Genomic DNA, 57,032 nt, shown 5'->3' on the forward strand with positions numbered 1-57,032 from the left:
GGGTTGCTGTCGTTTTACGCCCGATAAAGACACCCACCCCGTGCTCGGCGGGGGACCCCGGTCAGCGGGCGGCGAGCCGGGCCGGGTCGAGGTCGAGGCGGCGCAGGAGCTGCGCGTTGAGCGCGACGACGACCGTCGAGACGGACATGAGGATCGCGCCCGCCGCCATCGGCATGACGAACCCGACCGGGGCGAACACGCCCGCGGCGAGCGGGACGGCGGCGATGTTGTAGCCCGCCGCCCACCAGAGGTTCTGCTGCATCTTGCGGTAGGACGCGTGCGACAGCGCGATGATCGAGAGCACCGCGCGTGGGTCGGAGCTCGCGAGGATCACCCCGGCCGACGCGATCGCGACGTCCGTGCCCGCGCCGATCGCGATGCCGACGTCGGCCTGCGCGAGCGCCGGGGCGTCGTTGACGCCGTCGCCGACCATCGCGACGACGCGCCCGCCGCGCTGGAGCTCGGCCACCTTCGCGTCCTTGTCCTCCGGGCGCACGCCCGCGAAGACCTGGTCGATGCCGAGCTCGCGCGCGACCGACCGGGCGACGAGCTCGGCGTCGCCCGTGATCATGACGACCCGGATGCCGCGCCGGTGCAGCGCGTCCACGGCCTCGCGGGACTCCGGCCGGACGGCGTCCGCGAGCGCGAGTGCGCCCACGACCTCGCCGCGCTGACCGTCGTCGTCCGGACCGCCGTCGTCCGGACCCGCAACGGGGGAGACGACGACGTGCAGGACGGTCGCGCCGTCGCCCGCCCACGCGTCGGCGTCGGGCAGCGGGTCGAGCCCGCGCTCGCCCAGCAGCGCGGGACCGCCCACGGCGACGCGGCGCGGGCCGTCCGGCGTGCGGACCGTCGCCTCGACCCCGACCGCGGTGAGCGACCGGAAGTCCGTCGCCCGCGGCACGTCGAGACGCGTCGCGGCGGCGCGCGCGACGATCGCCCGCGCGAGCGGGTGCTGGCTGTCGGCCTCGGCAGCGGCGGCGAGCGCGAGGAGGTCGTCCTCCGTCGTGCTGCCGGTCGTGGCGGCGTGCACGACGACGGGCTCGCCCGCCGTGAGCGTCCCCGTCTTGTCGAACAGGACGGTGTCCACCGTGCGCATGCGCTCGAGCGCGAGGCGGTCCTTGACGAGCACGCCGGCGCGCGCGGCCCGCTCCGTCGAGAGCGAGACGACGAGCGGGATCGCGAGGCCCAGCGCGTGCGGGCACGCGATGACGAGCACGGTGATGGCGCGGATCAGCGCCTGCTCGGGCGAGCCGAGGACGAGCCACGCACCGATGGTCAGGGCTGCCGCACCGAGCGCGTACCAGAACAACCAGCCCGCGGCGCGGTCCGCGAGGCGCTGCGTCCTCGTCGAGGACGCCTGCGCGTCCGCGACGAGCCGCTGGATGCCCGCGAGCGCGGTGTCGTCGCCCACGGCCGTGACGCGCACGCGCAGCGCGTCGTCCGTCGCGACGGTCCCGGCGACGACCGGGTCGCCCACCGTGCGCCGCACCGGGCGCGACTCGCCCGTGATCATCGACTCGTCGACGTCCGCGGCGCCCGACGCGACCTCGCCGTCCGCGGGTACGCGGCCGCCCGGCCGGACGACCACGAGGTCGCCCACGCGCAGGTCCGTCGGCGCGACGGTCGTCACCGTGCCGTCGTCGGCGACCCGCTCCGCCTCGTCCGGCAGGAGCGCCGCGAGCGAGTCGAGCGCCGACGCCGTCTGCGCGAGCGAGCGCATCTCGAGCCAGTGGCCCAGCAGCATGATGACGACGAGGAGCGCGAGCTCCCACCACACGTCCAGCTCGGGCGCGAGCACGCCGAGGCTCGCGCCGAGCGACGACGCGAACGCGACCGTGATCGCGAGCGAGATGAGCGTCATCATGCCGGGCGTGCGGCCGCGGAGCTCGTCGACCGCGCCCGTGAGGAACGGGCGCCCGCCCCGCAGGAAGATCACCGAGCCGAGCACGGGTGACACCCAGGGCAGCCAGGCCGCGTCGGGGAGGTCGTACCCGAGGAGCATCGCGAACATCGGGCTCAGCGCGACGGTCGGTACCGCGAGCGCGAGCATGGCCCAGAAGAGGCGCCGGTACTGACCGACGTGGTCGCCGTGGCCCCCGCCGTGCCCGCCGTGCCGCGCGCCGTGAGCGTCGTGGCCCGCGCCGTGCGCGTCGTGGCCCGCGGCGGTGTGGTCATGGGACCCGTGGCTCGTCGTCCCGTGGCCGTGAGCCCCGTGGCCGGTCCCGTCGTGGTCGTGGGACGGGGCGTGCGCCGTGTCGTGACCGGGCGTCCCGTGACCGTCCGCGTGGTGCGCGTGCCCGCCGGGTGCGTGCGGAGCGTGGGTGCGCGTGCCCGGTGCGGGGGTGCCCTCGGTGTGCGCGCCGCTCGCCGTCGTGGCGTCGCGCGCGGTGCCGGCCGTGCGGTGGTCGTGCTCCACGTCGTCCTCCTGGTCTTCGGAGCGTCCTGATACCCCCTGGGGGTATCTACGTCCCAAGGTGCCGCAGTATTCCCGAGGCGTCAAGAGGCGGGAGGCGTCCCGCCCGGGGGAAGCGATTTCCAGGCCGACGGCGTCAGCCCGGCGCGGGCGTCGACTCCCGGAGCACGACGGTGCCCCGGACCTCGACCCGCTGCGGCGGCGCGTCCTCCTCGTACGGGGCCAGCGCCAGCGCGAGGGCCCGCTCGCCCACCTCGGTGAGCGGGATGCGCACGGTCGTCAGCGCGGGCGTGACGTCGCGCAGCGTCACGATGTCGTCGAACCCCGCCACCGCGACGTCCTCCGGGACGCGCAGCCCCGCGTCGCGGGCCGCCGCCATCGCGCCCACGGCCATGACGTCGTTCACCGCGAAGACCGCGCGCGGGGCGTCGTCGTGGGCACCGCCCGCACCCGGGCCCACGCGGGCGAGGAGCTCGCCCATGCCGCGATGGCCGCCGTCGCGCGTGAACGCGCACTCCACGATCGCCTCCGGCTCGACGGGGGAGCCGAGCGCGGCGAGCGCCTCGGTGAAGCCGCGGGCGCGGTCGACCGCGGTGCGGTGTCCCGCCGGGCCGGCGAGCACGCCGAACGACCGGTACCCCAGGCCGTGCAGTGCGCGCGCCAGGTCTGCCGCGCCCTCCGCGTTGGCGATCTGCACCGCCGGCAGGTCTCCGAGCGGCTGACCGACGAGCGAGACGCCACCGCCCGAGGAGCGGTAGCTCTCGAGCGCGCGGCGCAGCGCGCCGTCGGCGTCGTCCGCGAGCCGGCCGCCGCCGAGCACGACCGCCCGCGCGCGCTGGCGGTCCATGAGCTCGACGAACGCGCGCTCGCGCTCCGGCGAGTGGCGCGTGCTCGTGAGCGTGACGATGAGGCCGTCGCGGTCGGCCGCGTCCGCGACGCCCGCCGCGAGCGACGAGAAGTACGGGTCGGCGATGTCGTGCACCACGAGGCCCACGCTCGTCGTGCGACCGCGCGCCATGGCCTGCGCGCTCGGGTCGGGCGAGTAGCCGAGGCGGCGCGCCGAGGCGAGCACCCGCTCCCGCAGGTCGGGGCGCACCGTGCGGTTCGCGCTCCCGTTGATCGCGCGCGAGGCGGTCGCGAGGGAGACGCCGGCGTCTCGCGCGACCTCGCTCAGGGTGGGTCCGGGCACGGCCCCAGGCTAGCGGTGCGGCCCCCGCACCGGGTGGGCAGCGCGCGGAGAGGTTACGTTCGACGCACGACCGCCCCGACCGTCCCCGCAGGAGGACCCATGACGCCCGGCGACACCACCCCTGCGCACGGCACGACGGCGGCCCTCGCCCGGGCGCTCGCGATCGGCGCGGCCGCGGGGTCGCGCAGCAGCCTCGGCGTCGCGGCGCCGGTGCTCGCACGTCGCGCGGGCGACCGACCCGGGGCGGGACCGGCGTGGCGGCGGCGCCTCGTCCGGGCCGTGGCCGGCGCGGCGGTCGCGGGCGAGCTCGTGGGCGACAAGCTGCCCACGACGCCGAGCCGCCTCGACCCGCCCGGCGCCTACGTCCGCCTCGCGTCCGGCGCCGTGGGCGGCGTCCTGGTGGCCGGGCGACGCACGCGAGGCCTCGGCGTCGTGGCAGCCGCTGCGGCCGGGGCCGCCGGCGCCGCGGTGGGTACGTGGGGCGGCGCGGCGTGGCGGAGGCTCGCGGTGGGCCGGCGGCCCGACTGGCCGGGCGCCGTCGCCGAGGACGCCGTCGCTCTCGCTCTCGCCGCGTGGGCCGTCCGCCGCTGATCCCGTCGCGCGGGCGGCCCGGCGCCGAGTCCCGTCGAGCGGGCGGTCCGCCGCCGACCGGCGGCGCGTCAGGAGCCCGGGACGCTCGTCACGGTCGTGAGCAGGAACGCGGCGTCGTCGAGCGCGCTCACGGCGTGCCGCTCGTGCGTGAGCACGCGCAGCTCGCCCGCGCCGAGCTCGACGTCGCCCTCGCCGAGCGCCGTCACGCGGACCCGCCCGCGCAGCACCTGGATCGACGCCGCGGGCGGCGAGTTGTGCTCCCCGAGCTCGACGCCCGCGCGGAGCGCGAGGATCGTCTGGCGCAGCGGGCCGTCGTGCAGCACGACCTCGGCGCTGCGCCCGTTCGGCGCGCTCCGGGCGTTCGTGAGGTGCGCGTCGGTGAGAAGGTCGACGTTCGTCATCGGGGCTCCGACCTGTCGGGGAGTCCCATCATGCCGCGCCCGAGGGGTGCGTCGCGTCCGGGGGGCGCACGACGGTGACGGGGCAGTGCGCGTACTCGATCGCGTGGCGGCTCACCGACCCCAGCAGGAGCCGGTCGAACCCGCCGACGCCGCGGTTGCCCACGACGATCCGCTCGGCGTGCGACGACGCCTCGATGATCCCCTTCGCGGCCTGGACGTGCCGCACGCTGCGGACCACGCGGTCGTCGGGCAGGTCGACGCCCGCGGCGTCGAGCGCGGCGTCGAGCTTCTGCGCGGCGAACCGCTCGTAGTCGTCGAGCGGCGGCGTCCAGCCCCACGAGTCGGGCAGGGGCGCGAGCGAGACGATCTGCCAGCAGAACAGGGCCTCGAGCGTCGCACCGGTCCGGCGCGCGACGTCCGCGCCGTGACGCAGCGCGTGGACGGAGGTCGAGGACCCGTCGACCCCGACGACGACCGGTCGCGCGTGGTCGTGGCGCACCTCGGGCGTGCCGCGCACGACGGTCACGGGGACGGTCGCGTGCTGCACGACGGCGGTCGGCACCGAGCCGAGGACCATGCGTCCGAGGCGTCCCCGGCCGCAGCGGCCCACGACGAGGAGCTCGGCGTCGTCGGTGTCGTCGCGTGCGGGGCGTACCTCGTCGTCCGTCGCCCGGGCGGTGCCCGGCTGGGCGGCGGCGAGCAGCACGGCGGCGGGGCTGCCGCGCTCCGCGACGGCGGCCGTGGTGACGGCGTCGGGACCCAGGCCGGTGCGCGTGCGCGCGGCCTCCAGCCAGTCCTGGACGAGGGCCCGCTTCTCCTCGGCGACGTCCGCCTCGGCCCCCTGCCGCGACTCCCACGCGAGCACCCCCGTGAGCGGTGCGTGGCGGTCCGCCGCCTCGCGCAGGGCCCAGTCCAGCGCGCCGCCGGACTCCTCGGACCCGTCGACCCCGACGATCACCCCGCGCATCGCGTCACCTCCGCCCGGTCGGCCGACGGCGCGCGCCGCCGGTGAACCACCCGTGCCGGCGCCGTCGTCCGCGCCGGTGCTGACTCGACAGTAGACCGCGGCGGCACGATCGGCCCGGGACGGCGTCGGGCGCGCGCGGGCGGCGGACCCGACCGGCTCGTCAGAACCGGGGCTCGGCCTCGTCCTGGAGGATGTTGCGCAGCGGGCGCGTCACGACGTCGACGCGCGCGAGCAGGTCCGAGGGCCCGGAGACGACGAGCGCGCGGTCCTCGAGCGGCACGTACACGGCGGCGTGCTCGCGCACCGCGACGTGCAGGCACGCGCAGGGCTCGCCGTCGACGGCGAACGTCGTGCGGGCGACGTGCGCGACGTCGACCTCCTCGACGATGGCGCGCATCGCGGCGCGGTACTCCTGGTAGGAGTCGAGGAAGTCGTCGTCGGCGGGGTCGTCGGCGTGCAGGGGCGCGGCGAGCGCCCCGCTGAGCGCCGTGCGGACGATGTCCTCGGCCTGCTCGTCGTGCGCCGCGAGGACGCGCAGGGTCTCGACGTCGAGCGTCTCGCCCGTGAACGACACGTAGGAGCGCAGGAACCGCTCCTCCGCCGGGTCGTGCGCGCCGTGGGCCGCGCCCGTGAGGGTCTCCTCGTCGAGGTCGAGGCCCCACGTGAGGGGGTCGTCGACCTCGGCGACGACGCCCTCGAAGCGGGCGACGACCTGCTCCCACGTGACGGGCGTGCTCCCCGTGCGCGTCTCGCGCTCGTCGGCTCCCGGTGCCGGTTCCTCCGGCTGCTGGTCCGGCTGGTGCATCGCTCTCGCCACCCTTCTGGCCGTCCGTGCGGCGCGCACTCCCGAGCCTGCCCGCGGTGCGGTCCCGGGTCAACGCCCCCGGCGCGTGTCGGGGCGGGTGATCTGCGCGGACGGCGTCGCGGCGGGCGTCGCCAGGTCACGGCCCGACCCCTCTTTCACGCCCCTGGCGAACAACGGCATACGGAGGGGGTACGGCTCGTTCGAACCGCATAGAGTCAATGCGGTCAGGCTTGTACCCGTCGTCCGGCGGGCAGGTGTACGCCGCTCACGAGGAGCAGCACATGTTCGAGAGATTCACAGACCGAGCCCGTCGGGTCGTCGTCCTCGCCCAGGAAGAGGCGCGGATGCTCAACCACAACTACATCGGCACCGAGCACATCCTCCTCGGCCTCATCCACGAGGGCGAGGGTGTCGCGGCCAAGGCGCTGGAGTCCCTCGGGATCTCCCTCGACGGCGTCCGCACCCAGGTGACCGAGATCATCGGCGAGGGCCAGCAGGCCCCGAGCGGGCACATCCCGTTCACGCCGCGCGCCAAGAAGGTGCTCGAGCTGTCGCTGCGCGAGGCGCTGCAGCTCGGTCACAACTACATCGGCACCGAGCACATCCTGCTCGGCCTCATCCGCGAGGGCGAGGGCGTCGCCGCTCAGGTCCTGACGAAGATGGGCGCCGACCTCAACAAGGTGCGTCAGCAGGTCATCCAGCTCCTGTCCGGCTACCAGGGCAAGGAGCCCGTCGCCGCGGGCGGCCCCACCGAGGGCCAGCCGTCGGGGTCGGCCGTGCTCGACCAGTTCGGGCGCAACCTCACCCAGGCCGCGCGCGAGGGCAAGCTCGACCCGGTGATCGGGCGCAGCCTCGAGATCGAGCGCGTCATGCAGGTGCTGAGCCGCCGCACCAAGAACAACCCCGTCCTCATCGGCGAGCCCGGCGTCGGCAAGACCGCCGTCGTCGAGGGCCTCGCGCAGGACATCGTGCGCGGCGACGTCCCCGAGACGCTCAAGGACAAGCAGCTCTACACGCTCGACCTCGGCGCGCTCGTGGCCGGCTCGCGCTACCGCGGTGACTTCGAGGAGCGCCTGAAGAAGGTGCTCAAGGAGATCCGCACGCGCGGCGACATCATCCTGTTCATCGACGAGATCCACACGCTCGTCGGGGCGGGTGCCGCCGAGGGCGCGATCGACGCCGCGAGCATCCTCAAGCCGATGCTCGCGCGCGGCGAGCTGCAGACGATCGGCGCGACGACGCTCGACGAGTACCGCAAGCACGTCGAGAAGGACCCGGCCCTGGAGCGCCGCTTCCAGCCGATCCAGGTCGCCGAGCCGTCCCTCCCGCACGCGATCGAGATCCTCAAGGGCCTGCGCGACCGCTACGAGGCGCACCACCGCGTGTCCATCACGGACTCCGCGCTGGTCTCGGCGGCCACGCTCGCGGACCGGTACATCAACGACCGGTTCCTCCCGGACAAGGCGATCGACCTCATCGACGAGGCGGGCGCGCGCCTGCGCATCCGCCGCATGACGGCCCCGCCGGAGCTCAAGGAGCTCGACGAGGAGATCGCCGAGGCGCGCCGCGAGAAGGAGTCCGCGATCGACGCGCAGGACTTCGAGAAGGCCGCCGGCCTGCGCGACAAGGAGAAGCAGCTCACCGCGAAGCGCGCCGACAAGGAGAAGGCGTGGAAGTCCGGTGACCTGGACACCGTCGCCGAGGTGGACGAGGAGCTGATCGCCGAGGTCCTGGCCATGGCCACGGGCATCCCGGTCTTCAAGCTCACCGAGGAGGAGTCCAGCCGCCTGCTCAACATGGAGGACGAGCTGCACAAGCGCGTCGTCGGCCAGGAGGCCGCGATCAAGGCGCTGTCGCAGGCCATCCGCCGGACGCGTGCGGGCCTCAAGGACCCGAAGCGCCCGGGTGGGTCGTTCATCTTCGCCGGCCCGACCGGCGTCGGGAAGACCGAGCTGGCCAAGGCGCTCGCCGAGTTCCTCTTCGGTGACGAGGACGCGCTCATCCAGCTCGACATGTCGGAGTTCTCCGAGAAGCACACCGTCTCGCGGCTGTTCGGCTCGCCCCCCGGCTACGTCGGGTACGACGAGGGTGGCCAGCTCACCGAGAAGGTGCGGCGCAAGCCGTTCTCGGTCGTCCTGTTCGACGAGGTGGAGAAGGCCCACGCGGACATCTTCAACTCGCTCCTGCAGATCCTCGAGGACGGTCGTCTGACCGACTCGCAGGGCCGCGTCGTGGACTTCAAGAACACCGTCATCATCATGACGACCAACCTCGGCACGCGGGACATCGCCAAGGGCGTCCAGACCGGCTTCAACGCCGGCGGCGACCTGGTCACGTCCTACGAGCGCATGAAGGCGAAGGTCAACGAGGAGCTCAAGCAGCACTTCCGCCCCGAGTTCCTCAACCGCGTCGACGACGTGGTGGTCTTCCCGCAGCTCTCGCAGGACGAGATCATCCAGATCGTCGACCTCATGATCGCCCGTCTCGACGCCCGCCTGCGGGACAAGGACATGGGCATCGAGCTCACCCAGCCGGCGAAGCAGCTCCTCGCCGAGAAGGGCTACGACCCGGTCCTCGGTGCTCGTCCGCTGCGCCGCGCGATCCAGCGCGACATCGAGGACGTGCTCTCCGAGAAGATCCTGTTCGGCGAGCTCAAGGCCGGCGAGATCGTGCTGGTCGACGCCGAGGGCGAGGGCCTGCTCGGGGAGTTCACCTTCCGGGGCGTCCCCAAGGGCGAGCACGACCGCGGCCCGGTGAGCGTGGGCGCGGCCGCCGCGCTCGACGCCCCGACCGGCGTCTCGGTCCGCGACCTGCCCCCCACGGGCGAGCTGCAGGCCGGCGCCGAGTGACGCGCCGCTGGACCGGCAGCCGGTCCACCGGCACCGCCTGACACACGGGCCCCGATCCTCCTGAGGGAGGGTCGGGGCCCGTCGTCGTTCCCGGTGCCCACGAGCACGGGATCCGACCCTGGACAGCGGAACATGACAGATCTAGCCTCGTAACACGCAGGATCGATCATCGCCACAGGGCTCGGTCTGATGGCCGAGCCCTTCGTGATGTCCGATGACTGATGCCCGGGCAGGGGCGATCTGCTCGCAGCGCCGCACATATCGCCCCTCCTGTGTACGATAGATTGGATGAATCCGGAGCCAGGGCGGCTCGACGCGACGGGAAGGACGACGGTGACCGGTCACGACGTCGTGGACGCGCACCACCACCTCTGGGTGCGCGCGCGCACGCCCCAGGACTGGATCGACCCGGACACCATGGCGGCGATCGACCGGGACTTCGAGCCCGCGGACCTCCCCGCGGCGGCGCACGGCGTCCGCGCGACCGTCGTCGTGCAGTCCGCGAGCGCCTGGGCCGAGTCCGAGGAGCTGCTCGCGACGTGCGCGTCGCCCGAGGGTCGCGCCGCGCGGCTCGCGGGGGCCGTCGTCTGGGCCGACCTCACCGCGCCCGACCTGGCCGACCGGCTCGCCGCGCTGCGCGCCGGCCCCGGCGGGGAGCACCTCGTGGGCGTGCGGACCATGGTCCAGGCCGAGCCCGACCCCGACTACCTCGACCGCGCCGACGTGCGGCGCGGCATCGCCGCCGTGGGGGCGGCCGGCCTCGCGTTCGACCTCGTCCTGCGCGACCACCAGCTCGCCGCCGCAGCGCGGCTGGTCGCCGCGCTCCCCGACGTGCGCTTCGTGCTCGACCACCTCGGCAAGCCCCGGCTCGACGCCGCGGCCGCGCCCGGCACGCCGCGCGACGTGCTCGTCGCGTGGCGCGCGGACCTCGCGGCGCTCGCCGCGCACGAGAACGTCACCGCGAAGCTGTCCGGCCTCGTCACCGAGGCCCGCTGGGACGCGTGGACGCCGGCCGACCTGCGGCCCGCCGTCGACCACGCGCTCGACATGCTCGGCCCGGACCGGCTCATGGTCGGGTCCGACTGGCCCGTGTGCCTGCTCGCGAGCGATTACGGGCGCTGGCTCGAGACGCTGCGCGTGCTGCTCGCCGGGCTCACGCCGACCGAGAGCGCGGCGGTGTGGGCCGGGACCGCGCGCCGCGTCTACCACCTCACCGACCCGGCCGACGCCCCCGTCGCCGTCCCCCAGACCGAGGAGAGCCACCCGTGACAGCACCCACGAGCACGACCCGCGAGCTCGACGGCGTGCGCGCCGTCGTCACCGGCGGCGCCTCCGGCATCGGAGCAGCGATCGTCACCGCGATGCTCGCGCGCGGTGCGGCGGTCACGTCGCTCGACCGCACGCCCGACGGCGTGCCCGACGGCGCCCGTGCCGAGGTCGCGGACGTCACCGACGACGCCGCGGTCCGCGCCGCCGTCGAGAGCGCGGCCGCCGCGATGGGCGGGATCGACGTCGTCGTCAACAACGCGGGCATCGGCGCGCAGGGGACGGTCGCCGACAACGACGACGCCGAGTGGCTGCGCGTCCTCGACGTCAACGTCCTGGGGACCGTGCGCGTGACGCGCGCCGCGCTGCCCCACCTGCGCGCGTCCGACCGCGCGGCCGTCGTCAACACGTGCTCCATCGCCGCGTGGACCGGCCTGCCGTCGCGTGCGCTGTACTCCGCGTCCAAGGGCGCGGTCCAGGCGCTCACGCTCGCGATGGCCGCCGACCACGTGCGCGAGGGGATCCGCGTGAACTGCGTGAACCCCGGCACCGTCGACACCCCGTGGGTCGGCCGCCTGCTCGACGCCGCCGACGACCCCGTCGCCGAGCGCGCCGCGCTGGAGGCGCGCCAGCCCACGGGCCGGCTCGTGAGCCCCGAAGCCGTCGCGCACGCCGTGTGCTACCTCGCGAGCCCGCTCGCGGAGGCGACCACGGGTGCGGCGCTCGCGGTCGACGGCGGCATGCACACGCTCCGGGTCCGCCCGCCGGCGGCGTCGTGACGCGCGGGACGGCGGACGCGTCGGCGGGCGCGCTCCCGACGCGCGAGGTGCGGGGCACGGGCGTGCGGCTCACGTCGCTCGGGTTCGGCGCCGCGCAGGCGGGCAACCTCTTCCGCGCCACGACGGACGAGGAGTCGGCGGCCGCGGTCGAGGCGGCGTGGGACCTGGGCGTCCGGTACTTCGACACCGCCCCGCACTACGGCCTCGGCCTCTCCGAGCGGCGTCTCGGGGCCGCGCTGCGGGGCCGCCCGCGCGACGAGTACGTGGTGTCGAGCAAGGTCGGCAGGCTCCTCGTCCCGTCGCCGGGGACCGCGCACGAGAGGGACCCGGACCTCTTCGACGTCCCGGCGGACCACCGCCGCGTGTGGGACTTCTCGCGCGACGGCGTGCTGCGCTCGATCGACGCGACGCTCGCGCGCACCGGGCTCGACCGGGTCGACGTCGTCTACCTCCACGACCCGGACGACCACGAGGACGCGGCGGTGCACGAGGCGCTGCCCGCGCTCGTGCACCTGCGCGACCAAGGCGTCGTCGGGGCGATCGGCGCCGGGATGAACCAGTCCGCGATGCTCGCGCGGTTCGTCCGCACCGGGGACGTGGACGTCGTCATGTGCGCGGGCCGGTTCACGCTCCTCGAGCAGCCGGCGCTCGCCGACCTCCTGCCCGCGGCGGTCGAGCACGGCGCCGCCGTCGTCGTCGCGGGCGTCTACAACTCCGGCCTGCTCGCGCGCGACGTGCCGCCCGACGACGCGACGTACGACTACGCGCAGGCCCCCGCCGCGCTCCTCGACCGGACCCGGCGGATCGCCGCGGTCTGCGCCGAGCACGGTGTGACCCTGCCCGAGGCCGCGCTCGCGTACGTCCGGCCGCACCCCGCCGTCGCGAGCACCGTCGTCGGGCTCCGGACGCCCGGCCAGGTGCGCGAGGCGTACGCGCGGCACACCGCCGTCGTGCCGGACGACCTGTGGGACGCGCTCGTGCGCGCGGGCCTGCTCCCCGAGGACGCGGCGCCCCCGCGCGACGCGCTCACCCCCTGACCCGAGAGGAACGACCGCATGCACCTGCTCCGCCTGGGCCCCGCCGGCCAGGAGATCCCCGCCGTCGCGGAGGGCGGCACGACCTACGACCTGCGGCCCCTGACCGCCGACGTCGACGGGGCGTTCCTCGCGGCGGACGGCGTCGCGCGCGTGCGGGCGGCGCTCGCCGCGGGCGCGCTGCCCGTGCTCGACGGCGCGGACCGCCTGCGCCGCGGGGCGCCGATCGCGCGGCCCGCCGCGGTCGTGTGCATCGGGCAGAACTACGCCGCGCACGCCGCCGAGTCGGGCGCCGAGCCCCCGGCGACGCCGATCGTCTTCCTCAAGCACCCGAACACCGTGGTCGGGCCCGACGACACGCTCCCGGTGCCGCCGGGCGCCGAGCGGCTCGACTGGGAGGTCGAGCTCGGGGTGGTCGTCGGGCGCCGTGCGAGCTACCTCGCCTCGCCGGAGGACGCGCTCGCGCACGTCGCGGGGTACACGGCCGTCGACGACGTGAGCGAGCGCGCGTGGCAGCTCGACGAGTCGCTGGGGCAGTGGTCCAAGGGCAAGTGCGGGCCCGGGTTCGCGCCGACCGGCCCGGCGCTCGTCCCCGCGGACGAGCTCGACGCGCGCGACGTGCGCCTGCGCTCGTGGGTGAACGGCGAGCCCCGTCAGGACTCGACGACGGCGGACATGATCTTCGACGTCGCGTACCTCGTGTGGCACCTCTCGCAGTACATGGCGCTGGAGCCGGGTGACCTGATCTGCACCGGGACGCCGCAGGGCGTCGCCCTCTCCGGGCGTTTCCCGTACCTGCGCGACGGCGACGTCGTCGAGGTCGAGATCGAGGGCGTCGGCCGCCAGCGGCACGCCGTGGCCGACGCCGACGTCCCGGTCCGTGCTGCGGGCGCCGCCGTCGCCGCGGAGTGACGGCGTGCTGCGCTTCCCTCTCCTGCACCCGGAGCTGATCGGCGCGCTCGCCGCCGCGGGGCACGGGGCGCGCGTCCTGCTCGCGGACGCGAACTACCCGCACTCGACGGGCGTGCGCGCCGGGGCGGCGCGCGTGCACCTCAACCTGCGGCCCGGACTCGTCACGGTCGACCAGGTGCTCGAGGTGCTGCTCGGCGCGGTGCCGGTCGAGTCGGCGGCCGTCATGGCGCCGTCCGGCGCCGCCGGTGACGTGCTCCCGGCCGGCGCCCGGGTGCCCGCGCACGCGGGGTACCGGGACGCGCTCGCGGCGGCGGCGCCGTCCGCGACGTGGCAGGACCTCGACCGACCCGCGTTCTACGACGCGGCGCGCGGCGACGACGTCGCGCTCCTCGTGGCGACCGGGGACCAGCGCGTGTACGCGAACCTGCTGCTCACGATCGGGGTCCGCCAGGTCTGATGAACAGGCCGTTGATGGGCGAATCATCAGATGTTGAAACGCTCACGGTCGCCGTAAGGTCGCGAATCGGGCGCGAGACCTGGGCAGAGATGGGGCGAAGTCTTGAAATGCATCTGATGTCTGCGGTAGAACTGACCTCGGTCACCACCAAGCAAAGGGGCTTCACGTGAGCACGGACCCGACCCCCGCGGTGCGCGCGGGCGACCCGCCGCCGGCGGGCACGCTGCTGCGTGTCGAGGGCATCACCAAGTCCTTCCCCGGGGTCCGGGCGCTCGACGACGTCCGCCTCGACCTGCGCCGTGGCGAGGTCCTCGCGCTCGTGGGGGAGAACGGGGCCGGCAAGTCGACGCTCATGAAGCTGCTCTCGGGGATCCACCAGCCCGACGCCGGGACCATGGAGCTCGACGGCGCGGCGCTCGACGTGCGTTCACCCCGCGAGGCGAACGAGCGCGGGATCAGCATCATCCACCAGGAGTTCCACCTCATGCCCGACCTCTCGGTCGCGCAGAACATCTTCGCGGGGCGCGAGCCGCGGCGCCTGGGGCTCATCGACGACCGCGCGCTCGTGCGCCGCGCCACCGGGCTGTTCGAGCGGCTCGGGATCCCCCTGGACCCGCGCCAGCCGGTGTCGCAGCTCAGCGTCGCCGGGCAGCAGATGGTCGAGATCGCCAAGGCGCTGTCGTTCGACGCGAAGGTCCTCATCATGGACGAGCCGACCGCCGCGCTCAACGACGCCGAGGTGCGCACGCTCTTCCGGCTCGTCCGCCAGTTCCTGACCCCCCGGACGGGCGTCATCTACATCTCCCACCGCATGGAGGAGATCAAGGAGATCTCGGACCGCATCACCGTCCTGCGCGACGGCCGCTACATCGACACGCTCGACACCCCCGGGACTGCCGTCGCCGACGTCATCGCGCGCATGGTCGGGCGCGAGATCCGCACCGACGTGCGGCCCGCGCCCGCCCCGACCGGCCGCCCCGTCGTGCTGTCCGTGCGCGGGCTGAGCACCCGCAGGCTGCTCAAGGACGTCTCGTTCGACCTCCACGAGGGAGAGATCCTCGGCTTCGCCGGCCTCATGGGCGCGGGCCGCACGGAGGTCGCGCGCGCCCTCGTCGGCGCCGACCGCAGCACGGGCCGCGTCGAGGTCCGCGGGCGTGCCGTGCACGTGCGCAACCCGGCCGACGCCGTGCGGCACGGCATCGGCTACCTGTCGGAGGACCGCAAGCGGTACGGCCTCCTGCTCGACCAGGACGTCACCGCGAACGTCATGCTGTCCTCGCTGGGCCGCGAGAGCCGGGCCGGGTTCGTGCGCGACGGCGACGCGCGGCGCGTCGCGACCGACATGGTCCGCCGCCTCGCCATCAAGACGCCGTCGGTGCGCCAGCGCACGAAGAACCTCTCGGGCGGCAACCAGCAGAAGGTCGTGCTCGCCAAGTGGCTCGTGCGCGACTGCGACGTGCTCGTCGTCGACGAGCCGACGCGCGGCATCGACGTCGGCGCGAAGGAGGAGATCTACGACCTCCTGCGCACGCTCGCGGACCAGGGTAAGGCGATCGTCATGATCTCGTCCGAGCTGCCGGAGGTCCTGCGCCTGTCCGAGCGGATCGTCGTCATGTGCGAGGGCCGGGTCACCGGCGTCCTCGACAACGCCGACGCCACCCCGCACAACGTCATGGAGCTCGCGACGCGCTTCGGCGGCGCCGAGCACCTCCTCGCCACGACCGGAGACGCCCGATGACCTCGACCACCACCGTCACCGACGCCCTGCCCGACGCCGTCGTGACATCGCGCGGCCCGCGCTACCGCCAGCAGCTCCAGCAGATCCTCGCGTTCGCCGGCCTCGTGGTGATCTTCGCGTTCTTCTCGGTCGCGAGCCCGTACTTCCTCGACTGGGCGAACATCAAGGGCATCCTGCTCGCCACCGCGGTCACCGGGATCATGGCGCTCGGCGCGACGTTCGTCATCGCCACGGGCGGGATCGACCTGTCGGTCGGGACCGGGATGACGCTGTGCGCCGTCATGACGGGCGTGTTCCTCACCAACCTCGGTCTCCCGCTCGCGGTCGGCGTGCTCGGCGGGATCGCGGCCGGGGCGCTGCTCGGGCTCGTCAACGGCCTCAACGTGTCGTTCCTCGGCATCCCGCCGTTCATCGCGACGCTCGCGACCATGATGGTCGCGCAGGGCCTGTCGCTCGTCATCTCCGGCACCAAGCCTATCTACTTCTCCGACGTCGCGGGCTTCGGCCAGATCGCGCTCGGCGAGCTCGTGCCCGGGCTGCCGAACGCCGTCCTCATCTTCTTCGTCGCCGCCGTCGTCGCGGGCGTGCTGCTCAGCAAGTCGCTCGTCGGCCGGTACGCGCTGTCCATCGGCTCCAACGAGGAGGCGACGGCGATCTCCGGCATCGACGTGCGGCGCTGGAAGGTCGTGGTCTACACGGTCGCGGGCGTCTTCACCGGGCTCGCGGGCGTCGTCATGGCGTCGCGGCTCAACTCGGCCCAGCCCGGCCTCGGGCTCGGGTACGAGCTCGAGGCGATCGCCGCCGTCGTCATCGGCGGCACGTCCCTGCGCGGCGGCAAGGCCACGATCCTCGGGACCGTGATCGGCGCGCTCATCATGGCCACGCTCACCAACGGCCTGCGGATCATGTCGATCCCGCAGGAGTGGCAGAAGGTCGCCGTCGGCGTCGTCATCCTCCTCGCCGTCTACACCGACATCCTCCGGCGTGGCAAGGACGCCTGACCCCGGCGCCCGCCCGCCCTCCACCCGTCCGTACCTCCCTCGTCTCCCCGACGACGACGTCATCCCCCGAAGGAGCACCCTCATGAAGACCACCCGTGCCGCACGCCTGAAGCACGTCGGCGCCGCGGGCGCTGTCGCCCTCCTCCTCGCGCTCGGCGCGTGCAGCTCCGCCGCCGACGACGGGTCCGCACCCGGCGGGGGCGACGGCGGCACCCCGTACGTCGCGCTCGTCTCCAAGGGCTTCCAGCACCAGTTCTGGCAGGCCGTGAAGCAGGGCGCGGACGAGGCCGCCGAGGAGCTCGGCGTCGAGGTGACGTTCGAGGGCCCGGAGACCGAGACCGAGGTCGACAAGCAGCTCTCCATGCTGCAGACCGCGCTCGACAAGAACCCCGACGCCATCGGCTTCGCCGCGCTCGACTCCGAGGCGTCGATCCCGCTCATGGCGGACGCCCAGTCCCGCGGCATCCCCGTCGTCGCGTTCGACTCCGGCGTCGAGTCCGACGTGCCGATCACCACGGTGTCGACCGACAACGAGGCCGCCGCCGCCGAGGCGGCGAAGCACATGGTCGAGCTCATCGGCGGCAGCGGGAAGATCGCCGTGCTCGGGCACGACCAGACGTCGCAGACGGGTCAGCAGCGCGTCTCCGGGTTCGTCGACTACATCGAGGAGAACGCGCCCGACGTCGAGATCGTCGACGTCCAGTACGCCGGCGGCGACCAGCTCAAGTCGGCGGACGCCGCGAAGTCGATCCTCCAGGCGAACCCCGACCTCCAGGGCATCTACGGCACCAACGAGGGCGCCGCGACGGGCGTCGTCAAGGCGGTGCAGGAGCTCGGCAGGGCGGGCACGCTCACCGTGATCGGCTTCGACTCCGGCAAGGCCCAGACCGACGCCATCCGTGACGGCCTCATGGCGGGTGCCATCACGCAGAACCCCGTCGGCATCGGCTACGAGACCGTCCGCGCCGCCGTCGCCGCGATCAACGGCGAGGACGTCGAGCCCGTCATCGACTCGGGCTTCTACTGGTACGACGCGACGAACATCGACGACGAGGACATCGCCGCGGTCCTCTACGAGTGACCGACGGCCCGTCACCCGACGACCGGCCCGGCGCGGGGACGACCCCTGAGGTCGCCCCGGCGCCGGGCCTTTCGCGTCGTGGTCCGGGTCACGCTCGGCGACGGCCCGCGTGGTCGGGTCCGCGGGTCGAGTCCGCTGGTCGGGTCGGGAGACGGCCCGCGTGGCCGGGTTCGCGGGTGGCGTGTCCTCGGTGCTCGGGCTGCCGCGCCGTCACCTGCGTCCGTCGGGCGGCGGTCTGCGCGCGCGGCGTCGACGCCCTTCGCATCCGAGGCCACCCCGCCCGCTCGCGGTGCCCTCTCCCACCCGCCCCGACTACGCAGCCGGACGGACGCGTCGGCACGCCCCGACCACCCAGCGGGACGGACAAGCCCCCGACCATCCAGCCGGACGGACGCCGTCGTCCGCGCTCCTGGAGAGATCAGGCGTCGTCGTCGGGGAGGTCGTCCGGGACGCGGGGGAGGGACTCCTCGACGCCGAGGAGGTGGTTCGCCATCCGCAGCCGCGCCCGCTCCGCGTCGCCCGCGGCGAGCGCGCGCCAGATCGCCTCGTGCTCTCCGTGCGTGCGTTCCTCGGCGCCCTCCTCGTGGAGGCCGCGCCACAGGCGCTCGCGGACGGTGCGGCTGGCGAGCGACTCGACGAGCGCGGCGAGGACGGGGTTGCCGGTGTGGGCGGCGATGATGCGGTGGAACGCGATGTCGGACTCGATGAAGCGCTCGTGGTCGACGGTGGGCTCGCGCAGGATGTCGTCGACCTGGTCGAGTACGGCGCGCGCCTCGGCGAGGGCCTCGGGGGTGATGCGGGTCGCGGCGAGGCCGGCGGCCTCGGTCTCGAGGATGCGGCGCACGTGGTGGAAGGGGAGGGCGCTGCCGTCTCCCTGGAGGTCGACGACGAAGCCCATGGGGGACAGCAGGCGCCCGGGGTCGAGGCTCGTGACGTAGGTGCCGTCGCCCTGGCGGGTGTCGACGATCCCGAGGATGGACAGCGCGCGCACGCCCTCGCGCAGGGAGCCGCGCGAGACGCCGAGGGCCTCGGCGAGGTCCTTCTCGACGGGGAGGCGGTCGCCGGGACCGAGCTCTCCGTCGAGGATCATGCGCTTGATGCCGTCGACGACCTCATCCGTGCGGGACATACGAGAAGTATGACCTATCGCCACGCCGCGGCGGGCGATTCCTCTGATGACTGCGCGGTCACGCGTGCGGTCTCGCGCGCGCGGCGCTCGGCCCAGTACTCGCCGTCGGGGAACCGGAACCGCGCGACGGACGCGGCGTGAATCTGCGTCGAGTAGCCGGGGCGTCGGGGCAGCACGTAGCCGCTCCCGGAGCCGGTGTCCGCGACGACGCACGGGTCGGTGAAGTGCTCGTGCAGGTGGTCGACGTACTCGGTGACGCGGTCGGTGAGGTCGCCGGCGATCGCGACGTAGTCCAGGACGGAGACGTGCTGCACCATCTCGCACAGGCCGACGCCGCCCGCGTGCGGGCACACGGGGACGCCGAACTTCGCGGCGAGCAGCAGGACGGCGACGATCTCGTTGACGCTCGCGAGGCGGCCCGTGTCGAGCTGGCAGAAGTCGATCGCCCCGGCCTGGAAGAACTGCTTGAACATGACGCGGTTGTGGCAGTGCTCGCCGGTCGCGACGCGGACGGGCGCGACGGCGCGGCGCACGGCCGCGTGCCCGAGGACGTCGTCGGGCGACGTGGGCTCCTCGATCCACAGGGGGTCGAACGGCGCGAGCGCGGCCATCCACTCGATCGCCTGGGGCACGTCCCACACCTGGTTCGCGTCGACCATGAGCCGACGCTCGGGGCCGATGACCTCGCGCGCGATGGTGAGGCGGCGCACGTCGTCGGCGAGGTCGGCGCCCACCTTGAGCTTGATGTGCCCGTACCCGGCGTCGACGGCCTCCTGGCAAAGCCGGCGCAGCTTGTCGTCGTCGTACCCGAGCCAGCCGGCCGAGGTCGTGTAGACGGGGTAGCCGGTGCGCTCGAGGTGCGCGATGCGCTCGGCCTTGGTGGCGGCCCTGGCCTCGAGGAGCGCGACCGCCTCGTCGGCGGTGAGCGCGTCGGAGAGGTAGCGCAGGTCGGCGACGGCGACGAGCTCGGCGGGGGTCATGTCCGCGAGCAGGCGCCACAGCGGCTTGCCCGCGCGCCGGGCGACGAGGTCCCACGTCGCGTTGAGCACGGCCGCGACCGACAGGTGCACGACGCCCTTCTCGGGCCCGAGCCAGCGCAGCTGCGAGTCGGACGTGAGCGCGCGGTACACGCCGCCCATGTCCGCGGCGAGCTCGTCGACGTCGCGCCCCACGAGCGCGGCGGCCTGCTGGCGCGCGGTCTCCGCGACGATGTCGTTGCCGCGGCCGATGGTGAACGTGAGGCCGTGGCCGGCGAGCGGGTCCCCGAGCGTGTCGGTGCCGTCGGTGCGGAGCACGACGTACGCGGCCGAGTAGTCGGCGTCCTTGTTCATCGCGTCCGAGCCGTCCGCCGTGAGCGACGTCGGGAAGCGGACGTCCTCGATCTCGACGCTCGTGATCCTCGCCATGCGTATCCTCGCCGTCCCCGCGGACGACCGCGGAATACATCAGATGACTCGATCAATCTAGAGGAGCGAATCGGGCGGGGTCAAGCCGATCCGCGTGCGCTGCCCGCCTAGACGTCGAATGAGTCACGCTCGCACCGGGTGCGAGGGGTACGGTCCGGGCGTGGACCCGGACCAGCTCGACGACCTCGCCGCGCGGCTGCGCGCCGCCGGGTGCGTCTTCGCCGAGGAGGAGGCCGCGCGCCTGGTCGAGCGGGCCGACGACGCGCACCACCTGGAGGCGCTCGTCGCGCGCCGCGTCGAGGGCGAGCCGCTCGAGCACGTGCTCGGGTACGTCGACTTCCACGGCCTGCGGATCGGCGTCGACCCGGGGGTGTTCGTCCCGCGCCAGCGCACGGTCCTCCTCGTGGACGAGGCGGTCGCGCTCGCGCGGCGGCGCGCGATCCGCACGCGGCCGCCCGAGACCGTGCCCGGGCAGGCCGGCGACCCGGTCGTGGTCGTCGACGTGTGCTGCGGTGCCGGTGCGCTCGGCCTCGCGGTCGCCACGGACCTCGGGTCCGGGGCCGACGCCGGACGCCGCCCCGTGGACCTCCACGTGACCGATCTCGACCCCGCGGCCGTCGCGTGCGCGGCACGCAACGTCGCCGCCGTGGGCGGTGTCGCGTACCGGGGCGACCTGTTCGACCCCCTGCCCACGCGCCTGCGTGGCCGCGTCGACGTGCTGCTCGCCAACGTCCCCTACGTGCCCACCGGCGAGATCCCGCTGCTTCCTCCGGAGGCGCGCGACCACGAGGCGCGCGTCGCGCTCGACGGCGGCGGCGACGGCCTCGACGTGCTACGTCGGGTGGCGGCCGACGCGCCGCGCTGGCTCGCGCCCGGCGGCCACCTGCTCACCGAGTCGGGGGAGCGGCAGGCGTCCGGCGCCGTCGCCGTGCTGGAGCGCGCCGGGCTCGCGGCGCGCGTGGTCCGGGACGAGGAGATCGGCGCGGCGGTCGTCGTCGGCACGCGGCGCGACGCGCGGACCGCCTGACGAGCGTCCGTCCGGACGACGCGCGCCGAGGACGAGGACGCGCGGCCTTGTCATGGCGTCGTCCTGCCGCCCGGTGCAAGACGCGCGGCACCCGCCACACAGTCCGGGCATGAGGGGCAGGACAGGCGTGGTGCGCCGTGGTGCGCTCGTGGCTGCGGTCGCGGGGGCGGCGGCCGTGGCCGTCGCGTGCGGCGGGCCGGGAGGCGGCCTCGTCGTGGCGTGCCCCGCGATCGGCTACGTGGGGCGGCTCGAGGTGCGGCTCGACGACGCGTGGCAGGACCGGGACGCGCACGACGTCCGGGTCACCTGCCTGCCGGGGGAGCGAGGGTGCGAGCTCGTGCGCGACGGCACGCTCGTCGTCGCTCCGGAGCCCGCGGAGCCCCAGGTGCTCGGCACGCCGACCGCGCCGGGCTCCACGCCGGAGCAGCCGTCCTCGTCGCCGGACGCGCCGGCACCGGCGCCGGAGCGCCCCGCGGTGACCGGTCCCGAGTGGACGGGGACGAGTCTCACCGCACCGGAGCAGGTCGCGGTGCGCGTCGTCGAGCGCGGGTCCGGCGCGACCGTCCTCGCGACGAGCGTCGACGTCCCGTGGGACGTCGACGACCACCCGTACGGGCGCGAGTGCGGAGGGCCCTGGAGCGCGAGCGTGGAGATCCCGCCGCCCGCGGGATGACGCCCGCCGTCGGCTACGCCGCGGGGCGCTGCAGGAGCGCGCGGATCTCCTTCTCCGCCTGGGCGGGGCCGAGCGCCCGGCACCCGAGCGAGGTCCAGTTGGCGACGAGGCGCGGCTCGGCCCGCAGCAGCGCCCACCCGCGACGCACGAGCGTGAGCGGGGGCTTGCGCATCTCCGCGAGGTCGCGCAGGAGGCGGAACCAGAACGTCACGAGGCGCGGGCGGCGCAGGCACACCGCGTCGGCCAGCACGTCCTGCGCGCGGCACGCCGCGACGATCTCCGCCGCGAAGATGCCCTCCGCGATGACGACGCGCGAGCCGGTGACGTCGACGTGCGTCGTCCCGGTGCGCTGCGACGTCGGGATGTCGTACACGGGCACGTCCGCGTGCCCGGTGCGCGCGAGGTCGACGAGCGCCGCGACCGCCCCTGCGCCGTCCCACGACCGCGGGTCGTCCCAGTCGACGATCCCGAACCGGCGCGGCAGGTCCGGGTGGTCGTGGTCGAGGTAGAAGTCGTCGAGCGACACGACGGGCAGCCCGAGCCGCCGCGTGAGCGACGTCTTGCCCGAGCCCGACGCCCCGGTGAGCAGCACGATCCGGGTCGGCACCTCGCGCGACCCGGGCGGGAGGTCGAACAGCGCCGGGTCCCCGGCGGGTCCGGCGGGTACCGGGTCGGTCCGGGTGGCGGCGTCGGTCGGACCGCCGTCTCTGCCGTGCTGAGGGTCGCTCACGGGACACCATTGTCGCAGCGCGCGCGACCGCCCGTCCCGGACGGGGTCGCCGCGGGCGCAGAAAGCGGTCGCGGTGCCGGGCGTACCCTTCCCCGGTGACCGCCGACCCCGCAGCCCTGCTCGCCCGCGACGCCCTCGACCGCCTCGACCGGTGGCAGCCGGTGGACCCCCGCCAGGAGGCGCTCGCGGCGCAGTACCGCGCGTTCGTCCGCGGCGACGCCGGCCCGCGCGCCGAGGCGGTGCGCCGCGACGGCGGCCCGCAGCACCTCACGGCGAGCTGCTTCGTCCTCAGCCCCGACCTCGACCACGTGCTGCTGTGCTTCCACCGCAAGGGCCGGTTCTGGGTGCAGGTCGGCGGGCACACCGAGCCGGGCGACACGACGCTCGCGGGCGCCGCGTACCGGGAGGCGCGCGAGGAGAGCGGCCTCGACGCGCTCGTGCCGTTCGACCCGGACCCCGACCCGTCGATCGGCGCGCCACCGTCCCCGCCCGTCGACGTGCACCGCCACGACCTCGCCGCGGCGTTCGGCGCGTGCCGCACCCACTGGGACGTGGGCTTCGTCGCGTTCGCGGACCCGGGGGCGCGGACCGTCGTGAGCGACGAGAGCGAGGACGTCGCGTGGTTCCCCGTGGACGCGCTGCCGGCGGGGACGCCGGACGACTTCCCGGTGCGCCTCGCGACGGTGCTCGCGGAGGTGCGCCACCGCCGTCGGGCCTGACGGGCCGCCCGCGGCGCTCAGGCGCCGACGAGCACGACGTGGAGCGTGCGCGGTCCGTGCACGCCCTCGACGCGGGAGAGCTCGATGTCGCTCGTCGCGCTGGGCCCGCTGATCCACGTCTGCGGGCGCTCGGGGTGCGCGGCGAGCAGGCGCACGGCCTCGGGCACGGTCTGCACCACCTGGTCGGTGCGCACGACGCACACGTGCACGTCGGGGACGAGCGTGACGGCCCGGCGACCCTGGTCGGGCTCGCCGTCGAGGACGATCGTGCCCGTGTCGGCGATCGCGACGCGGGCCGCGGTCACGACGGCGTCCGTACGGTCGAGCTCGTCGGGCGTGCGCGGGTCCTCGCGCGCGTCCCGCACGACGGCGGTCGCGTCGCCCAGCCCCCCGAGCCACGCCTCGTCGAGGCCGGCGGGCACGACGACGGACGTCGCGTCGGCGAGCAGGTCGCCGACGAGCGCGGCGACGTCGGCCGGGCCGGCAGCGTGGTGCACGTGGGCGCGGTAGTCGACGAGCCGGTCGACGAGGACCTCCACCACCTCCGCCGACCCGGGCGCCACGTCGCCGTGCGCCCGGTACTCCCGGGGGACGGTGCCCGCCGGCGCGGTGCCGCCGGAGGCCGCCGCGCGGCCTGCCGCCGGGCCCGGGCCCGGCGCCCGTGCTCCGAGCGCGGCGCGCACGCGCGCGAGGACGTCGTCGCGCGCGCTCACCGGCCCTCACCTCCCTCGGTGCGGGGCGCGTCGGCCGGGCGGTCGCGCCACCAGTCGCGGAACGTCTGCTGCGCGGGGGCGGGCAGGTCGCGCGAGCGGGTCCAGCCGGACGCGGGCGGCGGGAGCGTCGAGATCCGGCCCGACGACCCGGCGACCACGCGCCCCAGGCCCGCGGCCCTGCCCGCGAGCCCGAACCGCCGCGCGTCGGACATGACGAACGACGCCGCCTTCATCGCGGCGCCCCACCCGGTGGGGCGGCCGCGGTCGGCGTCGACCTCGCGCGCGCGGAGCTCGACGAGGATCGACGGGATGTCGATCTTCACGGGGCACACCTCGTAGCACGCGCCGCACAGCGTCGAGGCGTAGGGGAGCGAGGCGTTCGGGTCGTCGTGGCCCGAGAGCCCGCCGGAGGACTTCGTGAGCTGCGGCGTGAGGATCGCGCCGATCGGGCCGGGGTACACCGACCCGTACGCGTGGCCGCCCACCCGCTCGTACACCGGGCACACGTTGAGGCACGCCGAGCAGCGGATGCAGTGCAGCGCGGCCCGCCCGACCTCGTCGGCGAGGACGTCGGTGCGCCCGTTGTCGAGCAGCACGAGGTGGAACTCCTGCGGGCCGTCGCCGGGCGTGACGCCCGTCCACAGGGACGTGTAGGGGTTCATGCGCTCGCCCGTGGACGACCGCGGCAGGAGCTGGAGGAACACCTCCAGGTCGGTGTACGTGGGTACGACCTTCTCGATCCCCATGACGGTGATGAGCGTCTCGGGGAGCGTGAGGCACATGCGGCCGTTGCCCTCGGACTCGACGACGGTCAGCGTCCCCGTGTCCGCGACGCCGAAGTTCGCGCCGCTGATCGCGACCTTCGCCGAGAGGAACTTGCGGCGCAGGTGGGCGCGCGCGGCCATCGCGAGCTCGCGCGGCACGTCCGACAGGTCGGGCGGGGCGTCGCCCATCCGCGCGAGGAAGATCTCGCGGATCTCGGCGCGGTTGCGGTGGATCGCGGGCACGAGGATGTGGGACGGCATGTCGTCCGCGAGCTGCACGATGAGCTCCGCGAGGTCCGTCTCGTACGCCGCGATCCCCTCGGCGGCGAGCGCCTCGTTGAGGCCGGTCTCCTGCGTCGCCATGGACTTCACCTTGACGACCTCGTCGACGCCCTTCGCCTTCACGAGGTCCGCGACGATCCGGTTCGCCTCGTCCGCGTCGCGCGCCCAGTGCACGACGCCGCCGCGCGCCACGACGTTGCGCTCCAGCTCCTCGAGGAGCTCCGGCAGGCGCGCCATGACGTCGGTCTTGATCGCCGACCCCGCGTCCCGCAGCGCCTCCCAGTCCGGCACCTCGCCCACGACGGCGGCGCGCTTGGTCCGGATCGTCGAGGTCGCGTGCGCGAGGTTGCGGCGCAGCTGGGTGTTCTGGAGGGCCACGCGGGCCGCGTCGGGGAACGCGTCTCCCCACCGCAGGGGGGCGTCCGGGTGCGGCACGTCGCCGAACGCGTCCGACGCCCGGCCCGCGCTCGCGGAGGTGCCGTGCCCGCCCGGATGCGCGACGTCGTCGGGCAGGGTGCGTGCGCCGCGCCGGACGGGCAGGCCGAGGAACGTCCGGGTCATCGCGCGCTCCCGTCCGTCGCGCCGGCCGCGACCGGGGCGGGCGCGTCCTTCGTGGACGCGAGGATCTCCGCGAGGTGCAGCGTGCGCACGCCCGCGCGGATGCGCGACAGGCCACCGCCGATGTGCATGAGGCACGACGCGTCTCCGGCGGTGAGGACCTCGGCGCCCGTCGCCTTCACGTGCGTCATCTTGTCGGCGAGCATCGCCGTCGAGGTCTCGGCGTTCTTCAGCGCGAACGTGCCGCCGAACCCGCAGCACGACTCGGCCGCGGGCAGCTCGACGAGGTCGATGCCCTCGACGGCGCGCAGGAGCCGCAGGGGCTTGTCGCCCACGTGCAGCATGCGCAGCGAGTGGCACGTCGGGTGGTACGTGACCCGGTGCGGGAAGTAGGCACCGACGTCGGTCACGCCGAGCACGTCGACGAGCAGCTCGGAGAGCTCGTACGTCTTCGCGGCGACCGCGTCGGCGGTGCGCGCGAGGTCGTCGAGGCCGGCGCGTCGGCAGACCATGCCCTGTTGGTGCCGCACGGAGCCGGTGCACGATCCGGACGGCACGACGATCGCGTCCCACTCGCCGTCGAGCACGGGGGAGAACGCCTCGACGTGGTTGCGCACGACGGGCACGGCCTCGTCGAGGTAGCCGGTGTTGACGTGCATCTGGCCGCAGCACGCCTGGCGCTCGGGGAAGAACACCTCGTGCCCCAGCCGTTCGAGCAGGAGCGCGGTGGCGCGCGGCGCCTGGGGGAACATCACGTCGCCGAGACAGGTCGCGGTGAGGGCTATGCGCATCGTTGCTCCGGGAGACGGTGTGTCGGGTCCAGTCTCGTCGCGCCGCGTCCCCGCCGCGCGCCGGGACCCCGCGGTGAGGCGCCGCGGGTGTGGTCTGACCACAGGTCGCCACTGTAGACCATCGCCGGCGGTGTGGTCTGACCACAGGTCGCCTACCCTGGGCGCGTGCGCACCCACGAACGCGTCCTCGCCCGGATCGAGGCGGACCTCGCCGCGGGCCGCTGGGCGCTCGGCGAGCGGCTCCCCGCGGAGCGGTCGCTCGCCGACGAGCTCGGCGTCTCGCGGCCGTCGGTGCGCGAGGCCATCCGCGTGCTCGAGGCCATGGGCATCGTGCGCACGGCCGTCGGGTCCGGGCCCGACGCCGGGGCGACGGTGATCGACCGGCCCGCCGCGGGCCTCGGCGCGGCCGTGCGGCTGCACGTGGCGTCCGGGACGCTCGCGGTGCGCGACGTCGTCGAGACGCGCGTGCTGCTCGAGACGTGGGCGGCGCGGGCCGCGGGCGCGCGGGTCGCGCGCGCGTCCGCGCCTGACGGCGCCGACGACGACAGGGCCGAGGGCGACGGTGCTGACGACGGCGTCGCGGGCGTCCTCGGCCAGGCGCGCGCGCTCCTCGACCGCATGGACGACCCGGCGCTGCCCGCCGACGCGTTCCGCGAGCTCGACGCGACGTTCCACGTGCTGCTCGTCCGGCTCTCCGGCAACGCGCTCGTGGAGGCGATCATGACGGGACTTCGCGGCGCGATCGAGTCCTACGTCGCCCGCGGGAGCGCGGCCCTGCCGTCCTGGGAGCGGACCGCCGCGCGCCTGCGCGCCGAGCACCGCGCGGTGCTCGACGCCGTCGCCGCGGGCGACGGCGAGCGCGCGGCCACCGCCGTGCGCGCGCACATCGAGGGCTTCTACGCCGAGACCGGCCTCTGACGGACGACGTCGTTCTCGCGCCCTAGGTCGATCTCGCGCGAGGCAGCGCGGCCAGGCGTCGGTCCAGGAGGCGGCGGTCGCCCTCGCGGTCGACGAGCGCGAGCGCGCGGTGCAGCTCGACGGCGGCGTCCGTGGGTCGTCCGGCGCGCACGAGCAGCTCGGCCCGGACAGCGGGCAGCAGGTGGTACCCGGCGAGCGCGGGCTCGTCGGCGACGGCGTCGACGGCGCTGAGGCCCGCGTCGGCGCCGTGCACCTCGGCGACCGCGACGGCACGGTTGAGCGCGACCACGGGCGACCCGGTGAGGTCGAGCAGCACGTCGTAGAGGCCGAGGATCTGGGCCCGGTCGGTCGCGGCGGCGTCGGGCGCCGCGTCGTGGAGCGCGGCGATCGCGGCCTGCACCTGGTACGGCCCGGGGCGGCCCGCCGCGAGGGCCGCCTCCAGCGTGGCCGTCCCCTCGGCGATCTCGTCGTGCCGCCAACGTGCGCGGTCCTGCTCGGCCAGGGTTCGCGTGACGCCGTCGGGGCTCACGCGCTCGTCGCGGCGCGCATGCTGGAGCAGCAGCAGGGCGAGCAGCCCGCGCGCCTCGGGCTCGTCGTCGAGCAGCCGGGCGGCGAGGCGCGCGAGCCGGACGGCGACGTCGGCGAGCGCGCGCCGCTCGGCCGAGCCCTCGACGGCGTCGGCGGGCTCCGCCCAGGCGTCGTACCCCTCGGTGAACAGCACGTACAGCACCGCGAGGACGCCCTCGACGCGCTCGGCCCGCAGCGCGGCCGGCGGCACGCGGAAGGTCATCCCGGTCGCGCGGATGCGGCGCTTGGCGCGCACGAGGCGCTGGGCCATCGTCGCCTCGGGGACGAGGAAGGCCCGCGCCACCTGGGCGGTCGTCATGCCGGTGAGCGAACGCAGCGTGAGGGCGACGCGGGCCTCGGCGGGCAGCGCCGGGTGGCAGCACGTGAACAGCAGGCGCAGGAGGTCGCCGTCCGGGTCGTCGAGGTCCCACGCCGCGTCGTCGAGGCCGACGACGACCCGCTCGGCGACCGGGTCCGCGGCGGGGACCCCGTCGCGCGGCCCGCTCTCGACCCGCTCGCCGAGCCGCCCCGCAGCGGTGACGCGCTCCGCCTCGGCCCGGCGCCGTCGCAGCACGTCGATCGCGTGCCGGCGCGCGGTCGTCGTCAGCCACGCACCGGGGCGGTCCGGCACGCCGTCGCGGCCCCACGTGCGCACCGCGCTCGCGAACGCCTCCTGCGCAGCCTCCTCGGCGAGGTCGAGGTCGCCCGTGCTGCGCGCGACCGCGCCGAGGACGCGTCCCCACTCGGTCCGGAACGCGTCCTCGACGGCGGCGCCGGGGGCCGGGGGCACCGCCTGCTCAGGACCCGTCGAGGTCGAGCGGCCAGGCGGGTCGCAGCTCGATCGCGCCGCCGTACGCCATGGGGTGCTGGGACGCGATGGCGATCGCGGTGTCCAGGTCGGGTGCCTCGAGCACGTCGAAGCCCGCGATCGCCTCCTTCGTCTCCGAGAACGGCCCGTCGGTGACGAGGACCTCGCCGCCGCGCACGCGGACGCCCACGGCGTCCTCCGGAGGCCGCAGCCGGTCGCCGACCACGGCCGCGCCGCTGCCGTAGTGGCGCCCCACCCACTCCTCGATCGGGGGTGCCGCTTCGGCCTCCTCGGGCCGCAGGTCCGGGTCGTGCGGGGTGCCGAGCACGAGCATGAGGTAGCGCATCAGAGGTCCTCCGCCCTCGTCGTCGCGGGCCGACGGAGCGCCATCGGTCCGTAGAACGCGACGTCGGCGGTCTCGATCCCGTCCCCGACGCTGCGTCGGTCGTCACGGTACCGCGCGCGGTCCGACGGCGGCGTCCGGTTCGCGGCGAGGATCGTCTCCAGGAATCTCATCGTGCCTCCTTGTCCGGGACGGCCCGTGCGGCCGTCCACCAGGACGACGACGCAGGGACGCCCGGATCGACACCCGCGGGCGAGCCGGTGCCCAGCGGGCGCGGGTCAGAGGACGGACGCGGCGTGCGTGGCGGGGACGACGAGCGTCGTGAGGCTCGGGTGCCACAGCGGCGTCGTGTGCCAGGCGAGGGTCAGGCGCCCGCCCGGGCGCCCGGTCGCGACGAGGCGGTGCGGCGACGTGGGGACCACGACGTGCACCTCGACGGAGTCGTCGGGCAGCGCCCGCCCGCGCGTCGAGAGGACGAGCACGGGGTCGGCGACCGGACCCGCCGTGGCCGGGCTGCCCGCCTCGGCGTGGGGCCAGGGCAGGACGCTCGTGGTCCACGCGTCGGGGGAGACGGGCACGCGCTGGCCACCGACGTCGACCGTCCAGCCGCCGGGCGACCCCGCGTCACCCGCGGCGAGCAGCGTCCACGGCACGGGGCTGAGCACGTCCTGGGGCGTCGGCTCCGGGTCGAGCGGACGGTCGAGGATCGCCGGCCACGCGTCGAGCGCCGCGACCCGTGCGGCAAGGCGGCCGGCCGCGGCGGGGTCGGGCGGCAGCGGGGTCGCGTCCGTGCCCGCGCGCTCGACGAACGCCCAGAACGCCTCCAGCACGGCCGGCGTGTCCCGCGTCGCGCCGCGGTAGCCGACCGCGAGCCCGCGCTCGGGCACCGCGAGCGCGAACTGCCCGTACGCGCCGTCGGCCCGGAACCCGTACCGGCTCGACCACACCTGGTAGCCGTAGCCGAGCCTCCAGTCGGCCGCCTCGTCGGACGCGCTCGTGTCCGACCGCGGCACGCGCATCTCGGCCAGCCACGCGGACGGGACGACCTGCACGCCCCCGTACCGGCCGCCGTCGGCGAGCGCGACGGCGAGACGGCTCACGTCGCGCGTCGACGCGTGGAGCCCGGAGAACCCCTGGTCGAGGTCGTCGATCGGCACCCACCACGGGTGCTCGACGCCCAGCGGGTCGAGCACGCGCGGGCGCAGGTAGTCGAGCAGCCGCTCGCCCGTGACGGCCGTCACGACCGCCGACAGCGCGCGCGTCGCGGGCGAGCTGTAGACGAAGTGCGTCCCGGGCGCGTGCGCGGGCGGGGTCGCGAGCAGGCGGGGGAGGTCGAACCCGATCTCCTCGACCTGCTCCGCCGAGTGCCCGGTGCTCATCGTCAGCAGGTGCTCGACGGTGAGCCCCGTCGGGTCGGGCAGGCCGAGCAGCGGGCCGACGCGGTCGTCGACGGCGAGGCGGCCCTCCGCGACGAGGTGCCCCACGGCGATCGCCGTGAACGTCTTCGACACCGAGTACACGAGGCCGGGCACGCGCGCGTCGTGCGGCGCCCACGCCGCCTCGACGACCGGGACGCCGTCGCGCGCGACGACGAGCCCGTGCGGGTCGAGCCCGGACCCCTCGAGCGTGTCCAGGAGGTCGAGGACGGCCGTGGACGGGATCCCGTGCGCCTCGGGCGCGGGTGCGGTCATGGATACCTCCTGGCCACGAGGGCCGGTCCTCGGGTGACGGGCGGGCTCGCCGGCGGGCCGGTTCGGTCCCGTGCGCGGCGCCCGTCCGCGACTATCTCACGCGCCCTGCGGGGGAGGGGTAGGAGGCCCGCGGCAGGTGGTAGGCCAGGTCGACCGCGGTCTCCACGGCCTCGTCGAGGTCGAGGCGGTGCTCGGCGACGAGCCGGGCGAGGTGGCCCGCGTCGACGCGCCGCGCGAGGTCGTGGCGCGCGGGGATCGAGCAGAACGCGCGCGTGTCGTCGACGAACCCGCTCGTGTTGTAGAAGCCGGCGGTGTCCGTCGCGGCCTCGCGGAAGCGGCGCATGCCGTCCGGGGTGTCGAGGAACCACCACGGCGCGCCGAGCCGCAGCGCCGGGTACACGCCCGCGAGCGGCGCGAGCTCGCGCGAGAACGTCGTCTCGTCCACCGTGAACGCGATCAGCCGGAAACGCGGGTGGTGACCGAACGCCTCCAGCACGGGGCGCAGCGCGCGCACGTACTCGGTGCGCTCGGGGACGTCGTAGCCCCGGTCGGGCCCGTACGCGTGCGCGACGCCGGCGCAGTGGTCGCGCAGGACGCCCGGGTGGAGCTGCATGACCAGCCCGTCCTCGGCGGACATCGCGGCCATCTGGAAGAGCATGTGCGCCGCGAACGCGCGCGCCTGGTCGGGCGTGACGTCGCCGCGCAGCGCGGCGTCGAGGACGCGGGCCGCGTCGGCGTCGTCGAGCGGCGTCGTGTCGGCCGTGAGGTGGCCGTGGTCGGTCGCGCGCGCGCCCGCCGCGACGAACGCCGCCCGGCGCGCGCGCAGCGCGTCGAGGTAGGAGCGGTAGTCGACGACGTCGGTCCCCGCCGCCGCGCCGAGCTCCGCGACCTGGGCGGTCCAGTCCGCGCGGTCGACGTGCAGGAGCGGGTCGGGACGGAACGTCGGCACGACGCGCCGGCCCCAGCCGTCGGCGGCGAGGCGGGCGTGGTCGGCGAGCGACGACTGCGCGGGGTCCGTCGTCGCGAGGAGCTCGATCCGGAACCGCTCGAACAGCGCGCGCGGCCGGTACTCCGGCCGCGCGAGGCGGTCGGCCAGGTGGTCGAACAGCGCGTCGGCGGTCTCGGCGGACGGCCGCACCGGCGTCTCGAACACCTCGACGAGCGCGTGCTCGAGCCAGTACCGCGTGGGCGTCCCGCGGTAGAGGTGCCAGCCCGCGCAGAAGCGGCGCCAGACCGCGCGCGGGTCCTGCTCCGCGGGCGCCGTCCCGGCCGGGGCTCCGGGCGCGGGCGCGACGCCGAGGTCGTGCACGCCGCGCACGCCGGGGGAGCCGTGCGGCGACGTGCTCTGCGCGACGAGCATGCGCACGAGGTAGTGGTCGGGCGTGACGAACAGCCCGGCGGGGTCGCCGAACGGCGCGTCGTCGGCGAGGAGCGCCGCGTCCACGTGGCCGTGCATCGAGACGATCGGCAGGCCGCGGGTCGCGGCGTACACCTCGCGCGCGAGCGGGCGGAGCACCGGGTCGGCCGGGAGCGCACGGTCGGGGTGCAGGGACCACGGCGTCGTCGCGGTGATGGGGTCACGGTGGGTGGTGCTCGTCACGGGGTACTCCAGGCAGTTCGTCGCGGGATCGTCGTGCACCCGGCCACGGGACCCGGGGCCGCCCCGCGCACCGTGCGGTGCGCGCGACGACCCCGGGCCAGGTGACCGGGCCGGTCAGCCGCAGGTGGGCAGCCCGTGCTCCGGTGTCGCGACGGTCTCCCGCTCGTCAGAGGTGTCGGACGGGCGAGCGGTGACGGTCACGGATCCGGCCGCCGGGTCCTCGACGCCCCGGACCGGGAACGCCTGGTAGGCGTTCTGCCCGGGTGCGACACCGTGGACTGTCTTCGACCCGAACGGCGTGTCGAGGACGACGTCCAGCGGGACGGTGTCGTCGTTGAGCGCGCGGACCGCGACGTACGGCGTGCCCGCGAGGCAACGGACCTCGGCGGTCGCGGTGATCGCGACCTCCCCGGCTCCCGGCGCCTCGACGCTCGGCAGGCGCTCGATCCAGACGTTGCGGAACCGCGGGTTGAGGCCGGGGTCGCCGTGGTCCTGGAGCTTGATGTACCCCGACGTCGGACCCTCCGCCCTGCCGTTGCCGGTCTTGCCGTCGACGGCGACGTCGTCGTGGACCAGCTGCCCGTTCCACACGAGCGTGATGCGGGCGTCCTCGGTCTTCGCGCCGTCGGGGCCGAACCGCGCGGCCCGGAACTCGATGTCGTACGTCTGCCACGTGCCCATCGGGGTCGCGGCGTTCACGTCGGGCGCCTTCTTGAGGTAGATCGCCCCGGCGTCGTCGGCCCTGGGCGGGTCGATGCCGAACGACTCGAGCACCTGCACCTCGTAGCGCTCCTGGATGTAGACGCCGGAGTTGCCGCGCGCCTGACCGGTCACGTCGGGCGCGTGCTCGGGCTGGTACCACTCGACGTGCATCCGGAAGTCGTCGAACTTCTCCCGGGTGCGGATGTCGCCGCCGAACGACTCGAACGAGCCGTCCGCGATCGGCCACGTCGCGGGCCCGCCGCCGTTGACCGCGGCCCACGCGTCGAGGTCGTCCCCGTCGAACAGCGTGATGCGCTCGCTGGGCGTGACGGTGAGGCTGTCGAGGTTGACGTGACCGATGTCGTCGTCGTCGTGCCGGATCGTGATGGTGTTCGCGCCCTCGCGCAGCGGCACGGTCTCGACCTGGGTCGCCCACGTGGACCAGCTCACGGTGCTGTCGAACCAGACCTGCTTGAGCTTCTCGCCGTTGACGTAGAGGCTCAGGTTGCGCGGCAGCGGCGCGGGGTCGCTGTTCTGGCCGTTGGCGTAGCGGATCGCGAGGTCGTGCGGGCCGGCCTCCTCGGTGCGCACCGCGAAGGTGGTCTGCGCGCCCGGCTCCCAGTTGCGGTCGACGAACCCGCTGCCCGAGTAGCCGGCGTGGTTGCTGTTCCACCCGGCGCCGCCGGTGATGTCGGCGGCCTCGGCCTCGTAGACGGGCGGCGCGACGGAGCCGTCGGGCAGGCGCGTGAGCGTGTACCAGGCCTCCGTGCTCCACAGCTCCTGGCCGCTCTCGGACGCGAACGGGCGCGGCGAGTGGACGTTGACGACGCGCCCGGGCTCGAGCCCGTCGATCTGCAGCGTGACCGTCTTCCGGTCCTCCGACACGGTCGCCGCCGTGACGTCGAGGTCCTCCTCGTCGACCTTCGGGCCGCCGTACTGTGGGGTCGCGACGTAGCGCCACTGCGACGCCGTGTACCTCGACGCGAGGTCCTGCACCGTCTCCTCGGAGAGCGGCTGCGTGTACTCGATCTCGAAGCCGCCCTCGACCGCGCGCATCGCGAGCATGTCGAACGCGTGGTTGCCGTCGTACGTGAGCTTCTGCAGCCCGTGCGAGAGCTTGCCCGCCTGGCCCCAGTTGCCCGACCAGCCGATGCCCCCGACGTAGATCGCGCCGTCGGGGCCGACGCTCGTGCGGCTCACGCCGGACTCGAGGCCCTGCGTCATGCGGAACACCGCGCCCTGCTCCTGGCCCGCGACCTCCTCGAGGTACGCGCGCTGGAGGCCGCCGTACGTGACGTCGCCGATCGCCATCTGCCCCGCGAACACGCCCTCGGTGAGGATCACCGGGTTGCTCGGCGAGTTCGAGATCTCGCTGTGCGGCATCCACAGGACGGGCTCGGTGACGGGCTGGTCGTCGTACGGGCCGTCCGGGTTGGTGAAGTGGTTGTAGAACGCGCCCTCCTCGACGCGCACGAGCTTCGACGTCGGGATGCGCACGCCCTGGTTGTCCGTGACGTACATGGCGCCGTCGGCGCCCCAGCCGAGCCCGTTCGGGGTGCGCAGGCCGCCCGCGACGTACTCGACCTCGCCGGTGTCCTTGCTGATCCGCATGACCGAGCCGCGGTTCTCCGCGAGCTGCGGGTCGAGCGAGTTGCCGCCGGGGATCATCGCGATGCCGGTCGTGACGTAGAAGTACCCGTCCTCGTAGAGCAGGCCGAACGCGAACTCGTGGTAGTTGCCGCCGAACGGCCACGTCGCGATCGTGTCGTGCTCGTCGGCGACGTCGTCGCCGTCGGTGTCGACGAGCGCGGTGAGCCCGTCCTTCTCCGAGACGTAGATCGTGCCGTCGACGTACTTCAGTCCCATCGGCTCGGTCAGGCCCTCGGCGACCTTGGTGTACGTGACCTCCTCGGCGCCGGTGTCTCCCTGGACGTGGTCGATCAGGTAGACCTCGCCGAGCTGGGTGAGCCGGTCGCCGCCCCACGTGGAGATGGCCAGACGGCCGTCGGGCAGCCAGTCCATGCCCGTCACCTGGGGCTCGAACCCGTCGGGGCGCAGGTCGGTCAGGGTGTAGTTCGGGTGCACCTCGGTGAGGGGCAGCCCGTCGCCGGGGGCCTCGGTGATGCCCTCGCACTCCTTGCGGCCGGGCGACGTGACGCGCGTGACGTCGGCGTCGGTGCTCAGCACCGAGTTCGGGACGACGACGAAGTCCGACGCGCCCGGCGGGCGCCACTCGAGCAGGAGGCGCTGGTCGAACTCGCCGTCGAAGTGGTCGATGCGCAGCGCGCGGTACCCCGCGTCGAGCTGGATCGACCCGTCCTTGGGCGTCGCGCCGTGGCGGCCCGGGTGGTCGACCACGAGCTCGTCGTCGAGCAGCAGCCGCGCGCCGTCGTCGTTGGTGATCCGGAACTCGTACGTGCCCGGCTCGGGGACGTTGAGGTACCCCGTCACCTCGGTGACGAACTTGTCCGTGAGGCCGAAGTCGGCGGCCGTGGTCCAGTCGATCGTCGGCATGATCTTGTCGACGTTGGGCGTCTGCCCGGGCTTGAGGGTGCAGTAGTCGTCGAGGATCACCTGCACGTCGAAGACGCGCAGGGTCACGCCGGGCTCCTGGGGCCGGATGTCGTCCTGGGAGGCCGCGGGCGCGAGGGCGGGGACCGCCGCCTGGGCCGTCAGCACGCCGGACGGCACGGCCAGCGCGACGAGCGCGGCGACCGCCGCGCGTCGTCGTCTGCGGCGGTGCGTCGTGGTCGGGGGTGGTGCCGGGGTCGAAAGGTGTTCCATCAGCCTGCCTCTCCGTCGAGGGCCTTTGCGTGCCTGGACCGTGCACAGGGCGCGTCGGTGCGCTGTGCCGTCACTATCCGGGGGCGCGAACCGCAGGGGCAACGAGTTGCCGTTTGTTGCACCTGTCGTGCGCGCGGTCCGGGGCGCGCGGGGCCGTGGAGGGGTCAGGCGGGGCGAGCCGTCGAGCCGCGCTCCACGAGCTTGGCCGGGAGGAGGGTGGGGCCGGCCGCGGGCGGCGGCGACGTGCGCAGCTGCGCGAGGAGTCGTTGGACGGCGAAGGAGCCGAAGTGGCGCAGGGGCGCGGCGACGGTCGTGAGCGGCGGCGTGCAGAAGTCCGAGCCGAAGATGTTGTCGAACCCGACGATGCTCATGTCGCGCGGAACCTCGACCCCGAGGCGTCGCATCCCGCGCATCGCCCCGATCGCGATGAGGTCGTTGTACGCGACGGCCGCCGTCGCGCGGTGCTTGACGAGCGCGGCCGCCGCGGCGAGCCCGCCCGCGAGCGTCGGCGCGAACGGCCCGATGCGGCGCGCCTGCACGTCGACGGCGCGCGTGGCCTCGCGGAACGCCCGCCAGCGCATGCCGTCCGCCCAGGACGCCTCGGGCCCCGCGAGGTAGGCGAGGTTCGCGTGGCCGAGGTCCGCGAGGTGCTCGACGGCGCTGCGCATGCCCTGGGCGTTGTCGGTGAGGACGCTCGGGACGTCCGTGAGGTGGCGGTTCATGACGACGGTCGGCCGCTGCTTGGCCGCGACCCGGATCGAGGAGTCCGAGAGGCGCGACGTCGCGAGGATCATGCCCTCCACGAGCGGGAGGGTCCGGTCGAGGGCCTGGCGCTCGGCCTCGTCGGACTCGTGCGCGTCGACCATGAGGAGCGTGTACCCGGCGTCGCGGGCCGTCTTCTCGGCGCCCCGGATGATCTCGAAGAAGAACGGGTTGGTCACGTCCGCGACCACGATGCCGAGGAGCGACGTGCGGCCCGTCGGCAGCCCGCGCGCGAGCGGGTTCGTGCGGTAGCCGAGCTCGCTCGCGACCTGGCGGATGCGTTCCGCGGTCTGCGCGTTGACGCGCCCCGGGCGCGAGAACGCGCGCGAGACGGTGGACGGCGCGACGCCGGCCGCCTGGGCGACGTCGTAGATCGTCGGGCTGGCACCATTGCCGGCGGGGGTCATGCGGTCGGACTGTAACGGCCCTGACAGCGCCGGACAACAACCGGTTGTCGCCGATCGTGCCTCCGGGACGGCGGGACGACACCGACCGACGACAGCCGACGACAGCCGACGGCAACCGACGGCAACCGCTTGACGGTCCACCGGGGTCGGCCTGCAATGACTCCGTGACCTCGCGCGCGAACGCGTCCCCGGGCCCGACGACGGCACGTCGGCGTCCTGGACCGCGACCCCTCGGTGCCGCTGCGGCGGCGCCGACCGGGCCGCGCCGATGAGGCGCGTCCTCCCGTCGGGACCGACCGCCGACCTCCCGCCGACCGCCGACCCCGGGCCACCGCCCCTGGACCGGCCTGGCGAGAGCGAGGCGGCCGTGCAGGTCGAGGCGGCGGAGAGCGAGCTGAGCCGCCTCGGCCTGGAGCACCTGCGCGTCCACCACCACGGGGACCTCGCACGCATCGAGGCCCCACACGCCGAGCTGATCGCGGTCACGAGCGAGCCCCTGCGCGGGGAGGTCCTGCGCGCCGTCCGGTCGGCCGGGTTCCGCCTCGTCGCGCTGGACCTCGGCGCCCCCTGCGACCCCGCCCTCTGACGCGCACGACGGCAACCGGTGGCAGCGGCCCCGCCGCCCGCCGGCGCGTCCCCGCGTCGAGTCGTCGACGACGTCAGGTGCAACAAGTGGCAACTCGTTGTCCGGCCGTGACGCGCCCACCTACTGTCCTAGCCAGGCGCCGCGGAGAACGACCTCCGGGCGCAGCACCTCGACCCACCCGCCCCGCACGCCCGTCCGGCACGCTCCTCGTCGACCTCGCCGCGCCCTCCCCGGCCGGCCCGCGTCGACGGGTCCGTCCGGTGCGGGACGCGGCCGGACGACGAGAAGGGAGAGCACGACGATGTGGACGCTCTCGGGATTCGTGGACGAGATCTCGCCCGACGTCGAGACACAGTGCGTCGTCGCGGGCGAGCTCGGGCTGCGGTTCGTCGAGCTCCGCAGCGCGTGGGGCACGAACGTGCTCGACCTCGACGACGACCGCCGCGCGGAGGTCGCGCGCCTGCTGCGGCGCCACGACCTGCGGGTGTCGAGCATCGGCTCGCCCGTGGGCAAGGTCTTCGTCGACGAGGACCTCGACGCGCACCTCGACCGGATGCGGCACGCCGCGCGCGTCGCCCAGGAGCTCGGCGCCCCGTACGTCCGGGTGTTCTCGTTCTTCCTGCGGCCCGGGACCGACCCGGCGACCGTGCGCGACGTCGTGCTGCGCCGGATGGCGGCGCTCGCCGAGGTGGCGCGCGCGGCGGGCGTCGTCCTGGTCCACGAGAACGAGAAGGGGATCTACGGCGACGTCCCGCGGCGCTGCCTCGACGTCGTCGAGTCCGTCGGCTCGGAGCACCTCGCGCTCGCGTGGGACTCCGCGAACTTCGTCCAGGTCGGCGTGCGCCCCTTCACGGACGGCTACGCGCTGCTGCGGCCGCACCTCGCCTACGTCCAGGTGAAGGACGCCGACGCGGCGACGGGCGCCGTCGTGGCCGCGGGACGCGGGGACGGCGAGGTGGTCGAGACTGTGCGCGCGCTGCGCGACGACGGGTTCGACGGGTTCTTCTCGCTCGAGCCGCACCTCGGCGACGCCCACAGCCTCGGCGGGTTCTCCGGGCCCGAGCTGTTCACCGAGGCCTTCGACGCCTTCACCGACATCCTCACCGCCGAGGCGGTGCCGTTCCGATGAACGACGCACCGTCCCCGGACGTGCCGCCGGGCACCCGGACCACGACCATGGAGGACCGCACGATGACGACTGCCCAGGACGTGCGACCGGCGCCCGGTGCGGCGCGACCGCACGACGCCACGGCCCGCGGCCCGCGCGCACGGGACCGGGGCACGACGCCGCTCGGCGCCAGGCTCGTGGCGCTCGCCGCGGCGTCGTGGCGGCCCGCCCTCGTGCTCCTCGCGCTGGTCGGCGTGTGGTGGTTCGTCGCGTGGCGCGAGCTGGTCCCGGCGTACCTCGTACCGTCGCCCGGCGCGGTGTGGGACACGATGGTCGCCGACTGGGCGATGCTGCTCGAGCACACGTGGGTGACGACGATGGAGACCGTCGTCGGGTTCGTCCTCGCGGCGGTGATCGGGGTCGCGACGGCCGTGGTGCTCGTCTACTCGCCCACCGCGGAGAAGTCGCTGTACCCGCTCATCCTCTTCGCCCAGGTCATCCCCAAGATCGCGATCGCCCCGATCCTCGTCGTCTGGTTCGGGTTCGGCGCGACGCCGAAGATCGTCCTCGCGGTGCTCATCGCGTTCTTCCCCGTGGTCGTCTCGGCCGTGGCCGGCCTGCGGTCGATCGACCCCGAGCTGCTGGAGATGTCCGCGACGATGGGCGCCTCGCGCTGGCGGACGTTCCGCAAGATCCGGTTCCCCGGGTCGCTGCCGCAGCTCATGTCCGGGCTCAAGGTCGCCGTCACGCTCGCGGTCGTGGGCGCCGTCGTCGGCGAGTTCGTCGGGGCGGACCGCGGCCTCGGGTACGTGCTGCTCCTCGCGAGCGGCAACCTCGACGCGCCGCTGCTGTTCGCCGACCTCATCCTCATGTCGCTCATCGGCGTCGTGCTCTTCCTCCTGGTCGAGCTGCTCGAGCGGCTCCTCATCCCGTGGCACGCGTCCCGGCGCGGCAACCTCGTGCTCGCGGCCTCGTGAGGCGCGGGACACCGCCGGGCGCCGCCCGGCCCGCACCGACAGCACTCTCGTCATCTCCCGCCCCTCGACGTCGAGGCGGCACGAGCAGAAGGGCTCTTCCCATGCGTGGTGGACGGTTCGCAGTGACGCTGGCGCTGGCCGGCGTCGTGGTGGCAGGTTCGACGGCCTGCGGGCAGGCCGACCCGTCGGGCTCCGGCGGCGAGGCGGGGGACGACGGGCTCACCGAGGTCACCGTCACGCTCAACTGGGTCCCGTACGGCGAGCACGCGCCGTTCTACTACGGCGTGGAGCAGGGGATCTTCGAGGAGGAGGGGATCGACCTCACGATCCAGCCGGGCAACGGCTCGGGGAACACGGTCCAGCAGGTCGCCCAGCGCAACACCGACTTCGGCTGGGCGGACACGCCGCCGCTCGTGAACGGGATCAGCTCGGGCATGCCGGTGCGCAGCGTGGGCGTGTTCCTCCAGACGGGCCCGAGCTCGGTCGAGTTCTTCGCCGACCAGGGCATCACCGAGCCGGCCGACCTCGTCGGCAAGACGGTCGGCGGCACCCCGGGCGACGCGATGTACGGGACGTTCCCGGCCTGGCTGGAGCTCAACGGGGTGGACCCGGCGGACGTGACCGTGGTCAACGTCGACGCCGCGGGCAAGATCGCCGCGCTCATCGAGGGCAAGGTCGACGCGATCCAGGGCTTCCACCACGACCAGGCGCCGACGATCGAGAACCAGACGGGCGAGGAGGTCGAGGCGCTGCCCTTCGCGGACTTCGGCATGAACCTGCTCGGCACCGGCCTCGTCGCGCACGAGGCGCTCCTGGCGGACGACCCCGAGCTCGTGGAGGCGATGGTGCGCGCGACGTCGCGCGCGTTCCTCGCGGCCTCGGAGGACCCGGACGCGGCGGTCGCGGCGATGGCCGCGGGCGCCGAGCAGGCGCCCGACGAGGCGGTCCTCGCCGCGCAGCTCGCGGCGACGGTCGAGCTGCTGGGCCTCGAGGACGCGCCGGCGCCCGGGGTGAACACCGAGGAGCAGTGGACGGACACCCTCACGTTCCTGTCCGAGAACACCGACTTCGACGGCGGCACGACGGCCGCGGACTTCTGGGACGGCTCGTTCGGGGCGGACCTGTGACGGCCGCGCCGGAGCTCGACGCGGCCGCCGCGACGGTCGCCGAGCCGGTCATCGAGGTCCGCGACCTGACGATGCGCTTCCGGTCCAAGCGGTCGGAGACCGTCGCGCTCGACGACGTCTCCCTGACGGTCCGGGCGGGCGAGCTCGTGACGATCGTCGGGCCGTCGGGGTGCGGCAAGTCGACGCTGCTGAAGATCGTCGCGGGCCTCACCGCCTGCACCGAGGGCGAGGTGCGCCTCCACGGGCAGACCGTGACGCGACCCCAGCGCGACATCGGCTTCGCGTTCCAGCGGTCCGCGCTCCTGGAGTGGCGCGGCGTGCGCAAGAACATCCTGCTCCAGGCCGAGATGCGGGGCATGGACCGGCGTCGCGCCGACGAGCGCGCGGACGCGCTCATCGCGCTGACCGGGCTCACGGGCTTCGAGAAGGCGCTGCCGCACGAGCTGTCCGGCGGCATGCAGCAGCGCGTGGCGCTGTGCCGGGCGCTGCTGCACGAGCCGCGCGTCCTGCTCATGGACGAGCCGTTCGGCGCGCTCGACGCGCTCACGCGCGAGCAGATGAACATCGAGATGAACCGCATCTGGCGCGAGACCGGCACGACGATCGTCCTCGTCACGCACTCGGTGCCGGAGGCCGTGTTCCTCGGGAGCCGGATCGTCGTGATGAGTCCCCGTCCCGGGCGGATCGTCGAGACGCTCGAGCCGGGCCTGCCCGCGGAGCGCGACTACGGCACGACCCTCGTCGACCCCCGGTTCACGGGGGCCGCCGAGCGGCTGCGCGACCTGCTCGGCGCGAGCCACGTCGCCGAGTGAGCGGCCCGGTGGGGGAGCAGGCCGTGGGCGGCGTCGGCGTGGGTGTCGTGGGCATGGGCAGCATCGGGGTGCTCCACGCGCGGGCGCTGCGCGACCTGGCGCCCCGCGCGCGGGTCGTCGCGTACAGCGGCGGGCGGTCGCCCGACGCCGCCGAGGCGGCGGGGGACGCGGTGCGCGTCGCGCCCGAGGACGTGGCCCGGCACCCCGGCGTGGACGTCGTCGTGGTCTGCGCGCCGAGCGGCAGCCACGCCCGCCTCGCGCTCGCCGCGCTCGAGGCGGGCAAGCACGTCGTCGTGGAGAAGCCGCTCGCGGTGACCGTCGAGGACGCCGTCCTCGTGGCGCGCGCCGCACGCGAGCGGGGGCTGCTCGTCTCGACGGTGTCGCAGCGCCGCTTCGAGCCGCAGCACCGGGCGCTGCGCCGCGCGCTCGACGACGGCGCGCTCGGCGAGCTCCGCCTCGTCGCCGCGCACGTGCCCTGGTTCCGCGACGACGACTACTACGCCGCCGCGCCGTGGCGGACGTCCGCGGCCGCGGGCGGCGGGTCGCTCATGAACCAGGGCGTGCACACCGTCGACCTCCTGCGCTGGCTGTGCGGGCCGGTCGAGTCGGTCACCGCCCAGGACGGGACGCTCTCGCGCGCCGTCGCCGCCGGTCCGCCCGACGACGTCGCCGAGGACACGACGGCCGCGACGCTGCGCTTCGCGTCGGGGGCGCTCGGGGTCGTCACGACGACGACCGCGACGCCGCCGGGCTTCCCCGCGACCGTCGCCCTGCACGGCTCGCTCGGCTCGGTCGAGCTCGCGCAGGACGAGGTCCGCCGCTGGGACGTCCCGGGCGTTCCGGCGCCCGGCTCCGGGACCGCCCGCGGCGGCGCGGCGGACCCGCTCGCGATCGGGCACGCGGGCCACCGCGCCCAGTGGGAACGGGTGCTCGCGGCGGTCGCCGGGACGGAGCCGGTGCCCGTGGACGCCGCGGACGCGGTCGAGACGGTCCGGCTCCTGTGCGCGATCCGGCTCGCGGCGGCGACCGGCGCGCGCGTCCGTCCGGCCGACCTGTGACCCCGACCGTGCACCCCGACGAGACCCGTCCGACCCAGGAGGCCGCGTGACCAGCCCGACCGCCGTCCCCCGCCCGACGGGAGCCCCGCCGCAGGGCCGGCCCCGCCTGCACCGGGACACCCGCCCCGGGTCGTGGCCCGCACCCGTACGCCCGACGCAGGTGGGGATCGTCCACCTCGGGATCGGTGCGTTCCACCGCGCGCACCAGGCCGTCGTCACGGAGGACGCCGCGCGCGCCACGGGGGACGTGCGCTGGGGGATCCTCGGCGTGACGCAGCGCTCCGCGACGGTGCGCGACCAGCTCCGCCCCCAGGGCGGGGTGTACGCGGTGCTGACCGTCGGGCCCGACGGCGCGTCGCCGCGCGTCGTGGGGTCGGTGACCGACGTCGCGTGGCCGGCCGAGGAGACGCCGCGCGTCCTCGCGGCGCTCGCGGCGCCGACGACGCACGTCGTGAGCCTCACGGTGACCGAGAAGGGCTACGCGCGCCGCGCGGACGGTCACCTCGACGCGGGGTCCGTGCGCGCGGACCTCGACGCGCTCGCCGCGGAGGAAGCCGCGGGGCCGGCGCCCGGGCCGCCCGACGCGCCCGCGACGAGCGCGGTCGGGCTGCTCGTGCGCGGGCTCGCGGCGCGGCGGCGCGCCGGGGGTGCGCCCCTGACCGTGCTGAGCTGCGACAACCTCGCGGACAACGGTCGTGTGCTCGAGCGGCTCGTGTCCGAGGCCGTGGACGCGGCGCTCCCGGGCGCACGCGGCGACGCGCTGCGCGCGTACCTCGCCGCCTCCGTGACGTTCCCGTGCAGCATGGTGGACCGCATCGTCCCCGCCACGACCCCCGCGCGGCGGGACCAGGCCGAGGCGCTGCTCGGCGCGCGCGACGAGGGCCTCGTCGTCGCCGAGCCCTTCCTCCAGTGGGTGATCGAGGACCGCTTCGCCGGTCCGCGGCCCGCGTGGGAGCACGGCGGGGCGACCCTGACGAGCGACGTCGCGCCCTACGAGCGCGCCAAGCTCCGCCTGCTCAACGGCACGCACTCCTACCTCGCCTACGCGGGGTCGCTCGCGGGCCACACCACGATCGCCGAGGCCGTCGCCGACCCCGCGCTCGCCGCGGGTGTCCGGGCCCTGCAGGCCGAGGCGGTCACGACGCTCGACGCGCCGGACGGCGTCGACCTCGCCGCGTACGCGCGGACGCTGCTCGACCGGTTCGCCAACCCCGCGACGGGCCACGCCGTGCGGCAGGTCGCCGCGGACGGGACGCAGAAGATCCCGGTCCGGTGGGGCGCGACGCTCGCCGACCTCCTCGCCGCGCGACCGGACGACCCGCTCCCGCCCGGCGTCGTCGGGGCGCTCGCCGCGTGGGCGCGGTACGTCGTACGGGAGGCGCGCGCCGGCCACGCCCCGGACGACCCGCGCGCCGACGAGCTGCTCGCGGTCGTCGACGACGCGCCGGACGACGACGCCGCGGTCCGCGCGCTCGTCGCCCTCCCGGGGCTGCTGCCGGGCGTGGCGCAGACCCGCCTGCCCGGGCTCGCCGACGCGGTCGCCGGCGCACGCACACCGGTGACGACCGGCACGAGGACCGAGGAGGTCGCGCGGTGAAGATGGGGTTCCGCTGGTACGGCGAGGGGAACGACACGGTCACGCTCGACCACGTGCGGCAGATCCCCGGCGTGGAGACGATCGTGTGGAGCCTGCACGGCAAGCAGGCGGGCGAGGTGTGGGAGCAGGCGGAGATCGACGCCGCGGTCGCGACGATCACCGGCCTGGGGGAGGCGGCCCGCGCGCGCGGCGTCACGCGGACGTTCGACGCCGAGGTGGTCGAGTCCGTCAACGTGCACGAGTCGATCAAGCTCGGGAGGACCGTCCTCGGTGTGAGCCGCGACGAGGCGATCGAGAACTACGTGACGACGATCCGCCGGCTGGGCCGGGCCGGGGTCAAGGTCGTCTGCTACAACTTCATGCCCGTCGTCGACTGGCTGCGCACGGACCTGTGGCACCCGCTGCCCGACGGCTCGACGGCGCTGTTCTTCGAGCGTGCCGTGGTCGACGCGACGTCGCCGCGGCGGCTCGTGGCCGAGACGGTGGCGAGCACGCGCGGCCTCACGCTGCCCGGGTGGGAGCCCGAGCGGCTGGCGCGCCTCGGGGAGCTCGACGCCGCCTACGAGGGCGTGACCCGCGAGGACATGTACGCGCACTACCGCTACTTCCTCGACGCCGTGGTCCCGGCCTGCGAGGAGGCCGACGTCAAGCTCGGCGTGCACCCCGACGACCCTCCCTACGACGTCTTCGGCTGGCCGCGCGTCGTCTCGACCAAGGACGACCTCGCGCGCGTGCTCGCCCTCCACGACAGCCCGTACCACGGGCTCACCCTGTGCCTCGGCTCGTTCTCCGCGAACCCCGAGCAGGACCCCGTCGACGCGGTGCGCACCTTCATGGACCGGATCCACTTCACGCACGTGCGCAACATCAAGCACCTGGGGAACGGGGACTTCACCGAGGTCGGTCACCGCGCGTGCGAGGGCAGCGTCGACACGACGGGGATCATGCGCGCGTACGCCGAGGCGGGCTACGAGGGCTACGTGCGTCCCGACCACGGGCGGCACCTGTGGGACGAGAACACGACCAACCGGCCCCGGCCCGGGTACGGCCTGTACGACCGTGCGCTCGGCGTCCAGTACCTGCTCGGCGCGTGGGACGCGTTCCGGTACGACGCCTGACGGAGGGCCGCCCGTGGCTACGCGTCGCCGGCGGTCCGCGCGTCGCCCCAGCCGTACCAGCGCTCGACCTCGATCCACGCGCTGACGCGCGGGCTGTGCCGGTTCGGGTAGCCGTGCCCCGTGTAGTGGGACGAGATCCGGTCGATGTCGGCCAGGCCCTCGTCGGCGCGCAGCTCCACGACGCGGCCGATGAGCGTCACGTGCGTGTACCAGTTCTCGTCGAGGACCGTGAGCGAGACGCGCGGGTCGCGCTGCAGGTGCTTGAGGCGCACGCGCGACTCGTCGAGGTTGACGAGCACGCGGCCGTCGTCCTCCCACACGTACCACGTGGCCGCGGTGACGGGGGCGCCGTCGGAGCGCACCGTCGCCATGACGGCCGCGTTCGGGCGGCGCAGCAGGTCGACGAGGCGGGCGGGCAGCGGGGGACGGGACACGACGGCACCTCGGGTCGGGGGCGGGACGACCCGACGCTACGTCACGCACCGGCCGCTCGCCGACCTCGCCGCGGGCGGGTCCGCCCGCCGCGCGGGCCGGCGCTCAGTCCTCGGCCCCGGCGCGCGCGTACGCCGCGACGTCGGGGTCGTAGGCGACGGGGCGCGACTGGTCGAGCTCGACGAGGACGACGTCGTCGAGCCATCGGCCGCGGCTCGTGCCGCCGGGCGCGGCGGGGCCCGGGCCGCCGGGTCCGGGGGCCGTGCCGTGTCCCGTGGGCTCGTCGGCGGGGCCGTGCACGACGACGACCGGTGCGCCGGGCAGGGGCACGCGGTCCGCGGGGGCGACGAGCAGGAGGTCGACGCGACGCTCGGCTCCCGGGGTGCCGTAGGTGACGGTCGCGTCGAGGCGCGGGCGACCGTCGTCGGTCCACCTGCCGTGGTACCGCACGCTCTCCAGGCGTCCCTCCGTGCGCATCCCGTCGCGCCGCAGCGCGCGCAGGCGGTCCTGGACGGCGTGCGCCTCGCGCCGGGCCGCGAGCGTCGCCGCGACCGCCGCGCCGCCCCCGGCGAGCGCGAGCAGGGCGGTGAGCGCGAGGGCCGCGAGCGGCAGCGGCTCCAGGGCGCGCGCGAGCGGGTGCTCGACGCCGGCCCGGTCGAGCGCCACGACCGTCCCGGCGCCGAGCGCGACCGCCAGGAGGGCGGTGGCCGCCGTGAGGCGCGAGCCGACGCGGGACGAGCCGGTCGCCGCGAGCGCGACGGTGTGGACGCCGATCAGGAGCGTGCCCGGCACGAGCGCGACCACCGCGAGCGCGAGCACGAGCCACCAGGGCGCGGGTCGGCCGTCCGGCAGGGCGCCGGACCCGAGGAGGTGGCCCGCGAGCAGCGTGAGCGCGGCCCCGGCGACCGGCGCCACGAGCACGCCGGCCGACGCGACGAGGCGCGCGAGGTACAGCGTCTGGGCGCGCGGCGAGAGCGGCGTCTCGACGACCGGCCGCCCGCGCGGGTCCCGGACCGCGAACGCCGGGACGAGCGGGCTGAGGAACCCCGGGTTCCCCGGGAGCCCCACCGGGTCCGCCGCGGGCTCCGTCACCGAGCCCCAGTCGGGGACGTCCTCCGTCATCACCACCACCTCCTCCGGTTCAGGTCAAGCAAAGGTAATGCAGAGGGTAGGTCATGGGGAAGGGTGGCCGCGTGACATGATCACCTCATGCTCACTCCCGCCACCGGCGCGGCCGGGTCGCGCATCGTCGGACTCGGTCACTTCCAGCCCGAGAAGACCCTCACCAACGACGACATCGCGCAGCTCGTCGAGACGAACGACGAGTGGATCCGCTCGCGCACGGGCATCGTCACGCGCCACGTCGCCGACGAGGACACGACCGTCGCCGACATGGCCACCGCGGCCGCCCGCCACGCGCTCGACGACGCGGGCGTCGACCCCGCCGAGGTCGACCTCGTCGTCGTCGCCACCGCCACCGCGACCGACCGCTCGCCCAACACCGCCGGCCGCGTCGCCTACCACCTGCGCACCGGCGTCATGCCCGGGCAGTCCACGCCCGAGGAGGCGTCCGAGCTCGACCTGCGCGGCGTCGTCGGGCCCGCGGTGCTCGACGTCAACGTCGCGTGCTCCGGCTTCGCCCACTCCGTCGGCCTCGCCGACCAGGCGATCCGCGCCGGCTCCGCGCGCACGGCCGTCGTGATCGGCGCGGAGAAGCTCACCGCGTTCACCGACTGGACCGACCGCAGCACGTGCATCCTCACCGCCGACGGCGCGGGCGCCGCGGTGCTGCGCGCGACGGACGAGCCCGGCGTCGGGCCCGTGACGTGGGGCTCCGAGCCCGACCTCACGCCCGCCGTGCTCATCGAGACGCCGCACGAGAAGTTCGCCCAGGACGGCCGCGCCGTCTTCAAGTGGGCCATCACGCGCGCCGCCGACCGCGCGCGCACCGTCGTCGAGCGCTCCGGCGTCTCGCTCGACGACATCGAGGTGCTCGTCGCGCACCAGGCGAACCTGCGCATCATCGAGCCCCTCGCCAAGGCGCTCGGCCTCGAGTCGAAGGTCGTCGTGACGGACATCGTCGAGTCGGGCAACACCTCCGCCGCGTCCATCCCGCTCGGGCTCTCCAAGTGGTGGCACGCCGGCAAGATCCCCGCGGGCGTCCCCGCGCTGCTCTTCGGCTTCGGCGGCGGGTTCGCGTGGGCGGGCCAGGTCGTGGAGACCCCGACGCGCTGACCACGGGCGGTCCCGCCGGCCGCCGCGGGGGCGGCCCCGTCTGCCGCGGCCCGTCGCGGCCGACGCCTGCGCGGGGCGCGGGGCGGGGCAGAATGGGGCCCATGCCTCTCGCCCCCCGCTACGTCGCCGCCGACGACCGCTACGACTCGATGACCTACCGACGCACGGGGCGCAGCGGCCTCGACCTGCCCGCGATCTCGCTCGGGCTCTGGCACAACTTCGGTGACGTCAACCCGTTCGACACCCAGCGCGCCGTGCTGCGCCGCGCGTTCGACCTCGGCATCACGCACTTCGACCTCGCGAACAACTACGGCCCGCCGTACGGCTCGGCCGAGGAGAACTTCGGTCGCCACCTCGCCCAGGACCTCGGCGCCTACCGCGACGAGCTCGTCATCTCCTCCAAGGCGGGCTACGACATGTGGCCCGGGCCGTACGGCGACGGCGGCTCGCGCAAGTACCTGCTGTCCTCGCTCGAGCAGTCGCTGCGGCGGATGAACCTCGACTACGTGGACGTCTTCTACCACCACCGCCCGGACCCGAGCACGCCGCTCGAGGAGTCCATGCGGGCCCTGCACGACGCCGTGCAGCAGGGCAAGGCGCTGTACGTCGGCGTGTCCAACTACTCGCCCGCCCGCACGCGCGAGGCGGCCGCGATCCTCGCCGACCTCGGCACCCCGCTCCTCATCCACCAGCCCAGCTACTCGATGCTCAACCGGCACGTCGAGGACCCCGCGCACGACGACCCGTACGACGGCGTGCAGAGCGAGTCGCTGCTCGACGTCGTGGGCGACCTCGGCGTGGGCACCATCGTGTTCTCGCCGCTCCAGCAGGGCCTGCTCACGGACCGCTACCTGTCCGGGTCGGCGCCGGAAGGATCGCGCGCCGCGCGCCCCGACTCGCCGTTCCTGTCGGAGCGGAACCTCGACGAGGCGTACCTCGAGCGCGCGCGGGCGCTGAACGAGATCGCCGGCGACCGCGGCCAGACCCTCGCACAGCTCGCGCTCACCTGGGTGCTGCGCGACGACCGCGTGACCTCCGCGCTGGTCGGCGCGAGCAGCGTCCGCCAGCTCGAGAGCAACGTCGCGGCGCTCGCCGCGCCCGCGCTCACGGCGGACGAGGTTGACGCGATCGAGGCGGTCCTCACCGCGTAGCGGCACGCGCGCTGAGCCTCGCCGGGTCGCCGCTAGCGTCGCGCCGCCGGGCGGGCGCCCGGCAGGTCGTCCCCAGGGTCGGACGCCGCCGCGGCGCGCTCGCGCAGGAGCCGCCGCTCGCGCGTGGTCGGGGCGAGCGCCGCGGCCCGTTCGAGCACGTCGGCGGCCTCGCGGTGGCGCCCGAGCCGCACGAGCAGGTCGCCGCGCACCGCCCCGTACAGGTGGTGGCGGGCCAGGCGCGGGTCGTCCGCGACGTCGTCGAGCACGGCGAGCGCCGCCTCGGGGCCGTCCGCGAAGCCCACCGCGACGGCCCGGTTGAGCTCGACGACGGGGGAGGGCGCCACCGTCGCGAGCGCGTCGTAGAGCGCGGCGATCGCCTCCCAGTCGGTGTCCTCCCAGGACGCCGCGCGCGCGTGGCACGCCGCGATCGCGGCCTGGAGCGAGTAGGGGCCGAGCGCCCGGCCGGTGCGGGTCCCGAGCGCGAGCGCCCGGTCGAGCGCCGCGAGCCCGTGCCGCACGAGCAGGCGGTCCCAGCGCGAGCGGTCCTGGTCCTGGAGCAGCACCGCCTCGCCGTCCGGGCCGGTGCGCGCGCGGAAGCGCGACGCCTGCAGCTCCATGAGCGCCACGAGCCCGTGCACCTCGGGCTCGCCCGGCAGCAGGCCCGCGAGGACGCGGCCGAGGCGCATCGCGTCCTCGGCGAGCTCGCGCCGCACCCACTCCTCTCCGGACGTCGCCGCGTAGCCCTCCGTGAACACGAGGTACACGACCTCCAGCACCGCGGGCACGCGCTCGGCGAGCTCGTCGGCGTGCGGGACCTCGACGCGGACGTTCGCCTCGGCGAGCGTCCGCTTCGCGCGCGAGATGCGCTGCCCGACCGTCGCGGGCGGGACGAGGAACGCGCGCGCGACCTCGTCGGTCGTCAGGCCACCGACGAGACGCAGCGTGAGCGCCACGCGCGACTCGCGGGGGAGCACGGGGTGGCACGCGACGAGGACGAGCGCGAGCAGGTCGTCGCCCACCGGGTCGTCGACGATGGCGTCCGGCGCCGGGACGGACCCGACGAGGGCGGCCGCGCCGTCGCCCGGGTGCGCGACGGGCGTCGTGCCCGACCCGGGCGCGGCGAGGCCCGCCGCGAGGCGCGCGTACTTCTCGTCGCGCGTGCGCTCGCGGCGGACCAGGTCGACGGCGCGCCGGCGCGCGACCGTCGTGAGCCACGCACCGGGGTTGTCGGGCACGCCCTGCGCGGGCCACTGCTCGAGCGCCGCGACGAACGCCTCCTGCGCGACCTCCTCGGCGAGGCCCACGTCGCGCAGCGTCCGGGCGAGGCCCGCGACGAGGCGCGGCGACTCGATGCGCCACACGGCCTCGACGGTGCGCGAGACGTCGGTCATCGTCGTGCCCGCTCCCGACGGCGGCGCGTCAGGCGCCGTGCTGCGCGCGGATCTGCTCGGCGAGGCGCTCGTCCTTCTCGCGCTGCTCGGGCGTGTACTCCGCCCCGAAGTCCTCGGCCTCGAAGATCGGCCGGATCTCGAGCACCTCCTCGAGCCCCAGGTTCGGGTCGCTCGGGCACTTCCGGGCCCACTCGACGGCCTCCTCGAGCGACGAGACCTGCCAGATCCAGTACCCGGCGACGATCTCCTTGGACTCGGTGAACGGCCCGTCGACGACCGACGTCTCGCCTCCGCGGAACACGACCCGCGCGCCCTTCGACGTGGGCTGCAGCCCCTGGCCGTCGAGCATGATGCCGGCCTTGACGAGCTCCTCGTTGTACGCGCCCATCTGGGCGAGCATCTCCTGCGTCGGGGCGATCTTGTCCTCGTCCGCCCCGTGGCCCGTGATCATGACCATGACTCGCATGACTGCCTCCTCGGTGAGTGCCTCCACGACCCTATGCCGTGGGGTGCCTTCACCTGCACGTCGGACGGCCCGCCCGGATTTCGACACGGACCGCCGACGAGTCCTCCCGGGTCAGCGGAAGCGCTGGACGGCGAGCGGCGCGGCCTCGGCGAGCCCGCGGACCGCGGGGTGGTCGGAGCCCGGGGCGGCGCCGGAGAAGACGTCGCGCAGCGGACCGGAGGACACGAACGTCCCGTCCGCGAGCACGTGGACCGTGGGGCACAGGCGCTCGACGAGCTCGAGGTCGTGCGAGACGAGCAGCACCGCGGTGCCGAGCGCGGCCGTCGCGCCGGCGAGGCGGCGCACGACGTCGCCGCGCATCGCGGGGTCGACGGCGGTGAGGGGCTCGTCGAGGAGCAGGGCGCGCGGGCGCGTCGCGAGCGCGACGGCCAGCGCGACGCGCTGCTTCTCCCCGCCGGACAGGGAGTGGACCGTGCGCGGCGCGTAGCGCGGCTCGAGCGCGACGTCGCCGAGCAGCTCCTCGACGGACCGGCCGCTGGGCCGTCCGGCCTTGCGCGCGTCCTTGAGCGCCGCGGCCAGCGTGCGGTCCACGGTCCAGCGCGGGTCGATCCCGATCCCCGCGAGACCGTCCTGGGAGACGCGGCGCACGTCGGCCGTGAACTGCTTCTTGTCGCGGCGCGAGAGCTTGGTGACGGTGCGCCCGGCGTACGTGACGTGCCCCGCGGTCGGGCGCACGAGCCCGACGAGCGCACGCACGATCGTCGACTTGCCCGCGCCCGACTCGCCGACGATCCCGACCGGCGCCGCGCCGGGCGTCACGTCGAGGTCGACCCCGCTCACGACGTCGGGTCCTCCGTAGCCGGCCGCGAGGCCGGTGGCGCGCAGGATCGGGGTCGCAGTCGTGCTCATGGGTCACCTTCTGGTCGTCGGGGCCGGGCGGGCGGTCCGGGGGTCCCGCACGTCCGACGAACGACGCTACCGCGGAGTTCCGTGGCGCGGCTCACGGGCCGTCCACCGCGCCCGACGTCACCCGAGGGGATACCCTCGCGGCGCGGCCGTGCTGCGCGGACGCGGTAGCCTGAGGCACTCGACACAGGATCCTCGAGCCCAGGTGGTCCGTCGACCCGCCCCACACCGCGTGCGGCGACCCGGACGGAGGACCATGACCAGGACGGTCGACGAGCCGGAGCTCCTCGCGCCCGGCGATGCGGTGGACCTCGACAACTGCGCGCGCGAGCCCATCCACGTCCCGGGCCTGATCCAGCCGCGCGGCGTGCTGCTCGTCGCGCGCGAGGCGGACGGCGTGCTGCTGCAGGCCTCGGCGAACGTCGAGCACCACCTCGGCGTCGCGGCGCACGACCTGGCCGGTCGCCCGCTCGCGGACGCCCTGGGCGAGCAGGCCGCGCGCCTCGTGCTCGACCACGCCGCGAGCGTCGCGGACCTCGCGACGCGCAACCCGGTCGCGCTCCGCCTCGACCGGTGGGGCGGCTCGACGGACGAGATGGTCGACGCCGTGCTCCACCGGCCCCCGCTGCCCGCGGAGGGCCCGGGCGCGGAGCCGGTGCTCGTCGTCGAGCTCGAGACGGCGGCCGGGGCCCGGCCCCTGACGTTCCCCAACACCTACCTCGCCGTGCGGCACGCGCTGCGCGACCTCGAGCGCGCCGCGAGCCTCGCCGAGCTGTACGACGACGCGGCGCGGCACGTGCGCGCGCTCACGGGCTTCGACCGCGTGATGATCTACCGCTTCGACGCCGACTACAACGGCGAGGTGGTCGCCGAGGCGCGTCGCGACGACCTCAACTCGTTCCGCGGGCTGCACTACCCGGCGTCGGACATCCCGCCGCAGGCCCGCGCGCTGTACGAGAAGAACTGGATCCGCCTCATCGCGGACGTCGACTACGAGCCGCAGCCGGTCGTGCCCACGCTCCTGCCGACGACGGGCGCGCCCCTCGACCTCACGTACTCCACGCTGCGCAGCGTCTCGCCCATCCACCTCGAGTACCTGCGCAACATGGGCGTGCGCGCGTCGATGTCGATCTCCCTCCTGCGCGAGGGAAAGCTGTGGGGGCTCATCGCGTGCCACCACTACGCCGGCCCGCACGAGCCGCCCTACGAGGTGCGCACGGCCGCGGAGTTCCTCGGCTCGACGCTCTCGGTGCGGCTCGTGGCGCAGGCCGAGGACGAGCGCGGCGTCGAGGTGCGCCGTGCGGAGGGCGTGCTCGCGCACCTCGCGGCGGACAGCCGCGACGAGAGCGTGCCGATCGGCACCGCGCTCACGCGCTCCGGCTGGCTGCGCCGCCTCGTGCGCGCCGACGGCGCCGTCGTCGTCGCGGAGGGCGGGATCATCGCGGTCGGCAACGCGCCGGACGAGGACGGGTGCCGCGCGCTCGTGGCCTGGGTGCTCGGCCACGACGAGGACCTCGTGGTGACCGAGGCGCTCGGCCGGGACGCGCCCGACGTCGCCGCGCTCGCCCCGGACGTGGCCGGTGCGATGGGCATCGTGCTGCCCGACGGCCAGGTCGTGGTGTGGGTGCGCGACGAGGTGCTGCGGCACGTCGACTGGGGCGGGGACCCGCACAACAAGGCGATCGCGAAGCGCGAGGGCGACACCGTGCGGCTCAGCCCGCGCAAGTCGTTCGAGCGGTGGCGCGAGGTCGTGCGGGGGCACAGCGCGCCGTGGACGGCCGACCAGCGCGACGTCGCGACGTCGCTGCGCGGGCACCTCGTCGAGGCGCTGTACCTGCGTGGGCGCAAGGCCGTGCGCGCGACGGAGGAGCTGCAGCGCAGCCTGCTGCCGGCGCTGCTGCCCGACGTGCCCGGCTGGACGCTGCAGTCGCGCTACGAGTCGGCCGGGACCGGACTCGTCGGGGGCGACTGGTACGACGCCCTCGTGCTGCCGTCGGGGCGCATCGCGCTCGTCGTCGGCGACGTCACGGGCCACGGGCTCCAGGCCGCGGCGACCATGGGACAGCTCGGCACCACGCTGCGCGCCGCGCTCGTGAGCACGGGCTCGGCGGTCGAGGCCGTGGCGCGCCTGGCGCACGTGGCGCGGTGGACGCTCCCGGGCGAGGTGGCGACGCTCGCCGTCGCGCTCCTGGACCCGCAGACGGGCGTCGTGGAGCACGTGTCGGTGGGCCACCCGCCGCTGCTCGTGGTCGGGCCGGACGGCACCACGCGCTGGGCCGGTCGCGCGAGCGTCCCGCCGCTCGGGCTCGTGGACCGCGCGCCCACCGCGGAGGAGGTGCAGGTGCCGCCCGGCGGCGCGCTCGTGCTCTACAGCGACGGGCTGGTCGAGCGGCGGGGCGAGTCGATCCGGGACGGTCTGGACCGGCTGGCGGCCGTCTTCGCGGACGGGCCGGGGGTCGAGGTGGACGGCATCGTGGCCGCCGCGCGCGACCCGCGCTCGGCGGACGACGCGACGCTCCTCGTGGTGCGGCGCGACGCCTGAGCCGCCGGGCTCCTCAGCGGACGGGGAGGAGCGCGCTGCGGGCGGACGCGCCCGCACGGAACACGGGCACGTCGAACCGTGCCCACACGTGCTTCTCACCGGTGCCGGTGCGGCACCAGCCGACGCAGGTCGCCGCGCGCTGCGCGAGCACGAGGCCGAAGCCGCCCGCCCCCGGCGACCGGCGGCCGGCGACCACGGGCGGGACGTCGGGCGAGTGGTCCACGACGTCGACGACGAGCTCGCGCCCGTCGCTGAGCAGGCGCACGCGCGTGGGGGGCAGCCCGTGGCGCAGCGCGTTGGTCGCGAGCTCGCTCGCGACGAGGACGATGCGTTCGGGCGTCGCCTCGAGCGCGCGGTCCTGCGGGAGCGGGCCGCCCGTGAGCATGTGGTGCAGCCCCTGGCGCAGCGCCGCGAGGTCCGTGAGCCCGCGCAGCGGCCACGCACCGATCTCGACGAAGCCGGGCGGGACCGCGGCGTGGGCGACGCTCACGCGCCGTCCTCGTCGGCGTCGTCGTCGATCTCGAACAGCCCGGCGACGCCGCTGAGCTCGAGCAGGTCGCGGACGCGGCGCGGGACGCGCTCCAGCACGGGGACGCCGGAGCCGGCCGTGGCGGCGTGGTACAGCAGGCGCAGGCCGCCGGAGTCCATGAACGTCACGTCACCGACGTCGATGTGGATGCGCCCCTCCGCGGACTGCGCGAGCCGCACGAGCTCGTCCTCGCGGCGCGCCTGGACCGCGGCGTCGATCTCACCCTGCATGGTCCAGCGTGTGCCGTCCTCCGCCGTCAGGACGTCGCCGCTCGTCGTCGAGGTCACCGTGGTGCGCTCCTCCTCGTCCCGGTACGGTACCGGGCACCCGGGACACGCTACGCGGCCACGCCCACGCTCGCGCGCCGGTGCCCACCGTGTGGCCGCGATCACGACGTGACATTTGTCTCCTCTGCCCGTGGGGGTCCGGTACGGCGACGGGCCCCGCCGGCGGGATGCGCCGGCAGGGCCCGTCGGGCAGGCGGATCAGCAGGTGCGCGCGTCGAACGCGACCTCGACCGGCACGGACCCGTCGACCGTCACGACGGCCGTCCCCGCGGGGACGGACGTCGCGCGCGCCGCGAACGACTGGTACGCGCTCGCGCCGGGGGCGACGCCCGTGACCGTGCGCGTGCCGTACGGCGTCGTGAGCGTCACGTCGAGCGGCGCGTCGCCGGCGTTCGTGGCGCGGACCGCGACGTACGCCTTCCCCGCCAGGCACCGCGTCTCCGCGGTGACCGCCACGGGCGCCGACCCGGCGTCGGCCGTCCAGCGCAGGGCGTACGCCCGCTCCGTCCCGTCCTCGGCCGTGACGCGCACCGTCGTCGTGCCCGGGACCGCGTCGGCGGCCTCGACCGCGACGGTCGCGTACGGGTCGTGCGCGACCGCCTCGACGGCGGGCACCGCGCCCGCGACGGGCACGTCGTACGCCGTCACCGCGGGGTCGAACCCGGCGAGCGGCTCGCCGTCGACCGCGATGCGCGACGCCGTGGCGTCCGTCCCCGTGCCCGGCACCTTGGCCAGGACCTCGATCTCGGAGACCACCATGTGCGTGTTCTCGCGCGCCGTGAGCACGACGCGCACGGACGACGTCCGCACGTCCCCGAGGATCTCCACGGCCGGCGCGGGGCCGTCCGGCGAGGCGTCGACCGTGACGGGGGCGCCGACGTCGGTCCACGTGCCGTCCACGAGCGCCTGGAGCTGCACGGACCGCGCCCAGCTCGCGCTGGACCCGTCCTTCCAGAACCGTGTCACGACGCCGGTGACGTCGCGGTCGGCCGGGAGCGTGACGGTGAGCGTGTCCGAGGCCCGCTTGGCGCTCGACACCCAGTTCGACCACGCCTTGTCCGTGAGGTTGCCGTTGACGACACCGCCGACGGAGTAGCCCGGCTCGGTGAAGGTCGCGCTCGCGGTCGTGCCCGCGGCGAGCGCGCCGTTGGCGGAGTCCGCCTCGGTGACCTGGACGCGGACGGTCGCGGGCAGCGTGGCGCCCGCCCCGGCGTCGGCCGTGCCCGTGAGCTCGACGACCCCGACGGCGTCGAACGCGCCCGCGGGTGCGTCGTCCCAGACCACCGGGCGCCGGACCTCCGCGCCGCCCGCAGCGACCGCGGTGACGGTCGCGGGCAGGTCCGGCGTGCCGCCCGCGTACGCCTTGGCGCGCGCGGGGAGCGTGGAGGCCAGAACGTCGACGACGACGGTCGCGGTCGCCGCGACCGTGCCGCCGGTCGGGGTCGCGACCGTGCCCGTCACCTCGACGGTGCCCGCCTCGGCCCACGCGTCGTCGCCCGGCACGTCCCACGTCACGGGGAGCGCGCCGCGCGCGCCGTCGCGGTAGACCGGCGTGACGGTCGCGGGCAGCTCGGGAGCGGTGCCCGGCGTCGTGAACGCCTCGACCGGCTCGGTGCCCAGCACCGTCTCGTCCACGACCCGCCAGCGCTGGTTCACGCCGGAGTTCGCGAGGTACGTGCCCACGGGGGACCCGTCGGCCGTCGCCTGGCCACCGACCTCGAGCAGGGTCCTCGACGACGCGTTGACGAGCGTGTACGTGCCGTCGCCGGTCGTCGAGAGGATCCACTGCGCGGCGAGCGGGGTGTCCGCGACGTCGGCCGGGGCGTCCTGCAGGACGGCGGACGTGTCCG

Annotated in this window: 51 protein-coding genes (1 of these 51 running past the window's edge); 25 read left to right on the forward strand and 26 right to left on the reverse strand. The window is 75.2% G+C overall.

Annotated features, from left to right (window positions below; all coding sequences use genetic code 11):
• Positions 1-61: 61 nt before the first annotated feature.
• Entirely contained in the window at positions 62-2,419 is a 2,358-nt protein-coding gene (locus tag GYH36_RS07205; RefSeq protein ID WP_312028538.1) for a heavy metal translocating P-type ATPase, read from the reverse strand.
• Positions 2,420-2,552: 133 nt separating this feature from the next.
• Positions 2,553-3,605, reverse strand: a complete 1,053-nt coding sequence (locus GYH36_RS07210) for a LacI family DNA-binding transcriptional regulator (RefSeq protein WP_115941961.1) — start codon at positions 3,603-3,605, stop codon at positions 2,553-2,555.
• Between the two features lie 99 nt (positions 3,606-3,704).
• On the opposite strand from GYH36_RS07210, the gene GYH36_RS07215 reads away from it, so the two are divergent.
• Complete coding sequence (locus tag GYH36_RS07215; protein ID WP_034603108.1) at positions 3,705-4,196, forward strand: hypothetical protein; 492 nt, start codon at positions 3,705-3,707, stop codon at positions 4,194-4,196.
• Positions 4,197-4,264: 68 nt separating this feature from the next.
• Here GYH36_RS07215 and GYH36_RS07220 read toward each other — a convergent pair whose 3' ends face one another.
• From GYH36_RS07220 to GYH36_RS07230, 3 genes are all read right to left on the reverse strand, one after another.
• A complete protein-coding gene (locus GYH36_RS07220) occupies positions 4,265-4,597 on the reverse strand; it encodes a cupin domain-containing protein (protein ID WP_024838909.1) in 333 nt (110 codons plus the stop codon).
• Between the two features lie 28 nt (positions 4,598-4,625).
• Positions 4,626-5,564: a universal stress protein gene (locus tag GYH36_RS07225; RefSeq protein ID WP_115941962.1), complete on the reverse strand. Its 939-nt coding sequence runs from the start codon at positions 5,562-5,564 to the stop codon at positions 4,626-4,628.
• 160 nt (positions 5,565-5,724) lie between these two features.
• Positions 5,725-6,369, reverse strand: coding sequence for a hypothetical protein (locus GYH36_RS07230; protein ID WP_024838907.1), 645 nt, complete (start codon positions 6,367-6,369; stop codon positions 5,725-5,727).
• A 281-nt stretch (positions 6,370-6,650) separates the two neighbouring features.
• Here GYH36_RS07230 and GYH36_RS07235 point away from each other — a divergent pair, with 281 nt between their 5' ends.
• From GYH36_RS07235 to GYH36_RS07275, 9 genes are all read left to right on the forward strand, one after another.
• Positions 6,651-9,218 carry an ATP-dependent Clp protease ATP-binding subunit gene (locus GYH36_RS07235; protein WP_024838906.1) on the forward strand — a complete coding sequence of 856 codons (2,568 nt, stop codon included), beginning with the start codon at positions 6,651-6,653 and terminating at the stop codon, positions 9,216-9,218.
• 288 nt (positions 9,219-9,506) lie between these two features.
• A complete protein-coding gene (locus GYH36_RS07240; protein ID WP_162289501.1) occupies positions 9,507-10,487 on the forward strand; it encodes an amidohydrolase family protein in 981 nt (326 codons plus the stop codon).
• A complete protein-coding gene (locus GYH36_RS07245; protein ID WP_162289502.1) occupies positions 10,484-11,263 on the forward strand; it encodes an SDR family NAD(P)-dependent oxidoreductase in 780 nt (259 codons plus the stop codon). The genes GYH36_RS07240 and GYH36_RS07245 overlap by 4 nt, the downstream gene beginning before the upstream one ends.
• Positions 11,260-12,300, forward strand: coding sequence for an aldo/keto reductase (locus tag GYH36_RS07250; RefSeq protein WP_162289503.1), 1,041 nt, complete (start codon positions 11,260-11,262; stop codon positions 12,298-12,300). The genes GYH36_RS07245 and GYH36_RS07250 overlap by 4 nt, the downstream gene beginning before the upstream one ends.
• An 18-nt stretch (positions 12,301-12,318) precedes the next feature.
• A complete protein-coding gene (locus GYH36_RS07255) occupies positions 12,319-13,209 on the forward strand; it encodes a fumarylacetoacetate hydrolase family protein (RefSeq protein WP_162289504.1) in 891 nt (296 codons plus the stop codon).
• Between the two features lie 4 nt (positions 13,210-13,213).
• Positions 13,214-13,666 (forward strand): RbsD/FucU domain-containing protein, encoded by a 453-nt coding sequence (locus GYH36_RS07260; RefSeq protein ID WP_024838901.1) that lies wholly within the window; start codon positions 13,214-13,216, stop codon positions 13,664-13,666.
• Between the two features lie 166 nt (positions 13,667-13,832).
• Positions 13,833-15,404 (forward strand): sugar ABC transporter ATP-binding protein, encoded by a 1,572-nt coding sequence (locus GYH36_RS07265; protein ID WP_024838900.1) that lies wholly within the window; start codon positions 13,833-13,835, stop codon positions 15,402-15,404.
• Positions 15,401-16,405 carry an ABC transporter permease gene (locus GYH36_RS07270; RefSeq protein ID WP_024838899.1) on the forward strand — a complete coding sequence of 335 codons (1,005 nt, stop codon included), beginning with the start codon at positions 15,401-15,403 and terminating at the stop codon, positions 16,403-16,405. The genes GYH36_RS07265 and GYH36_RS07270 overlap by 4 nt, the downstream gene beginning before the upstream one ends.
• A gap of 82 nt (positions 16,406-16,487) precedes the next feature.
• Positions 16,488-17,486 (forward strand): ABC transporter substrate-binding protein, encoded by a 999-nt coding sequence (locus tag GYH36_RS07275; protein ID WP_024838898.1) that lies wholly within the window; start codon positions 16,488-16,490, stop codon positions 17,484-17,486.
• Positions 17,487-17,904: 418 nt separating this feature from the next.
• Here the strand turns inward: GYH36_RS07275 and GYH36_RS07280 are convergent, their stop codons facing one another.
• Together GYH36_RS07280 and GYH36_RS07285 are read right to left on the reverse strand one after the other, a co-directional pair.
• Positions 17,905-18,615: a FadR/GntR family transcriptional regulator gene (locus GYH36_RS07280; RefSeq protein WP_024838897.1), complete on the reverse strand. Its 711-nt coding sequence runs from the start codon at positions 18,613-18,615 to the stop codon at positions 17,905-17,907.
• Positions 18,616-18,629: 14 nt separating this feature from the next.
• Complete coding sequence (locus tag GYH36_RS07285) at positions 18,630-20,021, reverse strand: enolase C-terminal domain-like protein (RefSeq protein ID WP_162289505.1); 1,392 nt, start codon at positions 20,019-20,021, stop codon at positions 18,630-18,632.
• 160 nt (positions 20,022-20,181) lie between these two features.
• Between GYH36_RS07285 and GYH36_RS07290 the strand changes: the two genes are divergently transcribed.
• Together GYH36_RS07290 and GYH36_RS07295 are read left to right on the forward strand one after the other, a co-directional pair.
• On the forward strand, positions 20,182-21,048 hold the full coding sequence (locus tag GYH36_RS07290) for a putative protein N(5)-glutamine methyltransferase (RefSeq protein WP_312028539.1): 867 nt from the start codon (positions 20,182-20,184) through the stop codon (positions 21,046-21,048).
• Between the two features lie 109 nt (positions 21,049-21,157).
• Positions 21,158-21,721 carry a hypothetical protein gene (locus tag GYH36_RS07295; protein WP_162289507.1) on the forward strand — a complete coding sequence of 188 codons (564 nt, stop codon included), beginning with the start codon at positions 21,158-21,160 and terminating at the stop codon, positions 21,719-21,721.
• Positions 21,722-21,734: 13 nt separating this feature from the next.
• On the opposite strand, the gene GYH36_RS07300 is transcribed toward GYH36_RS07295, so the two are convergent.
• On the reverse strand, positions 21,735-22,451 hold the full coding sequence (locus tag GYH36_RS07300) for a uridine kinase family protein (protein ID WP_312028540.1): 717 nt from the start codon (positions 22,449-22,451) through the stop codon (positions 21,735-21,737).
• 95 nt (positions 22,452-22,546) lie between these two features.
• On the opposite strand from GYH36_RS07300, the gene GYH36_RS07305 reads away from it, so the two are divergent.
• Complete coding sequence (locus tag GYH36_RS07305; RefSeq protein ID WP_312028541.1) at positions 22,547-23,170, forward strand: NUDIX hydrolase; 624 nt, start codon at positions 22,547-22,549, stop codon at positions 23,168-23,170.
• 17 nt (positions 23,171-23,187) lie between these two features.
• Here the strand turns inward: GYH36_RS07305 and GYH36_RS07310 are convergent, their stop codons facing one another.
• From GYH36_RS07310 to GYH36_RS07320, 3 genes are read right to left on the reverse strand one after another with little or no spacing between them, the layout of a single operon-like run.
• On the reverse strand, positions 23,188-23,883 hold the full coding sequence (locus tag GYH36_RS07310; RefSeq protein ID WP_162289508.1) for a LutC/YkgG family protein: 696 nt from the start codon (positions 23,881-23,883) through the stop codon (positions 23,188-23,190).
• Entirely contained in the window at positions 23,880-25,490 is a 1,611-nt protein-coding gene (locus GYH36_RS07315) for a LutB/LldF family L-lactate oxidation iron-sulfur protein (protein ID WP_162289509.1), read from the reverse strand. Before GYH36_RS07315 ends, GYH36_RS07310 begins: the two co-directional genes overlap by 4 nt.
• The gene (locus GYH36_RS07320) at positions 25,487-26,278 is read right to left on the reverse strand and encodes a (Fe-S)-binding protein (RefSeq protein ID WP_155098096.1); all 792 of its coding nucleotides are present in this window, start codon (positions 26,276-26,278) and stop codon (positions 25,487-25,489) included. The genes GYH36_RS07315 and GYH36_RS07320 overlap by 4 nt, the downstream gene beginning before the upstream one ends.
• A 165-nt stretch (positions 26,279-26,443) precedes the next feature.
• Between GYH36_RS07320 and GYH36_RS07325 the strand changes: the two genes are divergently transcribed.
• A complete protein-coding gene (locus GYH36_RS07325; RefSeq protein WP_024838888.1) occupies positions 26,444-27,196 on the forward strand; it encodes a FadR/GntR family transcriptional regulator in 753 nt (250 codons plus the stop codon).
• Positions 27,197-27,218: 22 nt separating this feature from the next.
• On the opposite strand, the gene GYH36_RS07330 is transcribed toward GYH36_RS07325, so the two are convergent.
• The 7 genes from GYH36_RS07330 to GYH36_RS07360 form a co-directional block, all read right to left on the reverse strand.
• Positions 27,219-28,553, reverse strand: a complete 1,335-nt coding sequence (locus GYH36_RS07330) for an RNA polymerase sigma factor (RefSeq protein WP_162289510.1) — start codon at positions 28,551-28,553, stop codon at positions 27,219-27,221.
• A gap of 7 nt (positions 28,554-28,560) precedes the next feature.
• Positions 28,561-28,917 carry a YciI family protein gene (locus tag GYH36_RS07335; RefSeq protein WP_024838887.1) on the reverse strand — a complete coding sequence of 119 codons (357 nt, stop codon included), beginning with the start codon at positions 28,915-28,917 and terminating at the stop codon, positions 28,561-28,563.
• Positions 28,917-29,087 (reverse strand): hypothetical protein, encoded by a 171-nt coding sequence (locus GYH36_RS07340; protein WP_162289511.1) that lies wholly within the window; start codon positions 29,085-29,087, stop codon positions 28,917-28,919. Before GYH36_RS07340 ends, GYH36_RS07335 begins: the two co-directional genes overlap by 1 nt.
• A gap of 105 nt (positions 29,088-29,192) precedes the next feature.
• Positions 29,193-30,605: a serine hydrolase domain-containing protein gene (locus GYH36_RS07345; RefSeq protein WP_162289512.1), complete on the reverse strand. Its 1,413-nt coding sequence runs from the start codon at positions 30,603-30,605 to the stop codon at positions 29,193-29,195.
• A 91-nt stretch (positions 30,606-30,696) separates the two neighbouring features.
• A complete protein-coding gene (gene uxaC / locus GYH36_RS07350) occupies positions 30,697-32,205 on the reverse strand; it encodes a glucuronate isomerase (RefSeq protein ID WP_312028547.1) in 1,509 nt (502 codons plus the stop codon).
• 114 nt (positions 32,206-32,319) lie between these two features.
• A complete protein-coding gene (locus tag GYH36_RS07355; RefSeq protein ID WP_246209262.1) occupies positions 32,320-35,691 on the reverse strand; it encodes a 3-keto-alpha-glucoside-1,2-lyase-like domain-containing protein in 3,372 nt (1,123 codons plus the stop codon).
• Positions 35,692-35,855: 164 nt separating this feature from the next.
• A complete protein-coding gene (locus tag GYH36_RS07360; protein ID WP_162289513.1) occupies positions 35,856-36,860 on the reverse strand; it encodes a LacI family DNA-binding transcriptional regulator in 1,005 nt (334 codons plus the stop codon).
• 268 nt (positions 36,861-37,128) lie between these two features.
• On the opposite strand from GYH36_RS07360, the gene GYH36_RS07365 reads away from it, so the two are divergent.
• The 8 genes from GYH36_RS07365 (at position 37,129) to uxuA (ending at position 45,243) form a co-directional block, all read left to right on the forward strand.
• The gene (locus GYH36_RS07365; RefSeq protein WP_024838882.1) at positions 37,129-37,446 is read left to right on the forward strand and encodes an adenine nucleotide alpha-hydrolase family protein; all 318 of its coding nucleotides are present in this window, start codon (positions 37,129-37,131) and stop codon (positions 37,444-37,446) included.
• 301 nt (positions 37,447-37,747) lie between these two features.
• The gene (locus GYH36_RS07370) at positions 37,748-38,575 is read left to right on the forward strand and encodes a sugar phosphate isomerase/epimerase family protein (protein WP_115941973.1); all 828 of its coding nucleotides are present in this window, start codon (positions 37,748-37,750) and stop codon (positions 38,573-38,575) included.
• Between the two features lie 62 nt (positions 38,576-38,637).
• Positions 38,638-39,531, forward strand: coding sequence for an ABC transporter permease (locus GYH36_RS07375; protein ID WP_024838880.1), 894 nt, complete (start codon positions 38,638-38,640; stop codon positions 39,529-39,531).
• A 122-nt stretch (positions 39,532-39,653) separates the two neighbouring features.
• Positions 39,654-40,658 carry an ABC transporter substrate-binding protein gene (locus GYH36_RS07380; RefSeq protein WP_312028543.1) on the forward strand — a complete coding sequence of 335 codons (1,005 nt, stop codon included), beginning with the start codon at positions 39,654-39,656 and terminating at the stop codon, positions 40,656-40,658.
• Positions 40,655-41,470 (forward strand): ABC transporter ATP-binding protein, encoded by an 816-nt coding sequence (locus GYH36_RS07385; RefSeq protein WP_312028544.1) that lies wholly within the window; start codon positions 40,655-40,657, stop codon positions 41,468-41,470. The genes GYH36_RS07380 and GYH36_RS07385 overlap by 4 nt, the downstream gene beginning before the upstream one ends.
• Positions 41,467-42,528 carry a Gfo/Idh/MocA family protein gene (locus tag GYH36_RS20300; protein WP_312028545.1) on the forward strand — a complete coding sequence of 354 codons (1,062 nt, stop codon included), beginning with the start codon at positions 41,467-41,469 and terminating at the stop codon, positions 42,526-42,528. Before GYH36_RS07385 ends, GYH36_RS20300 begins: the two co-directional genes overlap by 4 nt.
• Before the next feature lie 46 nt (positions 42,529-42,574).
• Positions 42,575-44,125 carry a mannitol dehydrogenase family protein gene (locus GYH36_RS07395; protein WP_312028546.1) on the forward strand — a complete coding sequence of 517 codons (1,551 nt, stop codon included), beginning with the start codon at positions 42,575-42,577 and terminating at the stop codon, positions 44,123-44,125.
• 2 nt (positions 44,126-44,127) lie between these two features.
• Positions 44,128-45,243, forward strand: a complete 1,116-nt coding sequence (gene uxuA / locus GYH36_RS07400; protein ID WP_203231674.1) for a mannonate dehydratase — start codon at positions 44,128-44,130, stop codon at positions 45,241-45,243.
• Positions 45,244-45,260: 17 nt separating this feature from the next.
• Here uxuA and GYH36_RS07405 read toward each other — a convergent pair whose 3' ends face one another.
• Both GYH36_RS07405 and GYH36_RS07410 read right to left on the reverse strand, forming a co-directional pair.
• Positions 45,261-45,677 (reverse strand): TIGR03618 family F420-dependent PPOX class oxidoreductase, encoded by a 417-nt coding sequence (locus tag GYH36_RS07405; protein ID WP_024838874.1) that lies wholly within the window; start codon positions 45,675-45,677, stop codon positions 45,261-45,263.
• A 103-nt stretch (positions 45,678-45,780) separates the two neighbouring features.
• Positions 45,781-46,797 carry a hypothetical protein gene (locus GYH36_RS07410; RefSeq protein WP_162289515.1) on the reverse strand — a complete coding sequence of 339 codons (1,017 nt, stop codon included), beginning with the start codon at positions 46,795-46,797 and terminating at the stop codon, positions 45,781-45,783.
• A gap of 87 nt (positions 46,798-46,884) precedes the next feature.
• Here GYH36_RS07410 and GYH36_RS07415 point away from each other — a divergent pair, with 87 nt between their 5' ends.
• Complete coding sequence (locus GYH36_RS07415; RefSeq protein ID WP_162289516.1) at positions 46,885-47,910, forward strand: beta-ketoacyl-ACP synthase III; 1,026 nt, start codon at positions 46,885-46,887, stop codon at positions 47,908-47,910.
• A 101-nt stretch (positions 47,911-48,011) separates the two neighbouring features.
• Positions 48,012-49,061, forward strand: coding sequence for an aldo/keto reductase (locus tag GYH36_RS07420; RefSeq protein WP_024838871.1), 1,050 nt, complete (start codon positions 48,012-48,014; stop codon positions 49,059-49,061).
• A 32-nt stretch (positions 49,062-49,093) separates the two neighbouring features.
• Here GYH36_RS07420 and GYH36_RS07425 read toward each other — a convergent pair whose 3' ends face one another.
• From GYH36_RS07425 to GYH36_RS07435, 3 genes are all read right to left on the reverse strand, one after another.
• Positions 49,094-50,452 carry an RNA polymerase sigma factor gene (locus tag GYH36_RS07425; protein ID WP_162289517.1) on the reverse strand — a complete coding sequence of 453 codons (1,359 nt, stop codon included), beginning with the start codon at positions 50,450-50,452 and terminating at the stop codon, positions 49,094-49,096.
• Between the two features lie 28 nt (positions 50,453-50,480).
• Positions 50,481-50,918, reverse strand: coding sequence for a YciI family protein (locus tag GYH36_RS07430; protein ID WP_024838869.1), 438 nt, complete (start codon positions 50,916-50,918; stop codon positions 50,481-50,483).
• Between the two features lie 111 nt (positions 50,919-51,029).
• Positions 51,030-51,827 (reverse strand): ABC transporter ATP-binding protein, encoded by a 798-nt coding sequence (locus GYH36_RS07435; protein WP_115941979.1) that lies wholly within the window; start codon positions 51,825-51,827, stop codon positions 51,030-51,032.
• Between the two features lie 253 nt (positions 51,828-52,080).
• Here GYH36_RS07435 and GYH36_RS07440 point away from each other — a divergent pair, with 253 nt between their 5' ends.
• A complete protein-coding gene (locus tag GYH36_RS07440) occupies positions 52,081-54,366 on the forward strand; it encodes a SpoIIE family protein phosphatase (RefSeq protein WP_162289518.1) in 2,286 nt (761 codons plus the stop codon).
• Positions 54,367-54,379: 13 nt separating this feature from the next.
• Here GYH36_RS07440 and GYH36_RS07445 read toward each other — a convergent pair whose 3' ends face one another.
• From GYH36_RS07445 to GYH36_RS07455, 3 genes are all read right to left on the reverse strand, one after another.
• A complete protein-coding gene (locus GYH36_RS07445) occupies positions 54,380-54,856 on the reverse strand; it encodes an ATP-binding protein (RefSeq protein ID WP_024838866.1) in 477 nt (158 codons plus the stop codon).
• Entirely contained in the window at positions 54,853-55,182 is a 330-nt protein-coding gene (locus GYH36_RS07450) for an STAS domain-containing protein (RefSeq protein WP_024838865.1), read from the reverse strand. The genes GYH36_RS07445 and GYH36_RS07450 overlap by 4 nt, the downstream gene beginning before the upstream one ends.
• A 198-nt stretch (positions 55,183-55,380) precedes the next feature.
• A protein-coding gene (locus GYH36_RS07455) for an RICIN domain-containing protein (RefSeq protein WP_162289519.1) crosses the window boundary here: on the reverse strand, positions 55,381-57,032 show its 3' portion. It continues 1,987 nt past the right edge of the window; only the last 1,652 of its 3,639 coding nucleotides appear in the window; its start codon lies beyond the right edge, outside the window; its stop codon occupies positions 55,381-55,383.

Origin of the sequence: Cellulosimicrobium composti, assembly GCF_010287905.1 — a bacterium.
Lineage (GTDB): Bacteria > Actinomycetota > Actinomycetes > Actinomycetales > Cellulomonadaceae > Cellulosimicrobium > Cellulosimicrobium composti.

Excerpts from the sequence above, each read along its gene's own strand:
- GYH36_RS07215 (WP_034603108.1), top strand. The coding sequence starts at position 3,705 with ATGACGCCCGGCGACACCACCCCTGCGCACGGCACGACGGCGGCCCTC.
- GYH36_RS07220 (WP_024838909.1), bottom strand. The coding sequence starts at position 4,597 with ATGACGAACGTCGACCTTCTCACCGACGCGCACCTCACGAACGCCCGG.
- GYH36_RS07225 (WP_115941962.1), bottom strand. The coding sequence starts at position 5,564 with ATGCGCGGGGTGATCGTCGGGGTCGACGGGTCCGAGGAGTCCGGCGGC.
- GYH36_RS07230 (WP_024838907.1), bottom strand. The coding sequence starts at position 6,369 with ATGCACCAGCCGGACCAGCAGCCGGAGGAACCGGCACCGGGAGCCGAC.
- GYH36_RS07235 (WP_024838906.1), top strand. The coding sequence starts at position 6,651 with ATGTTCGAGAGATTCACAGACCGAGCCCGTCGGGTCGTCGTCCTCGCC.
- GYH36_RS07240 (WP_162289501.1), top strand. The coding sequence starts at position 9,507 with ATGAATCCGGAGCCAGGGCGGCTCGACGCGACGGGAAGGACGACGGTG.
- GYH36_RS07255 (WP_162289504.1), top strand. The coding sequence starts at position 12,319 with ATGCACCTGCTCCGCCTGGGCCCCGCCGGCCAGGAGATCCCCGCCGTC.
- GYH36_RS07270 (WP_024838899.1), top strand. The coding sequence starts at position 15,401 with ATGACCTCGACCACCACCGTCACCGACGCCCTGCCCGACGCCGTCGTG.
- GYH36_RS07275 (WP_024838898.1), top strand. The coding sequence starts at position 16,488 with ATGAAGACCACCCGTGCCGCACGCCTGAAGCACGTCGGCGCCGCGGGC.
- GYH36_RS07280 (WP_024838897.1), bottom strand. The coding sequence starts at position 18,615 with ATGTCCCGCACGGATGAGGTCGTCGACGGCATCAAGCGCATGATCCTC.
- GYH36_RS07285 (WP_162289505.1), bottom strand. The coding sequence starts at position 20,021 with ATGGCGAGGATCACGAGCGTCGAGATCGAGGACGTCCGCTTCCCGACG.
- GYH36_RS07295 (WP_162289507.1), top strand. The coding sequence starts at position 21,158 with ATGAGGGGCAGGACAGGCGTGGTGCGCCGTGGTGCGCTCGTGGCTGCG.
- GYH36_RS07315 (WP_162289509.1), bottom strand. The coding sequence starts at position 25,490 with ATGACCCGGACGTTCCTCGGCCTGCCCGTCCGGCGCGGCGCACGCACC.
- GYH36_RS07320 (WP_155098096.1), bottom strand. The coding sequence starts at position 26,278 with ATGCGCATAGCCCTCACCGCGACCTGTCTCGGCGACGTGATGTTCCCC.
- GYH36_RS07335 (WP_024838887.1), bottom strand. The coding sequence starts at position 28,917 with ATGCGCTACCTCATGCTCGTGCTCGGCACCCCGCACGACCCGGACCTG.
- GYH36_RS07340 (WP_162289511.1), bottom strand. The coding sequence starts at position 29,087 with ATGAGATTCCTGGAGACGATCCTCGCCGCGAACCGGACGCCGCCGTCG.
- GYH36_RS07345 (WP_162289512.1), bottom strand. The coding sequence starts at position 30,605 with ATGACCGCACCCGCGCCCGAGGCGCACGGGATCCCGTCCACGGCCGTC.
- GYH36_RS07355 (WP_246209262.1), bottom strand. The coding sequence starts at position 35,691 with ATGGAACACCTTTCGACCCCGGCACCACCCCCGACCACGACGCACCGC.
- GYH36_RS07360 (WP_162289513.1), bottom strand. The coding sequence starts at position 36,860 with ATGACCCCCGCCGGCAATGGTGCCAGCCCGACGATCTACGACGTCGCC.
- GYH36_RS07365 (WP_024838882.1), top strand. The coding sequence starts at position 37,129 with ATGAGGCGCGTCCTCCCGTCGGGACCGACCGCCGACCTCCCGCCGACC.
- GYH36_RS07370 (WP_115941973.1), top strand. The coding sequence starts at position 37,748 with ATGTGGACGCTCTCGGGATTCGTGGACGAGATCTCGCCCGACGTCGAG.
- GYH36_RS07375 (WP_024838880.1), top strand. The coding sequence starts at position 38,638 with ATGACGACTGCCCAGGACGTGCGACCGGCGCCCGGTGCGGCGCGACCG.
- uxuA (WP_203231674.1), top strand. The coding sequence starts at position 44,128 with ATGGGGTTCCGCTGGTACGGCGAGGGGAACGACACGGTCACGCTCGAC.
- GYH36_RS07410 (WP_162289515.1), bottom strand. The coding sequence starts at position 46,797 with ATGACGGAGGACGTCCCCGACTGGGGCTCGGTGACGGAGCCCGCGGCG.
- GYH36_RS07415 (WP_162289516.1), top strand. The coding sequence starts at position 46,885 with ATGCTCACTCCCGCCACCGGCGCGGCCGGGTCGCGCATCGTCGGACTC.
- GYH36_RS07420 (WP_024838871.1), top strand. The coding sequence starts at position 48,012 with ATGCCTCTCGCCCCCCGCTACGTCGCCGCCGACGACCGCTACGACTCG.
- GYH36_RS07425 (WP_162289517.1), bottom strand. The coding sequence starts at position 50,452 with ATGACCGACGTCTCGCGCACCGTCGAGGCCGTGTGGCGCATCGAGTCG.
- GYH36_RS07430 (WP_024838869.1), bottom strand. The coding sequence starts at position 50,918 with ATGCGAGTCATGGTCATGATCACGGGCCACGGGGCGGACGAGGACAAG.
- GYH36_RS07435 (WP_115941979.1), bottom strand. The coding sequence starts at position 51,827 with ATGAGCACGACTGCGACCCCGATCCTGCGCGCCACCGGCCTCGCGGCC.
- GYH36_RS07440 (WP_162289518.1), top strand. The coding sequence starts at position 52,081 with ATGACCAGGACGGTCGACGAGCCGGAGCTCCTCGCGCCCGGCGATGCG.